Genomic DNA, 50431 nt, shown 5'->3' with positions numbered 1-50431 from the left:
GTCCGTGGACGAGCCGGTCCCTGCGGGAGGTACGGAACCGGTCGGTGGCATCTGCTCGTGTCAGCGCAGCGTGTCGAGCTCTGCGGCGAGGTTGTCGGCCTCCGGGCCCACGATCACCTGGATGACGCGGCCCGAGCGCACCACGCCGAACGCCCCCGTGGCCTTGAGCCCGACCTCGTCGACGAGCGCCGGGTTGGTCACCTCGACGCGCAGCCTGGTGATGCAGGGTTCGAGGTCGACCACGTTCGACTGGCCACCGAGCGCCTCGAGGATCTGCTGTGCCTTGCTCATCTACGAACTCCTGACTCCTGTGCTGCGGGCGCCGTTGCCGGGGGAAGGCCTGCGAACAGGCCTCTTTCCTCCACCCTAGTCTCACAGCACGGGCCGGCGAGGGAGAACAGCGGGCGATTTCCCCGCCCGACGGCGCCACGCACCACCCGCCCGCTCGGCAGGTCCCGCTCGTCCCGCCCCCTCGGGTCCTCGCGCTGGGCGACCCGGACGCCGGACCCGTGCGCCGCCGTCGGGCGGGCGCGTCTGCCGCGGCCACGCGCGGCTGCCCGCTTGGCGCTCGGCTCACGGCTGGGGAACACTGCCAGATAGGGGAACCCGGCCGACCGCCGGGACCGGGCGAGCTCAGGAGGACGTCGTGGCCAGCGAGGAACAGCGGACGATCACCGGCATCGGGGTGTGCCCCGGGAAGGTCGTCGGGCCGGTCGTCTTCCTGCCCGAACCGCTCGCGGAACCCTCCCCCGGGCTCCGCCTGCGTCCCACGGCCGACCTGCGCGCAGAGGCCGACCGCATCCCGGTCGCAGCCGCCCAGGTGCAGGCAGACCTCGAACGAGCCGCGGTCGCCGCGACCGGGGACACGCGCGACGTCCTGGAGGCCACGGCCGCGATGGCCGCCGACCCCACGCTCGCGGCCGACGCCGAACGGCGCGTCGTCGACGAGCACCTGATCGCCGAGCGTGCCGTGTGGGAGGCCGCCGAGTCGGTCGCGCAGCAGTTCGAGGCCCTCGGCGGGTACTTCGCCGAGCGCGCGCGCGACATCGCGGACGTGCGCGACCGGATCGTCGCCGCGCTCTCGGGCCGTCCCGCGCCGGGCGTGCCCGACCACCCCGAACCGTTCGTGCTCGTCGCGCTCGACCTGGCCCCGTCGGTGACCGCAGGCCTCGACCCGGCGCGCGTGCTCGCGATCGTGACCGACGGCGCCGGGCCCACGTCGCACACCGCGATCGTCGCCAACGCCATGGGCATCCCCGCGGTCGTCGCCGCGGCCGGGGCGAGCGAGGCGCTCGACGCGGGCGACACGGTCCTCGTCGACGGGTCGGCGGGGACGGTCCTGGTCCACCCCACGGACGAGCAGGTCGCGACCGCCCGGGCGCTCGCCGCGACCGTGCGGACCTTCTCGGGCGAAGGACGCACCGCGGACGGCCACCGGGTCCAGCTCCTGGCCAACATCGGCGACCCCGCGGGCGCCGAGCCCGCCGCGGCCGCCGGGGCCGAGGGCGTGGGGCTCTTCCGGTCCGAGTTCGCGTTCCTCGACCGCGAGGAGCCGCCGACGATCGCCGAGCAGGTCGCCGCCTACCGCACGGTCTTCCACGCCTTCCCCGGCCGCAAGGTCGTGATCCGCACGCTCGACTCGGGCGCGGACAAGCCCCTGCACTTCCTGTCGGTCGACGACGAGGAGAACCCTGCCCTCGGGGTCCGCGGGCTGCGCACCTCCGAGAAGTGGCCCGACCTCCTGGAGCAGCAGCTCGAGGCCATCTCGCTCGCGGCCGCGGCCGAGGAAGCCGTGGTGTGGGTCATGGCGCCCATGGTCTCGACCGTCGCCGAGACCGAGTGGTTCGTCTCCCGGTGCGCGGCCCACGGGCTCGACACCGCGGGCGTCATGATCGAGGTGCCCAGCGCGGCCCTGCTCGCCGGTCCCGTGCTCGCCCGCGCGCACTTCGCCTCGATCGGCACCAACGACCTCACGCAGTACACCATGGCGGCCGACCGCCTCCTCGGCTCGCTCGCGGAGCTCAGCGACCCCTGGCAGCCCGCGGTCCTCCAGCTCGTCGCCGCGACCTGCCGCGGCGGGGACCTCCAGGGGCGGCCCGTGGGCGTGTGCGGCGAGGCGGCGTCGAACCCCGTGCTCGCGGCCGTGCTCGTCGGGCTCGGCGTGTCCTCGCTGTCGATGACCGCGCGCGCGATCCCCGACGTCGCCGCGCTGCTGGGTGCGGTCACGATCGCCGAGTGCCGCGAGGTCGCGCAGCTCGCGCTCGCGGCCGAGAGCGCGGCCGACGCGCGCGCCACGGTCCGGGCGGCACTCCCGCAGCTCGACGAGCTGGGGCTGTGAGGAGCCCGACAGCGGCGAGCGTCACGTCGCCCGAACGCCCGGGCGTGCGCGACCGGATGGGATGATGGCCGCGTGACCAGCGATCCCGTCCCCCACCCCGGCGGCACGCCCGCACCGCTGCCCGGCGGCTCCCCCGCTGCCCTCCCGGTGACCCCCGCGGCACCGCGCCTGCGCGAGTCCGTCGCGTCCTCCGACAGCTTCTACGACGCGATCGGGGGGCACGAGACCTTCGTCCGGCTCGTCGACGTGTTCTACGAGGGAGTGGCCGCGGACCCCGTCCTCAAGCCCATGTACCCCGAGGAGGACCTCGGCCCCGCCAAGGTCCGGCTGACCATGTTCCTCGAGCAGTACTGGGGCGGGCCCACGACCTATTCGGAGCAGCGCGGCCACCCCCGCCTGCGCATGCGCCACGCCCCGTTCAAGGTCAACCCCGACGCGAGGGACCGCTGGCTCGCTCACATGCGTGCCGGCGTCGACTCGCTCGACCTCGCCCCGCTGCACGAGGCCACGCTCTGGGACTACCTGGAACGTGCTGCCCACTCGCTGATCAACACCTTCGAGGAGTGACGTGACCGACGTGACGGCCCCCCAGACGGCCTCGGCCGACCAGTCCGAGCACCGCGACCAGCCCGAGCCCCTGCGCACCAAGGTCACGGCGGACGAGCTCGCGCGCGACCCGCTCGGCAACCTGCTGCGCGCGCTCCAGCTCGAGGAGAAGCCCGCCGACGACTCGCGTTCCGACGGCGCCGACGTGCGCTTCGGCGGCCTGAGCGTCGACCAGCCCAACGCCCGGATCTACGGCGGCCAGGTCCTCGCCCAGGCGCTCATCGCCGCGGGCCTGACCGTCGAGGGTGATCGCCGACCCCACTCGATGCACGGGTACTTCCTGCGCGCGGGCGACCTCGACGCCCCCATCGAGTTCGCGGTCGAGAAGCTGCGCGACGGCCGCTCGTTCAGCGCACGTCGCACGCACGCCGTCCAGCACGGCAAGCCGATCCTGTCGATGATCGCGTCGTTCCAGGAGGAGCAGGACGGCGTCGAGCACACGTCGCCCATGCCCGAGGCCCCGGACCCCGAGACCCTGCCGTCGGCGTTCGACGAGCTCGGCAAGATCCCGCACCCCGCCGCGCGCTCACGCTCGCACGAGGCCGCGTTCGACCTGCGCCACGTGGGCGGCTCGCTCTACCTGGGCCCCGGTGCCGAGCGCACCGACCAGCAGATGGTGTGGATGAGGGCACGCGGCCCCGTCGAGGGCGACCAGCTCCTGCACCGCGCCCTCATGGCGTACGCGTGCGACCAGATCATGCTCGAGCCCGTGCTGCGCAAGACCGGGTCGAGCTGGGTCACGCCCGGTGCCTCGATCGCGAGCCTCGACCACGCCATGTGGTGGCACCGCGACGCACGCGTCGACGACTGGCTGCTCTACGTCCAGTCCTCGCCGAGCGCGCAGGGCGGGCGGGGCCTCGGCGCCGCACGCGTCTTCACGCGCGACGGTCGCCTCGTGGCGAGCATCGCGCAGGAGGGCATGCTGCGGCTGCCGGTCTGATCGCGCGGCTGACGAGCGAGTCGCCGGGGCACGGGGCAGGATGACCGGATGGTCCGCCTGCGCCGTGTCTCGGTCTCCTCTCCCGGGTACGGCCGACGCCGCCACGGGAAGGGGTTCTCGTACCTCGACGTGGACGGCTCCCGGCTGACCGATCCCGACGAGGTCGCCCGCTGCGCCCGCCTGGTCGTCCCGCCCGCCTGGTCTGACGTGTGGATCTGCCGGTTCCCGGACGGCCACATCCAGGCCTTCGGGTACGACGACGCGGGACGCGGCCAGTACCTGTACCACGACCAGTGGCGTGAGCGCAGGGCCCGCCGCAAGTTCGACCACGTCCTCGCGGTCGGCGCCCGGCTCCCTGCCGCGCGCCGCCGGGTCGCCAAGGACCTCGCGCTGGACGGGATGCCGCGGGCCAAGGTCCTCGCGCTCGCCTTCCGGCTCCTGGACCTCGCGTACTTCCGGGCAGGCAGCGAGGCGTACGCGAAGCAGAACGGCAGCTACGGGCTCGCGACCCTGCGCACCGAGCACGTGCGCGTGCGGCGCGACGGCTCGGTCCACTTCCACTACCCCGCGAAGTCGGGGCAGGTGCGCGACGTCGTCGTCGAGGACGAGCGGGTCCGCGAGATCGTCACGACGCTCGTGCGACGTCGGGACGCGGGCGACCTGCTCGCGTGGCGCGAGGAGACGCCGGGCGGCGTCGTCTGGCACGACGTGACGAGCGCGGACGTGACCGCCTATCTCAAGGAACACCTGGGCGAGGACGCGACCGCGAAGGACTTCCGCACCTGGCACGCCACCGTCCTGGCCGCCCGCGCCCTCGCGGACGCGGGTGCACCACCCGCCACGGCCCGCGCCCGGCGGGCCGTGGTCGCGGGCGTGGTCCGGGACGTCGCCGACGAGCTCGGCAACACCCCGGCCGTCGCCCGCTCGTCGTACATCGATCCTCGACTGGTCGACCTCTGGGAGCGCGGGCAGACCATCGAGCCGCTCCTGGGCGGGCGGCGCAGCCAGGCCGCGGCCGAGCGCGCCGTGCTGGACCTGCTCGGGTGACGGCCGGTCGCGAGCCGCCGTCCCCCGGGTCACCATGGGGAGCACCATGACTCCCACCGACGACGCCGCTCCCCCGCCCACCGCGACCGCCCCTGCCAGCGGGCCCACCGTGCCCGTCGCGGGGCCCCGACCTCTGACCGTCGCCGTCACGGGGGTGACGGGCTACGTCGGCGGCCGCCTCGTCCCCGAACTCCTGGGCGCCGGGCACCGCGTGCGCGCGATCGCCCGCCGCCCCGAACGCCTGGCCGGCCGCGAGTGGGCCCAGCACGTGGACCTGGTCCAGGCCGACGCGTCGGACCTCGACCAGATCCGTGAGGGCCTGCGGGGGGCGGACGTCGCGTACTACCTGATCCACTCGCTCGGCACGGGCCGCTCGTTCGCGACCCGCGACCGGCGCACGGCCCTGACGTTCGCCCGGGCGGCCCGCGAGGCGGGCGTCGGGCGGATCGTCTACCTGGGCGGCCTGTTCCCCGACGTCGACGACGCGGACCTGTCCCCGCACCTGGCCTCGCGCAAGGAGGTGGGCGAGATCCTGCTGGCCTCGGGCGTCCCGACGACGGTCCTGCAGGCCGCGGTGATCCTCGGGTCGGGCTCGGCGTCGTTCGAGATGATGCGCTACCTCACCGAGCGCCTGCCCGCGATGACGACGCCGCGCTGGGTCGACAACCGCATCCAGCCGATCGCTATCCGTGACGTGCTGCGCTACCTCGTGGGCAGCGCGACGATGCCCGCGGACGTCTCGCGCGCGTTCGACGTCGGCGGCCCCGACGTCCTGACCTACCGGCAGATGATGCAGGGCTACGCGCAGGTCGCGGGGCTCCCGCGGCGCCTGATCGTGAGCGTGCCGGTCCTGACGCCGCGCCTGTCGAGCCACTGGGTGGGTCTCGTGACCCCCGTGCCCGCGAGCATCGCACGACCCCTGGTCGAGTCCCTGGTCCACGAGGTCGTGTGCGACGAGCACGACATCGCGCGGTACGTCCCCGACCCGCCCGACGGGCTGATCGGCTTCCGCCGGGCGGTCGAGCTCGCGCTGCAGCGCGTCCACGACGGCGAGGTGACCACGCGCTGGTCATCGGCCGCGGTCGAGGGAGCGCCCAGCGACCCTCTGCCCTCCGACCCCGACTGGGCGGGCGGCTCGCTCTACGTCGACGAGCGCCGACGCGTCGTCGACGCCCCGGGCGACGTCCTGTGGTCCGTGATCGAGTCGATCGGCGGGCAGCGCGGCTGGTACTCGTGGTCGCTCGCGTGGCGGGTGCGCGGGCTCCTCGACCGGCTCTCGGGCGGGCCGGGCCTGCGGCGCGGGCGCCGCGACGAGCGCACGCTCGTGGTCGACGACGTCCTGGACTTCTGGCGGGTCGAGGCCATCGAGCCCGGCCGTCGCCTGCTGCTGCGCGCCGAGATGCGGCTGCCGGGTCTCGCGTGGCTCGAGCTGCGCGTCGACGAGTCGGCCGAGGAGATCACGGGGCCCGACGACGCCGGTCCCGCTCCCGAGGAGGCGTCCGGGCCGGGACGGTCCTACTTCGCGCAGCGGGCGTTGTTCCACCCCCACGGGCTCGCCGGGCAGGCGTACTGGTGGTCGGTCGCGCCGTTCCACGGCGTCGTGTTCGGGGGCATGCAGAAGAACATCGCCGAGGCCGCGGAGCGGGCTGCGGCAGCGGGCAAGCCCTAGGTCGGACGACCTGCCGCGGAGCCCTACTCCTCGAGCGCGGTGAGCATCCGGTCGACGAGGGCGAACGCGGTCTCGCTGACGACCATGCCGGCGAGCGTGACGTCGGTGAGGTCGGCGTAGTCCTCGATGAGCTCGCGGATGTCCTCGTCGAGCACACCGGGTCGGTGCACGGCGCCGCGGGCGGGCACGGCTCCCGAGACCAGGTCGAACGTGAGCGAGGCGATCGCGGCGAGCAGCGGCTCGTCGGCCGCGACGAGACGGGCGATGGCCGCACGCCCCGCGGCGGACGTGGCCTCTCCCGTGACGGCCTGGAACGCGAGCAACGCGACCTGGAGCGTCCGGGGGCCGTGGAGGAAGGACTCGTCGAGGCCGGGCAGGACTTCCTGCGCGGCGAGCAGCACCTCGAGCTGGAGGTCGACCTGGTCGGCCGGCTCGCCGGGCAGGTGGGCGGCGCCCATGGTCAGCAGGAGGAGCGCGACCCCGCTGCGCACGTCCTCGGGCTGGCTGTCGTCCCGCACCACCGCGGCGAGCACGCGCAGCGCGGGCACCGACACCCCGTAGAGGGCACCCTCGTGGTTCACGACCTGCCACAGCAGGTCGAGCGCCTCGTCCTGCTCCGCACCCGCCGGTCCGACGACGGCGCGCACCAGGGCAGGGACCACGTCGGCCGCGCCGAACGCACCCTGGTAGGCGCCCCAGTCCACGGCGTCGAGCTCGAGCTCGACGTCGGAGAGGGGCGGCTCGGACCGGGGCAGAACGGGCAGAACGTCTTCGGGTCCGGCGTCGACGGCCACGTCGGCGCCCACAACCTCTACGGTGTCCACGCGCGCATCATGACATCTACCGGGGGTATCCGTCACGGTCGTGTTCGTCACCGGACCGGCGGACGCATCCCCCGACGGCGAGAACACCGGGGGCGTCGGGCGGGCCGGGCGGGATCAGCGCCCCCGGCGACGGAACTCGAGCGGCTCCTCGACGAACGGCTGCCAGGCCGCACGCTCGGGCTCGGTGATGCGTCGCGGGGCGCCCGTCGCCGCGTCGACAACCACGATCGTCGTCGCTGCCTTCGCATAAGGCCGGCTGCCGATCGAGGGCCCCGTGCGCTCGGCACCGTCGGGCCACTCGGTGTGCACCTCGTAGCAGACCTCGAGGCTCGCTCCACCCAGGTGCCCGAGCCACATCTCGACGCGCACCGGGCTCCGCGTGAACCCCAGCGGCCGCAGGTACTCGATCTCCTGCCGGGCGACCAGGGTGTGCGACGTCGCGTGCGGGCCCGTGTCGAGGACCGCCGTGGGCCAGCTCTCCTCGATCGAGGCCTCGGGGTGGCGCCAGAACGCGGTGATGCGGGCATCCTCCAGGAGCCGCAGCATCTCGACGTTGTTGACGTGCTGGTAGGCGTCGAGGTCGGACCAGCGCAGGGCGACGGGGACGTGCAGGCGGGTCATGGAAGTCCTTTCTTCGCGTGGGGCTCGCGCCTCTCGTCCGCCGGGGATCGGCGGGGAGGCACCCGGGTCACCTTACGCCCGCCTCAGGTCGCCGCGACCTGGGCGGCCACGCGGCACGTGGTGAGCGCCGAGAGCTCCTCCGCGACCGGCAGCCAGACGAGACGCCCCGCGACCTTCGCGATGCTCTCCCGCAGCCTGCGACGCGCACGGGCCGCACGCCGTCGGGCACCGAGGGCCCCCGCGACGCGCGCCGCGAGAGCCAGCACGACGCCGACCACCACCCCGCCCACGACCAGCAGGGTCGGCCACGGGAATCCACGCCACACCGGGGTCTCAGGGGCCGGGAGCTGGAGGTAGGCGAGCACCGCGAGCACGCCCAGCCAGACGAGCCCCACGACCAGGGCACCCAGCACGACCCACTGGAGGAAGCTGACCACGCCCCACCAGCGCGGGCGCCGCGCGGCCTCGAGCTCGGTGCCCGCGACCGCCTGGTCGAGCTCGTCGGCCAGCCCCCCGGTGCTGTCGGTCACGCGCTCCCGCGCGGCGAGCGCCCAGTCCTGCGGTGCACCCGCGGTCATGGTCGACACGTACTCGCGGACAGCGACGTGCGCGCGGGCCGCGACCGTGGGCGAGGCACGGGGGACGGACGTCCGGGCGAGGTCGGGCCGGTCCGTGCCGCGCGCGAGCCCGAGACGCCGTAGGGGGTCCACGCGCAGCCTCCCGATCCAGCGCGTGGGCGGCCACCCGGTCGCGGCTCGGGCGCGCCGGTTCGCCGAACCACGGACGGCGTCGACCACGGTCGGCACCCCGGCCGCGGCCTCGAGGGCGTCGACGAGCCGTGAGCGCGCTGCGTCCTGCGACCGCTCGGGCACCTTGTCCCCGCACGCGTCGGCGATCCGACATGCGACGCCGCGCAGGTCCGCGACCATGCGCGCGACCGCGGCCTCGCGCCGGGCGGCCGCCTGGTCCAGGAGCGCGTCGAGCTCGTCGATCCCCTGCCCCGTCGTCGCCGAGACGCCCAGCACGCGCGCCGAGACGAGGCCGTCCTCGGCCACGAGCCGGCGCAGGTCCGCGAGGCACGCGGTCGCCTCCTCGGGGGTCAGCCGGTCGATCTGGTTGAGCACGACCACGACGACGTCACCGTGCCCCGCGAGCGGGCGCAGGTACCGCTCGTGCAGCGCCGCGTCGGCGTACTTCTGCGGGTCGACGACCCACACGAGCAGGTCGACACGCTCGACCAGGCGCTCGGCGATCGCGCGATGCTCGGTCACGACGGAGTCGTGGTCCGGCAGGTCGAGCAGCACGAGGCCGTCGGTGGCCACCCCCGCGCGGTCCGCGGCGTGGTGGCGGTCCCCGACCTCGAGCCAGCTCAGCAAGGGATCGGCCCCCGGCCCCCAGACGACCGCCATCGGTCGCGCCGTCGTCGGGCGCGTGATGCCCGGGCGGGCGAGCGGGGCACGGGCGATCGCGTTGAACAGCGAGGACTTGCCCGACCCGGTCGAGCCCGCGAGCGCGACGACCGTGTGCTCTGCCGACAGCGCGGTGCGCGTCGCGGTGCGCGCGAGGACGGCGCGCGCGTCGTCGAGCAGGTCGTCGGGGAGGCGGGCAGTGCCGGCCGAGACCGCGGTCTCGAGCGCGGCGACGCGCGCCGTCAGGTCGAGGCGGGCCATCAGCGCTCGTCCCCGGTGGGTGCGGCTTCGCCCGGCTCGCCCGGACGGGCGCCGAACAGCCGGCGCCAGAACCCGGGCCGCTCGGTCACCGAGGTGTCGGTGTCGTCAGGTGGTACGGACGCGGGGACGGCGCGCGCCCCGCGCAGAGCACCCCCCTGCCCGACGGCGCCGCTCACCTCCCCTGTCGCGTCCGCCCGGTCGCGGGTCTTCTGCTCGCGCCGTGCGGCCTGGCGCACGGCGTACGCCGCGGCCCGGAGCGGGGCACCCGTGGCGTCCCCCGTGCCGAGAGCGTCGAGCTGCGACGTGTAGCGTCGGGCCTCGCCGTCGAGGACCGCCGCGACGCGGTCCGCGAGCCGGTCCTGCGCGGTGCGAGTCAGGCGGCGGACCGCGTCGTCACCGAACACGGCCTCCAGGAGCTTCTGCGCGAGGACCGCGGTCCCGCCGGCGATCCCGATCTCCGCCCCGGTGATGCCGCCCGTCGAGGCGAACACGAGGATCATGAGCGCCACGCCCAGGCCGTTGAGCCCGAAGGACAGCGCACGCGCCGTACCGCGCCTGCCCGCGGCCTGCTCGCCCACGAGCGCGAGGACGTCGGACTGCCAGCCCCGGATCTCCTCCGCGACCCGGGTCCGCAGGGAGGCCGAGGCGCGGGAGAGGTCGAGCCCGTCGAGCAGCGCGGTTCCGGCCGGGTCGGCACGCCACGCACGGTAGGTGCGCTCGGCGGCCTCCTCCGCGGCGTCGAGCACCACGGACTCCAGGCCGTGCGAGATCGCCTCCTCGACACCCGGGACCTTGCGTCCCTTGCCGCGGAAGAAGCCGCCGATCGCGTCGCGGACCGAACCGACCTTCTGCTCGACCGCCCGGAAGAACTCGCCCGTACCCACGAAGTCCTGCCAGCGCGCGAGGACCTCGCCGCGCAGCATCGCGCCGTCGCTCGTCGCGGCCAGGACCGTGCGCCGCGCGTCGTCGTACGCCGCGTCGACCGAGGACCGCAGGTGGTCGTCGGCCTCGTGCTGCACGTCGACCGCGCCCGCGAGCCGCAGCGCGCGCCGCACCAGGTCGTCGACCACACCGTCCCGCGTCGCGTCGATCACTGCCGAGCGTGCACCCGCGTCGCCGCCGAGCGCGGTCAACCAGCGCGAGATCTCCCCGACCGCGGTCTCGGGCAGCAGGCCGTCCACGAGCGGCGCCTCGGGCACGACGAAGATCGGCGCGTCGCCCAGGCCGTTCTCCGAGGCCAGCCGCTGGAGGTCCGCGCCGACGGCCTCCGCACCGGGATCCACGCGGTCCAGGACGAGCGCCACCTGCGCGCGCCGGGTCGCGGCCTCGTGGAGCAGGTCCCAGGGCACCGCGTCGGCGTAGCGGGCGGCCGTGGTCACGAAGAGCCACAGGTCCGCGGCCCCCAGGAGCTGCGCGGCGAGCTCGCGGTTCTCGACCACGACCGAGTCGACGTCCGGGGCGTCGAGGAGGGCCAGACCCGGCGGCAGGACCTCGGACGCGACCAGCCGGACCGACCGCTGCGCCCCCTCGGCGGAACCGTGGTCCGCGGGCCCCGTGACGCGCGCGAGCCCCGGCAGGACGCGGTCCGTGCTGAACCAGCGGGCGTCGAGCGGGTGGTGCACCAGCACGGGCGAGCGGGTCGTGGGCCGCAGGACCCCCGGCACCGTGACCTTCTCCCCCAGGACCGAGTTCACGAGGGTCGACTTGCCCGCCCCCGTCGAGCCACCGACGACCACCAGCAGCGGCGCGGACCGCGACCGCAGGCGCGGGAGCAGGTAGTCGTCGAGCTGGTCGACCGCGAGCGCCAGCGTCCGACGGTCGTCCTCGACGCCGGGCGTCACGAGGGGAAGGCGCTGCGCGGTGAGCTCGCCCCGCAGGACGTCGAGCGACGCGACGAGCTCGTCGGTGCCCTGCGGCGTCCGCGCGGGCACGTTCCCCGCGCCGGGGTCCTCGTCCGCCGCGTGGCGACCATGACCGGCCTCGTCGAGGCCCTGGTCGGGGGTGCCGAGAGCGCGGGATCGGCCGTCGCCCGCGTCGGTGGGACCGTCGTCGGGAGCACCGCCGACGGGCGGGACGGCGTCGTCGCTCGGGTGGGTCATGCGCCTCAGTCTGCCGGACGGAGCGCCCGCGCGAACGGTGAGCGCGCCGCGACGACGAAGGGCCCCCGGCGGATCGCCGGAGGCCCTTCGTCACGGTGCCGCCCGTCAGGGGGCGAGCACAGGTCGTGCGCTGGTCAGTCGCGCGTCAGCTTGCGGTACGTGACGCGGTGCGGGCGCGCCGCGTCGGCGCCGAGGCGGCTGATCTTGTTCTCCTCGTACGAGGCGAAGTTACCCTCGAACCAGTACCAGTTCGCCGGGTCCTCCTCGGTGCCCTCGTACGCGAGGATGTGCGTCGCGACGCGGTCGAGGAACCACCGGTCGTGCGAGACCACGACGGCGCAGCCGGGGAACTCGAGCAGGGCGTTCTCGAGCGAGCCCAGGGTCTCGACGTCGAGGTCGTTGGTGGGCTCGTCGAGCAGCAGGAGGTTTCCACCCTGCTTGAGGGTCAGCGCGAGGTTCAGACGGTTGCGCTCACCACCCGAGAGCACGCCGGCCGGCTTCTGCTGGTCCGGCCCCTTGAAGCCGAACGCCGCGACGTACGCCCGTGAGGGCATCTCGACGTTGCCGACCTTGATGAAGTCCAGACCGTCCGAGACGACCTCGAACAGCGTCTTCTTGGGGTCGATCCCGCCACGTGACTGGTCGACGTAGGAGATCGACACGGTCTCGCCGACCTTGAGGTCGCCGCCGTCGAGCGGCTCGAGGCCCACGATCGTCTTGAACAGCGTCGTCTTGCCGACACCGTTCGGACCGATCACGCCGACGATGCCGTTGCGCGGCAGCGTGAAGCTCAGCCCGTCGATGAGCTGGCGGCCGTCGAAGCCCTTCTGCAGGTTCTGGGCCTCCAGGACGACCGAGCCCAGACGCGGGCCCGGCGGGATCTGGATCTCCTCGAAGTCCAGCTTCCTGGTGCGGTCCGCCTCGGCAGCCATCTCCTCGTAGCGCGCCAGACGCGCCTTCGACTTGGTCTGGCGGCCCTTCGCGTTGGAGCGGACCCACTCGAGCTCGTCCTTCAGGCGCTTCGCGAGCTTCTGGTCCTTCTTGCCCTGGATCGCCAGGCGCTCCTGCTTCTTCTCCAGGTACGTGGAGTAGTTGCCCTCGTAGGGGTACAGGCGACCGCGGTCGACCTCGCAGATCCACTCCGCGACGTGGTCGAGGAAGTAGCGGTCGTGGGTCACGGCGAGGATCGCGCCGGGGTACGACGCGAGGTGCTGCTCGAGCCACAGGACCGACTCGGCGTCCAGGTGGTTGGTGGGCTCGTCGAGGAGCAGGAGGTCGGGCTTCTCGAGGAGGAGCTTGCAGAGCGCGACACGGCGGCGCTCACCACCCGAGAGCACCGACACGTCGGCGTCCGGCGGCGGGCAGCGCAGCGCGTCCATGGCCTGCTCGAGCTGGGAGTCGAGGTCCCACGCGTCGGCCGCGTCGATGGCCTCCTGCAGTGTGCCCATCTCGGCGAGCAGGGCGTCGAAGTCCGCGTCCGGCTCGGCCATGAGCGCCGAGATCTCGTTGAAGCGGTCGAGCTTGCCCTTGATCTCGGCCACGCCCTCCTCGACGTTGCCGAGGACCGTCTTCTCCTCGTTCAGCGGCGGCTCCTGGAGCAGGATGCCGACCGAGTATCCCGGCGAGAGCCGGGCGTCACCGTTCGAGGGCTGCTCGAGGCCGGCCATGATCTTCAGGATCGTGGACTTGCCGGCACCGTTGGGGCCGACCACACCGATCTTGGCCCCGGGAAGGAAGTTCAGGGTGACGTCGTCGAGGATGACCTTGTCACCGTGCGCCTTGCGCGCCTTGTACATGGAGTAGATGAACTCAGCCACTGGCTCTGTTCCACCGTTCGATCGCTCGCGGGATGCTGTGCGCCCGCCCCGGACCCGGGGTGCCCCAGGTGGGGCGGGCGTCTTCGACCCCCCAGCCTACGCGGTCGGGCCTCAGCGCGTCGCCAGGAGCTCGCCGGTCGGCACGTCCTCGTGGGTGTGGTCGGCCCCGACCTTCTCGGCGGTGAGCCCCGCGTCGTCGGCGCCCGGTCCCTGCTCCCCCAGCACGTCGTCCACCAGGCCGTGCTCGGCGTCGTCGTCCTCGGGGAACGGGTCTCCCAGGCGGCCCAGGTCCCACGCGCTGCCGTCGCCCGGTCCCTCGCTCAGGCCGCCCGCCCGCTCACCGGACCCCTGGACCCCCGCGCCCGGGACCGCGCCGGGCGAGGCGGGCGCCGGGGCGTCCGCGGCGCCGTCGGGCTGGGCGGTGCGGTGGACCGTGTGCTGGAACTGCGCGCGACCGCGCGTCAGGTCAGGGCCGAGCGCGCTCGCCTCGATCACGAGGTTGGTGCGCGGGCCCTCGGGGCTGGTCCACTCGTCGACCGCGAGACGGCCCGTGACCACGACCGCGTCGCCCTTGCGCAGCGACGCCGCGACGTTCTGCGCCATGGCACGCCACGCCTTGACGGTGAACCAGATGGTGCGCCCGTCGACCCATTCGCCGCGCGAGCGGTCGAGGTAGCGCGTGGTGCTCGCGATGCGGAAGCTCGTGAAGTCGTTCCCGGTCGGGGACGTGAAGAGCTTGGGGGTCGTGCCCATGAAGCCTGCCAGCGTCACCGTGACGTCGTTGCCCATCGTTCCTCCTGGGTGCGGGGCCGGCCTGGTGCCGACCACGCACTCAGGCTGACGGTTCGCGCGTCGCCGTGTCCTGGCTCGTGGGGGCGTCTGTGGACAGGTCGCTCAGGTCCTTGGCTGTGGGCAACGTCAGGGGCCCGGTGAGCGGTGATGCCTTGCCCGTGTCGCGCGCGGACTGCGCCAGCTCGCGCACCCGCCGGTGCTCGTCGAGGAGCTTCTGCGTGGGCCTGCCCATGGTCTCCTGGACCACCCGCTCGACGGCGCCGCGACCCGAGGCCAGGACCGTCGCCTCCCGGCGTCGCGCCAGCGTGCGACGGATCTGGATCCCCGCGAGGAAGAAGCCCAGGGCGACCAGGACCGCGGCCCCGGCCACGATCGCGAACGTCGCGACGATCGTCTTGTCCAGGTCCAGCACGCCCAGCGAGCTGAGGATCGCGAGCGCCCCCGTGACCACCGCGACGCCGATCGCCGCGAGAGCCGTGGTGCGGGTCGCCCGCGCCGAGGACGGCCCGCGGGTGTCGAGCGAGACCTTCGACAGCGCGCGCTGCGTGTCCTCGACCAGCCGGTCCGCGGGAGCGACCGCCTCGTCGAGCGCGCGCTTCCAGCCCGGGCGCAACGCCTTGCCGGCCCGCGCGAGCCACCGGCTCCGGGACAGCGCGACGGCGTCGACCTGCGGCGGGGCGAACTCGGGGCGGCCGTACCCGTTGCGCACCGCCGCCGCGACCTGCCCCGCGACGGCCGAGAGCCCGGTGGCCTCACCGATCGCCGCGACCTCCTCGTCGACCGCGGTGCTCATGGTCCACGGCACCTCGCCCGGGGTCTCCTCGAGCAGGAGCGCCCCCGCGCGGTCGAGCTCGCCCGCGACGCGGCTCGCGGCCACGCTCCGGCGGGCAACCGCCTGCTCCAGGAGCTCGCGCACCTGCCCGAGCCCCTCGCCCGTGCGCGCCGAGACCATCGTCACGAAGACGCCCGAGAGCCCGTCCTCCTCCAGGAGACGCCCCATGTCCGCGACGAGGTTGCCGCGCTGCGTCGTGGGGACCGTGTCAATCTGGTTGAGCGCCACGACCATCGACGCCTCGAGGCCGACCGACTTCTGCAGGTAGCCCGAGTGCAGCGCGTCGTCCGCGTACTTCTGCGGGTCCACGACCCACACGAGCAGGTCGACGAGCGGCAGGACGCGGTTGACGACCTCCTGGTGCGCGGGCTCGATCGAGTCGTGGTCCGGCAGGTCCAGCAGGACCAGGCCCTCCAGCCCCTGCTCGGCGTCACCGTCGAGCTCGCTGCCGCGCGTGATGCGACGCTCCGGGTCGACCTCCAGCCAGTCCAGCAGCGCGGTCGCCTGGTCGCTCCACGAGCACGCCGTGATGCGGGCCGTCGTGGGGCGCTTGGCGCCCACGTCCGCGAAGTTGAGCCGCGAGATCCGGTTGAAGAGGCTCGACTTGCCCGAGCCCGTACCGCCCGCGAGCGCCACGACGGTGTGGTCCACGCCGAGTGCCAGGCGCTCACGCACCCCGCCGATCGCGGTCCGGACCCGGGCCGCGACCTCCGGGTCGAGCCGGTCGCCCGCGAGGTCCAGGGCCTTGGCGAGGTCGTCGGTCCGGGACCGGAGCTGGGTGTCGTGGGACGTCATGAGAGCCTCCTGAGCTCGGCGAGGCGCAGGCGCAGCCCGACGGCGGCATCCGGTGCGAGGGCGGGGATGTCGAGGCGGTCGTGCAGGTCGACGGACTCGCGCGCCACCACGGCGGCGGCGCGGTCCGCGAGGTCCGACGTCAGGGTCGCGACCGACGCGTCCCCGGCGTCGCCGAGGAGGCTGTGCACGAGGCGAGCGGCGTCGTCGGACCCTGCGGCGGCCGTGAGGAGCAGTGTCGCGAGGCCCGTGGGGCCGAACGCCTTGACGGCGGCCTCGGCCCGGCGCGACTCCGCCGTCTCCTGCGGCGCGATGCCGGGCTCGTCGACACCACGCAGCGCCTCGACGGCGCGGTCCGCGACGGCGACCCACTCGTGGACCTGCGTCGCCGCGGCCTTCTCGCGTGCCGCCTCACGGACCGGGTCACCGTGCTCTGGGGCGAACGCCGGGCCACCCGGAGGGGCCGCCGGGCCGGACAGCGCGGCGCGCAGCGCGTCGTCGGCGGTCGCCCCCGCCGCGACCAGCGTGCGGGTCGCCGCGGCGCGCACCTCCTCCAGCAGAGGTTCGAGCGCGACCTCGCGCGAGCGCCCCCTGCGCTTGGTCGAGCGCGCCAGCCCGTGCCGGACCTTGATGCGGTCGATCTTCTCGGCGCCCGCGAGCTGGGCCCAGCGCGACGCGACCGATCCCCCGGCCACCACGCCCGAGGCGACGGTCCGACGGGCGGAGGCCTCGGCGTCGGGCAGCGCGCGGTCGATCGTCTCGCGCACGACCTCCGCGGCCTCGACCTGCTCCTGCACCGCGTCCGCGATGCCCGTGACCCAGGCGGGCAGCGCCGCGAGCGAACCCTTGAGCGTGCGCACGATCACGGCGCGCGAGCGGTCCGGCCCCGCGAGCATCGTCAGCCAGCGCGCGATGGGCGCGACCGTCGCGCGGTCGAGCATGCCCTCGTGCGGGCCGACGTCGGGGATCACGAACAGCGGGACGCCCTCCATGCCGTGCTCGCGCAGGCGCGCCAGGAGGTCGCCACGGATCGTCGTGAGGTTGTGCTGCGGGACCCGGTTGAGGACCATCGCGACGCTCGCGCCACGCTCCATGGCCTGCCCCAGCGCGACCCAGGGCAGGGCGTCCCCGTAGCGTGCGGCCGTGGTCACGAAGAGCCACAGGTCCGCGGCCTCGAGCAGCTGGGCCGCGGTCGACCGGTTCTCCGCGAGGAGCGAGTCCAGGTCCGGGGCGTCGAGCAGCGCCGTGCCGCGCGGCACGCCGTCGTGCTCGACCACGCGCGACATGGCCGTCGTGGGGCTGTGGACCAGGACGTCGACGTCGAGCGGGTTGTAGGCGAAGACGGGCTCACGGGTCGTCGGGCGCAGGACGCCCGCCGTCGAGACCTCCTCGCCCAGCAGCGAGTTGTACAGGGTCGACTTGCCCGCGCCCGTCGACCCCGCGATCACGACGACCGCAGGCGAGGACAGCTCCTTGAGCCGTGGCAGCAGGTGCTCGTCGAGCTGGTTCAGGAGGCGCTTGCGGGCCTCCTCGGCGTCCGCGGCACCCGCGAGGTCCAGCGGCAGGCGGGCGTCGGCGACGTCGCGGCGCAGGTCCCGGCCCACGTCGTAGACGGTGGTCCCGATCTCCTCGGGGGCCGAGCCGGAGGCGTTGCCAGGCGTGTTGCCGGGCGCCCTGCCGAAGGCGGACGCAGCCCGCGAGGCAGGGTCGGCAGCATGTCGGGTCGTCACCCGTTCATCTTCTGTGGTTCGCAGGGCGATGCCAAACGCGCGCGCCGATGATCGGGTGACGGACTGCGGCAAGGGCGGGTGAGTTGGCCGGCCCCGGGGCGTGAGGCCGGGTCGAGGTGGCGTGCGACACGTCCGCCTCGCGCGCGTGCGCGCAGGTCACGGCCGGATCCCACTACGATGGTCCCCGCGCCCCGATAGCTCAATGGATAGAGCAACGGCCTTCTAATCCGTAGGTTGCAGGTTCGAGTCCTGCTCGGGGCACCCCTACGCCCGACGCCCGACCTCACGTCCCGCGCCCTCACCGCGTCTTCAGGACGAACCGGTCCAACCGTCGCGGAGGTACTCCCATGCTTGCCGTCCAGAGCACCGAGCACGTCACGATCGACCCGTCGATCCTCTACTTCGGGACCCCGGTCGTGCTCGTCAGCACGACCGGCGCCGACGGAAGGCCCAACCTCGCCCCGTTGTCGTCGATCTTCTGGTTGGGTCACACCGCCGTGATCGGCGTGGGTGCCAGGTCGCAGACGGCGATCAACCTCCGCGCCTCGGGCGAGGCCGTGCTCAACCTGCCCTCGGTCGAGCAGGTCTCGGCCGTGGACCGGATCGCGCTCACGACGGGCCGCGACCCGGTGTCGGCGCGCAAGGCGTCCGTGGGGTACCGGTACGAGCCCGACAAGTTCGGGCGCGCGGGCCTCACCCCGGTCGCGTCGGACACGGTGTCGGCGCCGCGGGCGGGCGAGTGCCCCGTACAGCTCGAGGGCCGCGTGGTCGACGTCCACCCCTTGTGCGGCGACGACCCGGTCGCGGCGGGAAGCATCCTCGCGGTCGAGGTCGCGGTCACGCGGGTGCACGTGCACGAGTCGATCCGTCTGGCGGGTTCGGCCCATCGGATCGACCCCGACCGGTGGCGCCCGCTCATCATGAGCTTCCAGCAGTTCTACGGGCTGGGCGACCGCGTGCTGCCGTCACGGCTCGCGACGATCGACGAGGAGTGGTACCGCTGACCGGGCTCCCCTGCCGGTCGTCCTCGTCGGCGGCGCCGTCTCTGACACGATCTCCCCATGTCCCTCCCCGACCTCCTGCAGCTCGCTGTCGCGGTCCTCGCCCTGGTGGCGCTCGCGTGCGGGGTCATCGCGTGGACGGGCCGTCGCACGATCCCCGACGCCCTGGTCGCGGTCCTGCGCGCGGCCGTGCAGCTCGCCCTGGTCGCGCTGGTGATCGGCTGGATCTTCGCGCACCCGGTCGCCGTCGGCCCGTACCTCGCGGTCATGCTCGTCGCGGCGGCGGTCACGTCGGCCCGACGCATCGGCGGCGGCTGGGCTGCCCTGCCCTCCCTCCTCGTCTCGATCGGGACGGGCGCCGCGATCGTCCTGGGCGTCGTGCTCGCGGCGGGGGCGCTCGCGCCGACCGGGCAGGAGGTCCTGCCGTTCACGGCCCAGGTCATCGGCGGTGCCATGACAGCCGCCTCGCTCGCGGGCCTGCGCATGCGCGACGACGTCGCTCACCGCTGGGGGGAGGTCGAGGCCATGCTGGCGCTCGGCTTCTCACGGCGCGAGTCGGTCGCGGACCTCGGTCGGCAGGCCGCTGCCCGCGCGCTCGTCCCGGCCCTCGACCAGACGCGGGCGGCCGGCCTGGTCACCCTGCCGGGGGCGTTCGTCGGGCTGCTGCTCGCGGGCGCCCCGCCGTGGCGAGCCGCGCAGGTCCAGCTCCTGGTGCTCGTGGGCCTGCTGGCCGCCCAGGCGATCTCCGCCGTCGGGACGGCCGTGCTGACCGCTCCGCTGTGGGCGGCGTCCCGACCCGTCGTGACGGTCCGGTGACGGGCACCGTGCCGTGGTCGGCCGAGCGTGAACCGCCCGGGTCGGGGGTCACGTCCACGGAGCGGGAACGATTCGTCGGCGGTCCGCGACAGCACCACCCGGACCTCCGGCGGAGTCCGTCAGCCCCCGAGCCCGGCGCGCACGATCACCCCATCGAGGAAGGCCGCGACGTCGGCGAGCTCCTCGGCGCTGATCGAGTGCGGCAGCCCCGCGTACTCGACGTCGGTGACGTCGGTGAACCGCGGCAGCCAGGCCGAGGTCCGCGCGGTCGCGTCGGGCGAGATGACCTGGTCCGCGTCGCCGTGACCGAAGAACACGGGCGGACGTCGCTCGGCGAGCGCCGCGTCACCCGGGAGCGAGGCGTCGAGGACGAACCCCGAGAGCACGACCCCCGCCGCGAAGCGCTCGGGCGCGGCGCGCAGGAGCTGGGTCACCATGAGACCACCCTGCGAGAAGCCCACGGGCACGACGACCGTCCCCGGCGTCACGTTCGCGTCGAGCCACGCGAGCACCGCGGCGGTGGACTCCACGACGGGCTGCGGGTCGGGACGCCCGGGCACGCCCAGAGGGAACCAGGAGAACCCGCCGTTGCCCGCGTCGAGCGGTGCGCGCAGCGACGCCCAGTCCCAGACCGGGTGAAGATGACCGGCGATCGCGGGCAGGTCGTGCTCGTGCGAGCCGAAGCCGTGGAGCAGCAGCAGGAGGGGACGGCCCGCCTGGTTGCTGCCGCGGACGTGGACCGTGATCGGGATGCTCATGCCGAGAATCCTCACACGGGGAGTTCTCTCCTCTCCCGGGGCGTGAAAGAGTAAAGAACCGGCCACCCGTCGCGGATATACTCCCCGGACCGGCCGGTCGACCGGCTTGCCCGGTTCGCCGGGTTCCAGGGGTGGGTCTCGCACCGACCCCGGTCAGTCACGAGCGAAGGATCACGATGACCGAGGCAGCACCGCTCCAGCCCCCCGCCGCGACCGAGCACCTCGTGCTCTCCGCGCCCGAGCCCGTGAAGCCCGTCGCGACCACGCAGGCCCCCGCGATGGCCCCGCGCGTCGACGAGGCCGCGATCCCCGGCCTGGACCAGAAGGTCACGTCCTACCTCGACGCGCTCATGGCCTCCGACGCCCGCTCGCCCGAGTTCGCGGCCAAGGCCAACGACGTGCGCACCATGGGCGACCAGGACATCCGCACCGCGGCCGACTCCTCGAACCGTCTCCTCGCCACGCCCGTGCGCGCGCTCAAGGAGGGCGGCCTGTCCGAGGGCTCCAAGGTGGGCAGCACGCTCCTGGAGCTGCGCCGCACGGTCGAGAACCTCGACCCGTCCGAGGCGAGCGTGGGACGCAAGCTCCTGGGCATCATCCCCTTCGGCGACAAGCTGACCGACTACTTCCGCCGCTACGAGAGCGCGCAGGGCCACCTCAACGCGATCATCCGCGCGCTCTACGACGGCCAGGACGAGCTCCGCAAGGACAACGCCGCGCTCAACCTCGAGAAGCAGCACCTGTGGGACACCATGGCGCGCCTCAACCAGTACATCTACGTGGCCGAGCGTCTCGACGCGCAGCTCTCCGCGAAGACCGCCGAGCTCGACGCGACGGACCCGGAGAAGGCCAAGGCGCTGCGCGAGGACGTCCTGTTCTACGTGCGCCAGAAGCACCAGGACCTCCTGACGCAGCTCGCGGTGTCCATCCAGGGCTACCTCGCGATCGACATCGTCATCAAGAACAACGTCGAGCTCATCAAGGGCGTCGACCGTGCGACCACCACGACCGTCTCCGCGCTGCGCACGGCCGTGATCGTGGCGCAGGCCCTCGCGAACCAGAAGCTCGTCCTCGACCAGATCACCGCGCTCAACACGACGACGTCGAACATGATCGCCTCGACGTCCAAGATGCTCGCGGACCAGTCGGCGACCATCCAGTCGCAGGCGGCGAGCGCGACCGTCGGCCTCCCCCAGCTCCAGGCCGCGTTCCAGAACATCTACGCGACCATGGACTCGATCTCGACGTTCAAGGTCCAGGCGCTGGACTCGATGGCGCAGACCATCGGCGTCCTGGAGACCGAGACGACCAAGGCGCGCGAGTACCTGGACCGGGTGGCCCAGGGCGACCAGTCGGGTGCGGCCTCGGGCTCGCTCGACCTCGGGAAGGTCTGACCCGGACACATGGGCTGGTTCCAGAACCTGTTCGGCGGCGGGCGCAGGCGCCCGCCGGAGGTCCCCGTGCTGCCGCCGGCACCTACGAGCGCGGACATCCTGGCCTCGGTCGACGCCGTGCAGGCGCAGATCGAGGGCCGGGTCCCGCCCGCCGTCACGGCGCGCGTGAACCGCATCGCGAAGACGGTCGACGACATGGCCCCGCGCCTCGACCGCCTCGGCGGCGGCAGCGCGCAGGCGCACACGGTCGTCGCGACGGCCACGAGCTACCTGCCGGAGGCCGTCGGGGGCTACCTGCGCCTGCCGCGCGACTTCGCGGACACGCGCGCGGTCAACCGTGGCAAGACCTCGCTCATGATCCTGTGCGACCAGCTCGACCTGCTGGGCGTGACGCTCGACAAGATCTCGGACGCGGTCTCGCGTGCGGACGCCGCGGCGCTCGTGGCGCACGGGCAGTTCCTCGCGGAGAAGTTCCAGTCCTCCTCGATCGCGCTCGCGCCCGACGCGGGGGTGGGCACGGCCCAGCCGCAGGCGCCGGGCACCCCGGGCGGGTTGGAACGGCCGTGAGCGCCGCGCGCCAGGGGGCGCTCGCACGGAGCATCGAGGCGCTCGTGGCGGTGGGTCGCGGCGCGGGCCTCCTGCCCGACGACGTCGCGCACGAGGGCGAGCAGCTCGCCGCAGCGGTGGCCGAGTCGTCCACGGGCGCAGCCCCCGCGTGGCTCGAGGCCGTGGGCCGCGACCCGGGCGACTACACGGCGTTCTTCGAGTCGGCGCAACGCGGCCGGCGGTGGCGTTCCGCCCCGACCGACCAGCTCACGGCACTCGTCGTCGCGGGCTCGGAGCACGCGGCCGCGTACGCGGAGGCGCTCGTGGCCGTGATCGCCGCAGCCGGCTCCCTGGGTTCCCCCGGGCTCGCGGCCTCAGCCGGCGCCGCGTCCACGACGGCCGTCCAGCGGGCCGCGGCCCAGCCGCACACCGCCGCACCGCGACCTCAGCAGGCGCCGAGCAACCCGCGTTCCCCCGTGCCCGCGTTCGACCCGACGCTTCCGAGCGCCACGAACCCGTTCGACCTCGGCTCGCTCGTCGGTGCGGGCGGGGTCCGTCCGCCGGCGCAGGACGTCGTCCCCACCGTGGACGCGATCCTCGACGCGCTGGGTGCCCGCACCCCCGGCCACCCCGCGGGCGGTCCGGCCTCCGGGACGCACGCGACGCCGTCGGGCAGCGAGGCCGGCGTGAACCCCGACGGCGGGCAGACCGCGACGACCGGCGCCGCACCTGCGGAGGCGGAGGACGGGGCCGAGCCGCCTCGTTCGCTCGAAGAGCTTCTCGCCGAGCTCGACGCGCTCGTCGGGCTCGACCGGGTCAAGCACGAGATCCGCCAGCAGACCGAGCTCCTGCGCGTCGAGAAGCTGCGCACGGCCGCTGGCCTGACCACGCCCACGCTCACGCGCCACCTCGTGTTCCTCGGCAACCCGGGCACGGGCAAGACGACCGTCGGGCGCCTCGTCGCAGGTATCTACCGTGCGCTCGGGCTGCTGAGCAAGGGGCACCTGGTCGAGGTGGACCGCTCCGAGCTCGTCGCCGGATATCTGGGGCAGACAGCCGTCAAGACGTCCGAGGTCGTGGCGACCGCGATCGGCGGCGTGCTGTTCATCGACGAGGCGTACGGCCTCGCGGAGGACCAGTACGGCACCGAGGCCGTCAACACGCTCGTCAAGGACATGGAGGACCACCGCGACGACCTCGTGGTGATCGTCGCCGGGTACCCCGGCCCCATGGCCGGGTTCATCGCGACCAACCCCGGGCTCGAGTCGCGCTTCTCGACGACCATCACGTTCGACGACTACTCGGACGCCGAGCTGCGCGGCATCTTCGAGCGCATGGCGACGTCGGCCGACTTCGAGGCGCTGCCCGAGACCCTCGACCGGTTCGAGGAGATGGTCTCGCTCGTGCCGCGCACCGAGGGGTTCGGCAACGGCCGCCACGCGCGCAACGTCCTGGACGCGGCCATCGCGCGCCACGCGTGGCGTCTCAAGGACACCCCCGAGCCCACGCTCGACGAGCTCCGCCGGATCCTGCCCGAGGACCTGCTGCCCCAGGACGGGACCGCGGCCGACACAGAGAGCGCCGGGAGCATCCTGGCCGAACCGGCCGAACCGGCCCGGCCCGCCGACGAGCCCGACGAGCCCGACGACCTGCCGGAAGACCTCTCCGACCACCCGACCGTCTCCCCCCAGGAGGAGCCTGCATGAGCCAGACCCTGACGCCGCCGCCCGGGTCCGCCCCGGCGACCGGTCGGGCCGTCCAGCCCTCCTACCCCGGGCAGCCCGCCGGACCGGTGGGCACGCCCGCCGCCACGCAGGCCCAGGAGCGCGCCGCACGCCGCGCGGGCGTGCGCAGCGCGCTGCGGCGCTCGCCGGGCAAGCTGCGGATCGCTCTCGCGCTGTGCGTGCTCGCGGCGGTCGTCTTCGGCGCGCTCGGCTTCCAGGCCGCGCGCGTCCAGGGGATCGCGCTCGACGACGCCCGCGCGGACACGAGCCAGCTCCTGGGCGTCCAGGACGTGCGCAACAACCTGGTCGTCGCGGACGCCGCGGCGACCAACGCGTTCCTGGTCGGGGGCCTGGAGCCCGTGGACCAGCGCGAGCGCTACGACGACGCGATCGCGAACGCCTCGATCCGTGTCGCCGAGCTCGCGGGGTCCAACAGCGCGGACGCGACCGAGCTCGGCCGGGTCGCCTCGCAGGTCGCGGTCTACACGGGCCTGATCGAGCAGGCGCGCGCCAACAACCGTCAGGGCTTCCCGGTGGGGTCGGCCTACCTCGACCAGGCCTCGACGCTGCTGCGCGACGAGATCCTGCCGACGCTGACCACGCTCGTGGACGACAACGCCGACCGTGTGGCGTCCGACCTGTCGATGGTGCGCAACGCGCTGTGGATCCTCGCGGCGGGCGTGCTGTGCCTGGCGCTGCTGGTCGCGACGCAGGTGTGGCTCGCCAAGCGCACGCACCGCGTCCTCAACGTGGGGCTGCTCGCGGCGGGCGCGGTCGTGCTGGTCGTGGGGGTCGTGGGCGCGGTCCTGCTGAGCCAGACGAACGGCGCGGCCGCGGCGGTCCGCGACGGCCCGTACGCGGCGACGCTCGCCGCGTCGACCGCGTACTCCGAGGCCAACGACGCCAAGGCCATGGAGAGCTTCACGCTCATCAAGCGCGGCTCGGGCCAGGCGTACGAGGAGTCGTTCGTCGAGCTCACGGCCGACGCGACGCAGCGCCTCGACGACGCGGGCGCGGCCGGGGTCCGCGACGGGACCGCGGCCGGCCACCTGGGCGAGTGGGTCACGCAGCACCAGGAGATCCGTGCGCTCGACGACGCGGGCGACTGGGACGGGGCGGTCGCCCTCGCGACGAGCTCGGCCGAGGGCAGCCCGAACGCCGCGTTCGAGGCCTTCTCCCAGTCCGTCACGAACGACATCACCGACAACATCCGGGCCACGCAGGCCGACCTTGCCTCGGCGGGCACGAAGTCCGCCCTCGCGGGCTGGCTGCTGCTGGCCGCGGGCCTCGTCGCGGCGGTCCTCGCCTGGCGCGGCCTGAACGTCCGACTGGAGGAGTACCGGTGATCACCACGACCTTCCGCAAGAGCGGGCGCCTGGGCGCCCTCGTGGCGCTGGGAGTCTCGGGCGCGCTGGTCCTGGCCGGCTGCGCCACGCCCGACGCGTCCTCGGGTGCACCCGTGGCCTCGGTCGTCGGCACGGCGGGCAGCACCGTGGCCGGGAGCGGCCCGGCGGGCGCCGCGGTCTCCGCGGCCGCGGCGTGCGAGAACCCGGTCGCGTCCTACGCTCCCGACGGGCCGCTGCCCGGACCGGGGGCCCTCCCGGCGGGCAGCACCATGGCCGCGATCCGCGACCGCGGCTCGCTCGTCGTGGGGGTTTCGGCCGACACCCTCCAGCTCGGTGCCCGCAACCCCCTGACGGGGCAGATCGAGGGCTTCGACATCGACGTGCTCCACCAGGTGTCGAACGCGATCTTCGGCGACCCGGACCGGCTGCAGTTCCGCGTCATCACCTCGGGGCAGCGCCTCGAGGCCCTGGAGAAGGGCGACGTGGACATCGTCGCGCGCGCGTTCACGATCAACTGCGAGCGCTGGGAGACCATCGCGTTCTCCTCGGAGTACTACCACGCGGGCCAGAAGGTCCTCGTGACGCGTGACTCCGAGGCGCAGGGCATCGCGGACCTCGCGGGCCAGCGGGTCTGCGCCCCGGACGGCACCACGACGCTCGAACGCCTCCAGGAGTACCCCGACATCGAGGCCGTGCCCGCGACGACCCACACGGGCTGCCTCGCGCTCTTCCAGCAGGGCAAGGTCGACGCGATCACGGGTGACGACACGATCCTCGCGGGCTTCGCCGCGCAGGACCCGTACGCCAAGGTCGTCGGGCAGGCGATCTCCGACGAGCCGTACGGCCTGGGCATCCCGGCGGCAAACGTCGACATGGTCAAGTTCGTCAACGGCGTGCTGGAGCAGATGCGCACCGACGGCACCTGGACCGCGCTGTACGACGAGTGGCTCGGCGTCCTCGGCCCAGCCCCGGCCCCGCCGGTCGCCGTGTACGGCCGTACGCCGTGACGCCAGGCTCCTCGCCCTCCCCTGCCGCTGCCGGACCGCCCGTCGCCCCGCGCACGCAGCAGGCCCCGACCGCGCCCGGACGCCTGGGCGAGGCGAGCCCCGCCGCCGAGCTCTTCACGTACCTCGCGGCGCTCGAGGAGTGGCTGCGGGCACGCCGCACCGAGCTCGACCGGCTCGACGCCGCGGCACAGGCCGCCGCGGCTCCCGAGACGTACACCGCGGACATGCTGCTCGCCATGACCCTGTGGCAGGCGGCCCGCACGCGCGCCGACGAGATGGCCGTGGTCTGGGACTCGGGGCGCGCGGACACGGTCGCGCGCGAGAAGATCTCACAGCTGATCTGGGGTCGGCTCAGCTCGCCCGACGGCTCGTCGCTCGTGTCGTTGGTCGAGGCGACGCGGCTGTGCGACGCGATCGTGGCCGCGCTGCGCACGCGCCTGTCGTTCGACCCGAACGCCGCCGACGAGGTCGCCCGGTTCCGTGGCCTGCGCGCCGAGCTGGCCCGGTGCGACGAGCTCGCCGGCTCCGACACCGAGGCCCGTGGCCGGGTGGAGAAGCTCCGCGAGCGCTGGACGCGCCTGCGGGACAAGGCGTCGCACGGCGCCGACGTGACCGGCCCCCTGACCGAGCTCGAGGCCGAGGTCGCGCGCACCGAGCGCGACCTCATCGTGGGCGCGTCCGAGCGTCGCGAGCTGGCCCGCGACCGCAAGCAGGCCGTCGAGCGCTACGCGGCCCTGGAGGCGCGCGAACCCTCGTTGCGCGATCTCGCGGCCCGGGCCCGCCGCGAGATCGCCGCTCCCCCACGCCTCGCGGTGCCCGACGTGTCACGCCTCGGTGAGGTCCCGCACGACCGCTCGGGGCTCGACGGGTTCCTCACCCGGCTCGCGACCGTCGCGCGCGCGTTCGACACGGTCGAGTCCGCGTACACCGCGCCGCTGCGCGAACGGGCCGAGCTGCGCTACCGGCTCGACGCCTACCGCGTGAAGGCCGACGCCAACGGCCGCAGTGCCTCCCCCACGGTCCGCTCCGGGCTGGCCGAGGCCCGCGAGGCGGGCGAGGCCGTGCCCTGCGACGTGGTCCTCCTGCGCTTCCTCGTCGAGCAGTACCAGTTCCTGTCCCGTGACCTGCCCGCACACCTCTCGTCGCCCGGACCGTCGCCCGCACCGGGCCAGGAAGGATCGTCCCGATGACCACGACCGCTCAGGAGCCCTGCTCCCAGCCGGGCTGCCCCGGCTTCATCGAGGACGGCTACTGCAACGTCTGCGGCTCGCCCGCCGCGCCGTCGGGCGCAGCCGGTTCTCCCGGCCCGGCAGGGTCGACGACCGCGACCGCAGCCGCCGCCTCGCCGTCGGCCATGCTCGGCACGGGCATCGCGCAGGCCGCGCCGAACTACGCGGCAGGCCCCGGCCCCGAGGGCGAGGCCGTCTCGACCCGTACCGGGCGCACGAGCTCGACCCAGCTCGCGAGCGCCGCGCTCGGCTCGGCCCGCTCGGCCGTGACGGGCACCAAGTCGACGCGGCGCGTCGGGACGTCCTCGACGCGCCTTCGCGGCCACCGCCTGGGCGCGGGTCTGACGACCGTGCCCAGCGCGCCGGTCCGCGACCCGCTCCAGGCCATCATGGCCGTTCCCGAGCTCGCGGAGTCCAAGCGGTTCTGCCCCACGTGCGGCGCCAAGGTCGGCCGGTCGCGCGACGGCGTCCCGGGCCGCACCTCGGGCTTCTGCCCGCAGTGCCGCACGGCGTTCTCGTTCGACCCGCAGCTCTCGCCAGGTGACGTCGTGGGCGGCCAGTACGAGGTCGTGGGCTGCCTCGCGCACGGTGGCCTCGGCTGGATCTACCTGGCCCGCGACCAGAACGTGTCGGGCCGGTGGGTCGTGCTCAAGGGCCTGCTCAACTCGGGCGACCCCGACGCGTTCGCGGCCGCGATCTCCGAGCGCCAGTTCCTGGCCGAGGTCGAGCATCCGCTGATCGTCGAGATCTACAACTTCGTGATGCACGACGGCGCGGGCTACACCGTCATGGAGTACGTGGGCGGCAAGTCGCTCAAGGAGATCCTCAAGGACCGCCGCGACGACAACGGCGGAGTGGTGAACCCGCTGCCCGTGGACCAGGCGCTCGCGTTCGTCCTGGAGATCCTCCCGGCGTTCGCGTACCTGCACGACCTGGGCCTGATCTTCTGCGACTTCAAGCCCGACAACATGATCCAGCAGGGCGACGGCGTCAAGCTCATCGACCTGGGCGGCGTGCGACGCCTGGACGACATGACCTCCGCCATCTTCGGCACGGTCGGCTACCAGGCTCCCGAGGTCGCGGAGATCGGGACGTCCGTCGCGTCGGACATCTACACGATCGGGCGCACGCTCGCCACGCTCGTGCTGGACTTCCGCGGGAACCAGACGACGTACGTCGCCTCCCTGCCGCCCGTGGCCGAGACCCCGGTCTTCCAGCAGTACGACTCGTTCTACCGGCTCCTCGCCAAGGCGTGCGCGCTCGACCCGTCGGACCGCTTCGCGACGGTCGACGAGATGCGCGCCCAGCTCATCGGCGTGCTGCGCGAGGTCGTCGCGACCGACCGCGGCCCGGGCAGCGGCGCGCTGCACTCTGCGGCGTCGGTCCTGTTCGAGGCCCCCGTGTCCGACGACGCCGACCACCCCCTCACGTGGGACGCCCTGCCGACCCTCAAGATCGACGAGTCCGACCCCATGGCGAGCTGGCTCGCGGGCGTCAACATCGCCGACCCGGCGGCGCGCATGGCGGCCCTGGCGGCGGCCCCCGAGTCCACGGTCGAGGTGCGGCTCGCGTACGCCAAGGCCGCGATCGAGCACCGCCGGTTCGCCGAGGTCGACAAGACGATCGTCGAGATCCTCGCCGACGACCCGTGGGAGTGGCGCGCGGCCTGGATCGGCGGGCTGGCCGAGCTCGCACGCGGCGAGGCCGCGGACGCCCGCGCATCGTTCAACGCGGTCTACGGCCAGGTGCCCGGCGAGCTCGCACCCAAGCTCGCGCTCGCGGTCGCGTGCGAGGTCAGCGGGGAACCGGACATCGCCGAGTCGCTGTACGTGATCTGCGCCCGGTCGGACGCCAACTACACCGCACCCGCGGCGTTCGGGCTCGCCCGCATCCGGCAGGCGCGCGGCGACCTCGACGGGGCGCTGCACGCCCTGGACCTCGTGACCCCGACCCGCAGCTCGTACACCGATGCGCGCATGCGCCGCGCCCGGCTCCTCGCCGGCTCCGACCGCGGGCTCACGGCCCTGGCCGAGGCCCTCGCGAGCGTCGAGTCGGTCGCGATCCCTCAGCGTGACCGCGTGGCCCTCTCGATCGACGTCCTGAGCTCCGCGCTCGAGGAGGTCACGGTCAAGAAGCAGGTCGGCACCGCGCGCCTCGGCGGGGTCGAGCCCAAGGAGCCGCCGCTGCGCGACGCCCTCGAGGGGGCGTACCGCGAGATGGCGACCCTCACCGATGACCGGGTCGCGAAGATCGACCTGGTCGACCGGGCGAACGCCGTGCGCCGCTGGACGACGACGTGAGCGCGCAGGAGAGCTCGCCCGGCCTGCTCGCGCCGTGCGCCACGTGCGGTGAGGTACCCGCACCCGGGGCGAGGTTCTGCGAGAACTGCGGCTCGGACGTCGGGCCTGCGGTGGCCTCCGGGGACGGGCCGCCCATCCTGGCGCGCCCGCCCGTGCCTGCTCTCCCTCCTCTGACGCTGCCGACGCCTCCGCCGGACCTCAAGCCCACGGACCCCGACTCGGGCGCCGTGCCTCCGCCCCCTCCTCCGCCGCCTCCTGCGGTCCGGCGACCCTGCACGAGCTGCGGCGGGACGGTCGCGGACGACGGCTACTGCGAGCAGTGCGGCGAGAAGGCCCAGGTCGAGCGCGACCACTGGGCCGAGCAGCCCGCCCCCTGGGTCGCGGGGGTGTGCGACCGCGGCATCCGGCACTCGCGCAACGAGGACGCCATGGCGCTCGCCGCGTCGGGCGACCCGGCCACGGTCGGGCGCTTCGCGGCCCTCGTGGTGTGCGACGGTGTCTCGGCCGCGCCGGACTCCGACGTCGCGAGCCTCGCGGCCGCGCGTGCGGCCCGCGACGTGCTCGCGTCCGGCGGGCCCGACGGCGCCGCCCCCGTCACGGGCGACGTCACCGAACGCATCCAGGCGTGGCAGGCCCTCATGGTCGCCGCGTCGACGACCGCGAACGACGCCGTCCTGGTCGCGGTGGGCGACAAGGCCGAGCGGGCCGAGCCGCCGTCGTGCACGTTCGTCGCGGCCGTCGTGGACGGCCCGCTGGTCGTCGCGGGATGGGTCGGCGACTCGCGCGCCTACTGGATCCCCGACGCCGGGACGGCCCGCCAGCTCAGCGTCGACGACTCGTGGGCGCACGAGCTCATGGCCATGGGCACCCCGCGCCACGTCGCCGAGAACGCGCCCCAGGCGCACGCGATCACGCGCTGGCTCGGGCCCGACTCGACCGACCCGGCGGCCCGCTGCGCCCCGACCGTCCCCGACTCCTCGGGCTGGCTGCTGGTCTGCTCGGACGGCCTGTGGAACTACTGTTCCGCGGCCGACGACCTCGCGGACCTCGTGCGCTCGACCGAGGCCACGACGGGACGCGAGCCCCGCGCCCTGGCGACCGAGCTCGTGCGCTGGGCCAACGCCCAGGGCGGCCGGGACAACATCACCGCGACCCTTGCGCGCTTCGAGGCGCTCGCCGCCCCGGACACCTCCGATAACCTGCACACAGACGCAATCTCGGGCGACGAGCCCGCGACCCGCGCCCTCTGATCCACGAAGGAGCCCAGAACCCATGGCCGAGTTCTCCGCCGAGGTCTTCCAGAACGAGTTCCTGTCCGAGGGCGCCACGGATGTGCACGCCATCGTGACGGTGACCGCCCGAGGGGCAGGTCAGGCGGGGGCCGCGACATCGGGCGGCGGAGTCGCCGAGATCATCATGGTCGACACGTCCGGCTCGATGTCCGGACGCAACATGGAGTCCGCCAAGTACGCCGCGCAGGTCGCGGTCGACCAGATCCTCGACGGGACCTGGTTCGCGATCGTCGGCGGCAGCCACGTCGCGCAGCGCGCGTTCCCCTACCCCAACGCGCGCGTCGCGATGGTGCAGATGGAGCCCGCGGCCCGTGAGGAGGCCAAGCGGGCCATCGCCATGATGAGCCCGTCGGGCGGCACCGCGATGAGCACGTGGCTCCAGCTCGCGGCCCAGCTCTTCGACACCGTGCCCCAGGCCGTCCAGCGCCACGCGATCCTGCTGACCGACGGCAAGAACGAGTCCGAGCCGCGCGAGAACCTGTCGCAGGTCGTGCGTGCCGTGACCGGGAGGTTCCAGTGCGACGCGCGCGGCGTCGGGTCGCGCTGGCAGGTCGACGAGCTGCGCGAGATCTCGACGGCCCTGCTCGGGACGGTCGACCTGATCGCCGACCCGAGCGAGATCGCGGCCGACTTCTCCTCGCTCGTCCAGAAGTCCATGTCGCGCGGCGTGGCCTCCGCGGACCTGCGCGTGTGGGCCCCGCAGGGCGCCCAGGTGCTGTTCGTCCGCCAGGTCGCCCCGACGGTCGAGGACCTCACGACGCGCCGCGCCGTGGTCAACCCGCTCACGGGCTCCTACCCCACGGGCTCGTGGGGCGACGAGTCGCGCGACTACCACGTGGCCGTGCGCGTGGCCTCGAAGCCCGTGGGCTCCGAGCAGCTCGCGGCGCGCGTGCAGCTCGCCGTGAACGGCGAGGTGGTCTCGTCGGGTCTCGTGAAGGCCAAGTGGTCCGACGACGGCGCGCTCACCACGCGCATCAACCCGGAGGTCGCGCACTACACGGGTCAGGCCGAGCTCGCGTCCGCGATCCAGGAGGGCCTCGCGGCCAAGGCGGCGGGCGACGAGGCGACCGCCACGGTCAAGCTCGGCCGTGCCGTCCAGCTGGCGGCCGAGACCGGCAACGACGAGGCGACCTCGCGCCTGCGCAAGGTCGTCGAGATCGAGAGCGAGGAGCAGGGCACCGTGCGCCTCAAGCGCAACACCGACAAGCTCGACGAGATGGCCCTCGACACCGCCTCGACCAAGACCACGCGGGTCAAGCGATGAGCGCGATCTGCCCCAACGGGCACGCATCCGAGTCGACCGACTACTGCGACGTGTGCGGCGAGCCCATGGGGGCTGCGAGCAGCGCCTCGGGGGCCGTGGCCTCCGGGTCCGTCGGAGCCGCGGCCGGTGCTGCCGGTGGTAGCGCCGCGGTGGCTGCGGGCGGCGAGCCGATCACGTGCCCGCACTGCTCGTTCCCGGCCGCGGCCGGGGCGCTGTTCTGCGAGAACTGCGGCTACGACTTCACGACGGGCTCGCTGCCCGAGCCTGCGGGGGCCCCATCGGCCGCGACCCCGGTCTCGGTCAGCGCGGCTGGACCGGCGGCTCCTGGGCCGCTCGATCCCCCGGCGTCGTCGCTCGACCTCGACCCGGTCGCTCCTCCCGCCGGGTCGCCCGCGGCCGCGCCGTCGGCGGACCCGCTGTCTGCCCCGGCCGCGCTCACGCCGCCTGTCGGCGACCCGGAGGCGGGTGACCCGTCGTCCGCCTCTGTCGGCGCCGGCGACCCGGGAGCCGGACCTCTCGTCGCGCCGGGTGCGCCTGGTGCACTTGCCGACCCGGCTGAGGGCGAGTCGGCGTCCACGACGGGAGCGACGCCGTCGGGCACGGGGACGCACCTGCCGACCCCGCCCGTGCCGGGCGAGGACCAGTGGGTCGTCGAGGTGTGGATCGACCCCGACTGGTACCAGGCGCAGAAGGCCGAGGACCCGCTGCCGTCGGCCGGGCTGCCCGGGCTCGTGGTCCTTCGCGAGCGCAGCGTCCTCGTGGGGCGCCCGTCGGTCTCACGCAACATCCACCCGCAGATCGACTGCGGCGCCGACACCGGCGTCTCGCGGCGGCACTGCCAGCTCAACACCGACGGGCAGCGCTGGTGGGTCGAGGACCTCCAGTCGTCCAACGGGACCTACCTGAGCCCCGCCGGGGGTGAGCTGCCCATCGACCCGATCCCGGCCGGTCAGCGTCGCGAGGTCGCCGACGGCGACCGCATCTACCTCGGGGGCTGGACGCGCCTCGTGATCCGCAAGGCGCTGCCTGGGGAGGTCTGAGCCTTTCGCCTCGTGCGCGACGGGTGGCGCGGGCGCCGGTTGAAGCCGGGCCCGCGCCATCTTCGTGCGGCGCTACGCAGGCACCGCCCGCGCACCTGCAGCCAGGCGCGTGTTCGCCGACAACCGCTCCCCTGCGTCCTTGCAGGTCGACAGGCGCGGGGTGAAAGAGACTGCAACAGTCCACTGCAATCCGCACACACTTGTAGATTCCCGACAGGCTCCCCGGACCTCGTGGAGCCCGGCTGGGAGGTTTCCTCCAACCGCTTGTCGACTTCCACCACCTCGCGCCGTTCGCGCTGGCCCGTTGCGCCGACGCGTCTTCACCCTCTCGAGGACCAGAGTTGACCCGTGCCACCCGGCACCTCACGCCCTTCCCGAGGAGACCCTGTGGCCCGCCCCGTGCGCACCGATCTGCCCGCAGACCTGCCCGCAGACGTCCCCACCCCCGCACACCCCGACCTGTCGGTCTCGCCCCACGCCCCGGCGCACCAGCCATCCCGCTGGAGCGTCACCGCATCCGACGCGGCCCGCATCGCGACGTTCGCCGCCCTGACCGCGGTCCTCGGCATGCCGGGGCCTCTGGCCCTGTTCGGCAACGCCGTCCCGATCACGCTCCAGACCCTCGGCGTCATGCTCGCCGGCGCGCTCCTCGGCGCGTGGCGTGGCGCGCTCGCGATGCTCACGTTCCTGGCCCTGGTCGCCGCGGGCCTCCCGCTCCTGTCGGGCGGCCGCGGCGGGCCGGGGGTCTTCGTGGGTCCGTCGGCCGGCTACCTGATCGGGTTCGTGGTCGGTGCAGCGGTCGTCGGGCTGATCGTCCAGCGGTTCACGACCCTGTCCTTCTGGCGTGTCCTGGCGGCGTGCGTCGTGGGCGGCATGCTCGTCATGTACGCCCTGGGCATCCCGTTGCAGTCGCTCGTCACGGGCTTCTCGCTCCGGACGGTCGCGACTGGTGCGCTCATGTACCTGCCGGGTGACCTCCTCAAGGCCGTGGTCGCGGCGTCGGTCACGGTCGGCGTGGTGCGCGCCTACCCCGCTGCGTCACCGCTGCGCCACGGTGTGAAGACGCCAGAGAACCAGCCCACCGCGAGCCCCGCGGCCTGATCGACCTACGATCCCCTCATGCCCGTCGCCCACGCCGTCATCGCGCACGCCAGCAGCTCCGCAGGGGGGCGCTGCGCGCTGCGCGCTCCGGACCGCTCCCGCACCTACCGTGCCCTCGCCGCGGACGTCGCGGCGGGAGCCGAGTTCCTGCGGGCGACCGGGACGGCCGTGGGCGACGTCGTCGCGATCTCCCTGCCCGACCCCGTCGACCTCCTCACGGCCCTCCTCGCGGTCGACCTCGCGGGTGCCACTCCTCTCGTCTGCGACCACACGTGGTCGCGCGCGCAACGCGCCGAGGTCCTGCGCACCATCGCCCCGGCGGGCTTCGTCGAGGTCCCGCTCCCGCGGGGCAGCACGGCGGACGCGCTCGCCCCGCTCAGCGGGCCGCTGGCGAGCAGCCCGCCCGACGACGACGCTCCCGCCGAGCCGTCGGCGTCGGCCCTCGCGTGGGCCGGGTTCTCGTCGGGGAGCACGGGCCGTCCCCGCGCGGTGGTCCGCACCCGCGGTTCCTGGACGGGCTCGTTCCCGGCAGCGGCACGCCTCACGGGCACCGGTCCCGAGGACACCGTGCTGGTGCCCGGTCCGCTCGCATCGTCGCTGTACTGCTTCGCGGCCGTGCACGCACTCGCGACGGGGGCGTGCGTCCAGCTCGCCAGAGGGGACGCCGCGATCACGACGGCCCTGGCGACCTCTGACGTCGTGCACCTCGTGCCCTCGGCGCTCGAGCCGATCCTCGACGCGATCGAGGCGGGGGCCCCGAGCCGGTTGCGGACCGCCGTGGTCGGGGGCGCGTCGCTGCCGAACGACGTGCGCGAGCGCGCGGCCCGCGCGGGGGTGGGCGTCGTGACGTACTACGGGGCCGTCGAGCTGTCGTTCGTCGCGATCGACACCGACGGCACGGGCCTGCGCCCCTTCCCGGGCGTCGAGGTCGAGGTGCGCGAGCTGCCGGGGGCGACGCTCGGCGAGGTCTGGGTGCGGTCGCCGTGGGTCGCGCAGGGGTATCTCGCCCGCGCGACCGGCCCGTTCCGCCGCGACGGCGAGTGGTGCACGGTGGGCGACCTGGCCGAGGTGCCCGTCCCCGAGCCCACCACGGGAGAGGATGTCCCGCTGGTCCTGCGCGGCCGGGGGGACGGCGCGATCCTCACCGGCGGCGCGACGGTCGTCCCGGAGGACGTCGAGGTCGTGCTGCGCGCGATCCCGGGCGTCGAGGACGTCGTGGTCGTGGGGACCCCGCACCGCCGCCTGGGCGCGGTCGTGACGGCCGTGGTGCAGTGCGCGGACCGGCCGGGCCTGCGCGCACACCTCGAACGCGTGGCCCGGGCCTCGCTGTCCTCGGCCCAGCGCCCGCGCCACTGGTACGGCGTGCGCGAGCTGCCCCGGACGCCGTCGGGCAAGGCCGCGCGCGGCGCGATCAGCGAGGCGCTGCTGTCCGGGGAGCCCACGTACGAGGCGCTGCGGTGAGCCCGTCGCCCGACGCCCCCGTGGTCGTCGCCGCGCGGCGGACCTGGATCGGCACTGTGGGACACGGGCATGCGGACCTCTCGGCGACCGACCTCGCCGCACCCGTCCTGGGCGCGGCCCTCACCGACCTGCCCGGGGGACACGGCCTCGACGTGAGCGACGTCGTGCTGGGCAACTGCACGGGACCGGGCGGGAACCTCGCGCGGGTCACGGTGCTCGCGGGCTCGCTGCGCGACCCGGACGGCCCGTTGACCGAGCGCGTCCCCGGGGTCACGGTCGACCGGCAGTGCGGCAGCGGCCTGGCCGCGATCCTGCTCGCGGCCCAGGGCGTCCGCGCCGGGGACGGCGACCTGGTGCTGGCCGGCGGCGTCGAGAGCGCCTCGACCGCTCCGCTGCGCGCCCACCGGCCGCCGCGCGGATCGGAGACCCTGCCCGTCCCCTACGACCGTGCCCCCTTCACCCCGGCCGAGCTCGGCGACCCGGACATGGGCACCGCCGCCGACTCCCTGGCCCGCGAGCGAGGCATCGGCCGCGAGCGCCAGGACGCCTACGCCGAACGATCGCACGCACGCGCCCTCGCCGCCCACGCGGCGGGTCGCTTCGCCGAGGAGACGGTCCCGGTGGGCACGCTCGCCCGGGACGAGCGCGCTCGTCGGCTCGACCCCGCGCTGCTCGCACGCCTCCCTGGCGCGTTCACCCCGGGCGGGACGGTGACCGCCGGGAACGCGAGCCCGCTCAGCGACGGGGCCGCCGCCGTCGTGATCGTCCCGGAGCGGGTGCGCGCCCGTCTCGGGGTGCCCGGCCTGCGGCTCGTCGGCGGCGTGACGCGCGGCTGCGACCCGCGCCTGCCGGGCTGGGGGCCCGTCCCGGCGGTGCGCGAGCTCCTGGCCCGTACGGGCCGGAGCATCGACGACGTCGCCGCGATCGAGCTCGTCGAGGCCTTCGCGGCGCAGGTCCTGGCCTTCACGGACGCCCTCTCCCTGCCCGACGACGACGCTCGCCTGTGCGCGGACGGCGGCGCCCTGGCGCTGGGCCACCCGTGGGGGGCGAGCGGGGCCGTGTCGGTCGTGCGGCTGTTCAGCAGGCTCGTGCGCGCGGGGGCCCCGGCAGGATCGCTCGGGCTCGCGGCCGCGGCCGTGGGTGGCGGCCTGGGCGTGGCCGGGTTGTTCAAGGTGGTCCGATGAGAGGGACGTTCATGCGCAGGTCGACCGTCGAGGACCCGCCCCGGGACCCGGCGACCGCCTCGCGCGACGCGACCGCCCCACCCGAGGTGGGCTGCGTCGTCGGGCTCGAGGACGTGCACGTGCGCCTCGGCGAGCGCGACGTCCTGCGCGGGGTCACCGCCCGGTTGCGCGAGCGGCGCATCGGGATCGTCGGCGCGAACGGCTCGGGCAAGAGCACCCTCGCGCGGCTGCTCAACGGGCTCGTCCTGCCCACTCACGGCACCGTGCGGGTCGACGACCTCGACACGCGGCGCTCGGGCGCCGAGGTGCGCCGGCGCGTCGGCTTCGTGTTCGCCGACCCCGACGCGCAGATCGTCATGCCCACCGTCGCCGAGGACGTCGCCTACTCGCTGCGTCGAGGCGACCACGACCGCGCCGCACGCGACCGGCTCGTCGCGGACTGGCTCGCACGCCACGGGCTCGACGGCCACGCCGACCACCCCGCGCACCTGCTCTCGGGCGGCCAGAAGCAGCTCCTCGCGCTCACGTCGGTCCTCGTGACCTCGCCACGCCTCGTCGTGGCCGACGAGCCCACGACCCTGCTCGACCTGCGCAACACACGTCGGGTCGCCGCGCTGCTGGCCGAGATCCCGCAGCAGGTCGTGCTCGTCTCGCACGACCTCGACCTCATGACGGGCTACGACCGCGTGCTCGTGATCGACGAGGGCCGGGTCGTGGCCGACGACGAGCCCGCACCGGCCGTGGCGTACTACCGCCGGCTCCTGGACGAGCGGCCATGACCCCTCGGAGCGCGGCCAGGTCGAGCACGTCGGCAGGCACGGCCGGTGCCTACGTCGTCGGACGCTCGCTGCTGCACCGCGCACCCGCGGGCCTCAAGCTCGCCGCGCTCATGGTGTGCTCGCTCGCCCTGCTGCTCGTGCGCGACGCCGTGGGGGTGGGCCTCGCGGCCCTCGCCGTCGCGGGGCTCTACGCGCTCGCGGGCCTCGGGGCGCGCGCCGCGTGGGGCCAGGTGCGCCCCCTGCGCGTGTTCCTGCCCGTGGTGTTCGCGCTCCAGTGGTGGCTCATGGACCTCACGTCCGCCGCGGTCCTCAGCACGCGCCTCCTGGTGCTCGTGGCGCTCGCCGGTCTCGTGACCTGCACGACGCGGGTCACCGACCTGCTCGTGGCGATCGAGCGGGGGCTCTCGCCGCTCGGTCTCGTCGGCGTGGACGTCGAGCGCGTCGCTCTGGTGCTGGCCCTCGCGCTGCGCAGCGTGCCCGTCGTCTCGGACCTCGCGGGCCGGGTCCGCGACGCGCAACGGGCCCGCGGCCACGAGCGCGACGTGCGCGCCTTCGCCGTGCCGCTCGTCGTGGGCGCGATGCGGCAGGCCGACGCGCTCGGCGAGGCCCTCCGGGCGCGCGGCTTCGACGACTGACCGCCACGCCCCCGGGTCAGCGGGCGCTGTTCAGGCGGCCCTGGTCATCCGCCCGGGCCACCGGAGGCAGCCGTCCGGGCGAAGCGCTCGGCGAGCTCCCCGAACGCGGCTCGGAGCTCCGGCGGCTCGACGACGTGCACGTCCGCCCCGAACCGTCCGAGCAAGGCGGCCAAGGCCGTCCACGACCAGGACCCGACCTCGACGCTGCAGCGCTCGACCTCCAGGTCCTCGACGACCCCGTCCTCGACGAACGGCGCCACGACCCTCGCCGGGAGGTCGACGACGACCTTCCCACGGCACGGCCAGTCGTTCGAGGCCCCTCCCCTGAACCTGGCCGCGACGAACTGCTGGACGTCGTCGCCGGGCACGGTACGTGGCGTGAACCGCGGGCCGGTGTGCGCACGGAGGACCATGCGGTCGACCCGGAAGATCCGCCACTGCGCGGCCCCCAGGTCCCATGCCACCAGGTACCAGCGGCCGCGGGCGGCCACGAGGTGGTGCGGTTCCGCCCGCCGCGGAGGCTGGACGCGCTCCTGCGATGTCCGCGCGCTCCCCCCGAGATAGTCGAAGCGGACGACCTCGCGGGCGCGGATCGCGGTCGACAGCGGGGCCAGATCGTCGGTCCCGACCACTCGCACCGGAGAGTCGTCGGCGAGCGTCGTGAACTGCACCGCATCGACCCGGGTCCGCAGCCGGCCCGGCATGACGCGGCGGATCGTGGAGAGCGCCCGTCGCGCGGCGTCCTCGACCCCCACCGCCGCGAGAGGCGCCGCCTGCAGTGCCACGGCGATGGCCATGACCTGGTCGTCGTCGAGCAACAACGGCGGGAGCTCGGCGCCTGCGTCCAGGCGGTAGCCGCCCACGGACCCGCGACCGGCACGGATCTCGTAGCCCATGTCGCGCAGGCGGTCCACGTCCCGGCGCACGGTCCGGAGGCTGACGCCCAGGCGCTCGGCGAGAACCGGTCCGGGCCAGTCCCGGCGTGCCTGGAGCAGGGACAGCAGGGCGAGCAGTCGTGAGGCCGTACCGGCGGGCTGGCTCATGTCCTTCATGCTACGAACCATGAGGACAGAAACTGACCTCATGGCTCGGCACAGTGGTCCTCGACGGGGCACCCGCCCCGGCACGGACCGACCGAGGAGCCGACATGACCGTCGCCACCACCACGCACCTGAACTTCCGCGGGACCGCCCGCGACGCGCTGACCTTCTACCAGGAGGTCTTCGGCGGGCAGCTCTCCGCCGTGACCTACGCCGACGCGCGCGCCGTGACCGACCCCACCGAGGCCGACCAGATCATGTGGGGCCAGGTCGCCTCCGATGACGGCTTCCGGGTCATGGCCTACGACGTACCCTCGCACACGAGCCACGACCCCGGGGTCGTCCCGGTCTTCGTGTCGGTCCGCGGCACGGACACGAACGAGCTCCGCCGCTACTGGGACGGGCTCGCCGACGGCGCCACGGTCCTCGTCCCCCTTGCCCAGGCCCCGTGGTCGCCCCTCTACGGCATGCTCACGGACCGCTTCGGCGTCTCCTGGGTGCTCGACGTCGAGGTCCCCTGGAACGGCTGACCCCTGCCCCTCGCGCTGCCCCGGCGCCCCGGGGCCCGCCTCGTCCCGCCGGTCAAGACCGCCGCTGCTCGAGCCACTCGATCGCGACGACGCCCTGCCGTCGCTGGAACGCGCGTAGCGTCGGCATGTTCAGCGGGGCGGGGTGGCGCGCCGCGTCGAAGAAGTACCCGGCGAGGCCTGCGAGGAACGCGTCGACGTGCTCGCGCGTCGCCCCCCGGAACAGCGGGTGGGTCGCCGCGATCCGGTCGACGTCGACCGTGCTGCCGTTGACCCGCGCGTCGAGCAGCAGGGTCACGCCGTCGATCCAGCGCGCGCCCGTCCCGGCCCACGGCCAGTCCACGACCCACACGCGCGCGGACGTGTCGACCAGCAGGTTGTCGCACCGCAGGTCGAGGTGGACGAGCCGGTCGCCGTGCGCGGCGCGGGCTGCCCCGGCCGCGAGCGCCTCGAGCTCGTCGAGGTGGCTGGCGGCCCAGGCCGGGAGCGCCGACAGGTCGCCGTCGGCGCGCAGCCGCGTCCAGCCGTCGAACGACGGGGCGAGCTCGGCCGACGCGTCGGGGAACGGCGAGGCGCCCGAGGGATCGCGGACCACGGGCTGCTCGAGCAGAGCTCCGAGGAGCGCGATGAGCTCGCGGCGCTCGGGCGGCAGGCCCGGGTGGCGGCCGTCGACGTCCTCGATCACGAGGGCGACCCACTCGTCGGACTCGTGCGCGCCCAGGAGCCGGGGCGCCGGCGCGGCGTCGGGCAGGTGGCGCAGCACGTCGAGCTCGCGGCGGTGGATGTCGTAGGCGTCGGCGTTGCGGGTACGGCTCACGGCCTTGACGAAGGCCCGGTCGCCCGCAGCGGTGCGCACGCGGTCGGCGCTGCCCGGGGAGTACCCGTGCGCCTGGCTCTCGGCCAGGACCACCTCGCCGCCCAGGATCTTCTCGACGTCCGCGCGCACCTGCGGTGCGAGCTCCTGCCAGGTCGTGCGCCGCGTCGAGACGGTGCGTCGTGTCGGGTCCATCCGGGTGACAGTAGTCGGCGCGCGGCGCGGGACCGCTGAGCGTGCGCCCGCGAGTCCTGTCGTGTCCTCGCAGGTCAGCCGCATCACCCCGCGCCGCGTGCCTCGCGCGCCTACTTCCCCGCGGGGGTCGGCTGCTTCTCGATCTCGACCCTCGTGAGCTCGGGCGTGAAGGCGTACACGTCCTCGCCGTCCGCGGAGATCCACCACTTGCCGCACATCACGGTGCTCGCCGTCTCCTGCCCCTCGGGCCACCACGTGGCCAGCAGGGTGGCGTCCGTCCGGTAGTCCTCGGCCGTGAAGCCCTCGCGCTCGGGCTGCGCGATGAGCGGGTTCTCGGCCGAGACGGTCGTGCAGTCGGCCGGCAGGCCGTCGAGGTCCCCCCGGTACGTGAGCAGGCGCTCCGTGCCCGTGGTGCGGAAGATCCCCGGGACGGTCGCGGCGTCGTCGGGCACCCACGTCGGGACGACCTCGTCGGCCTTGCCCTCCTTGCCGGTGTCGAACGCGTAGGTCTTGGTGTGGCCGTCGTTGCGTTCCTCGATGCTCTCGGAGAGGCCCCCGCACGCGCTGAGCGTGAGGGCCGCGAGGCCTCCGAGGGCGACGACGGCGAGCGTGCGGGATCGGCGGGCGATGGACGGGGAGGAGGTGTTCGTGGTCATGGCACCGACGCTACGGAGGCACCCGAGGGCGACGCGTCGGGTCCTGGTCGGGTCCTGCGGGCGCTCGTCTGCACCGCTCGCGGGACCCCGTGGCAGGCGGTCTCCACCTCTCGTCGCAGGTTCACGGTCGGCGCCCCAGGGTCATCCCCTAGGCGCCGGGATGCCGGATTCGTCACGTACGCCCCGTCGGCCATCCGGCGGCCCTCGTCCCGTCGGCCGCCGTTCACCGGCCGGTCACCGGCCGGGCCTAGGTTCCGAGCGTCCGCCCTGCACCCTGTGGGGCCATCGGAACGAGGAGCACGGAATGCGCGTGGTTCACCAGTCCCGCCTGCGGCACCCGAGGTCGGCCGCGGTCGTGGCCGCCGGCCTCACGGTCGCGGTCGCCGCCGGGACGTTCGGGGTCGTCGGCACTGCCGTCGCCGCCCCCGACCCGTCCGTCCCCCCTGCCGTCACGCTCTCGCCGCTCGGCACGTACTCCACGGGCCAGCTCGACGAGTCCGCCGCGGAGATCGTCGCGTTCCACGCGGCCTCCACGCGCCTGTTCGTCGTCAACGCCCAGTCCGGGAAGGTCGACGTGCTCGACGCCCGGGACCCCTCGGCACCGACCCGGCTGTTCGAGCTCGCGGTCGGCGGCACGGCCTCCGCGGACGACTCGGTCGTCGCGGCCGACGCCGTCGTGAACTCGGTCGCGATCCGCCCCGACGGCCTCGCCGTCGCCGCGGTCGAGTCCGGCACCAAGACCGACGACGGATGGCTCGTCCTCTTCGACGCCGCTGCTCCCGTGACCACGCCGGGCGCTGCCCCCGCGAACGCGATCCTCGGCGCCGTGCGCGTGGGCGCACTGCCCGACATGGTGACGTTCTCGCCCGACGGCTCGCGCATCGCGGTCGCGAACGAGGGCGAGCCCGCGGACGACTACAGCGTCGACCCCGAGGGCTCGGTATCGATCGTCGCGGCGCCCGCGAACCTCGCGAGCGCCACCCAGGCGGACGTGCGCACGGCGACGTTCCACGCGTTCGAGGCGGGTGGCACCAGACCCCTCCCGGCCGGGGTCCGCGTGTTCGGCGGCAGGGAGGCCGCGGGCACCGGCACGCCCGAGCGCCCCGTCTCGGAGAACCTCGAGCCCGAGTACATCGCGTGGGACGCGACCGGCACCGTCGCCTACGCGAGCGTCCAGGAGGCGAACGCGCTCGCGGTCGTCGACGTCGCGAGCGCGACGGTGACGGACCTGCTGCCGCTCGGGACGCAGGACCACCTCGCTGCGAGCAAGGGCCTCGACGCGTCCGACAAGGACGGGCGGATCGACATCCGCGCGTGGCCGGTCAAGGGCCTCTACCAGCCCGACACGATCGCCTCCTACCAGGCGGGCGGCGCGACGTACCTCGTGACCGCGAACGAGGGCGACTCGCGCGACTGGGCCGGGTACTCCGAGGTCAAGCGCGTCAAGGACCTCGGCAAGAAGGGCGTGCCCGGCCTGTGCGCCGACGCGTTCTCGTCGTTCGTCGGCGCGCCCGGCAACCCGGCGACGCTCGCCGACCTCACCGCGGACTCCCACGTGGGCCGGCTCAACGTCAGCACCGCGAGCGGCCTGCGCGCCGACGGCTCGTGCTACGAGGAGCTGTACTCCTACGGATCGCGCTCGTTCTCGATCTGGTCGACCGACGGCCGCCAGGTCTTCGACTCGGGCGACGCGTTCGAGCAGCTCGTGGCCTCGGTCGAGCCCGACTTCTTCAACTCGAACCACACCGAGTCCGGGTTCGACGGGCGCAGCGACGACAAGGGCCCCGAGCCCGAGGGGCTGACACTGGGCGAGGTCGGGGGGCGCACGTACGCGTTCATCGGCTTCGAGCGCGTGGGCGGCATCGCGGTCTACGACGTCACCGACCCCGCGCACGCGACCTACGTCTCCTACGTCAACCACCGCGACTTCTCGGTGAGCGCCGAGGCGACGCCCGAGAGGCTCGCCGAGGCCGGCGACCTGGGGCCCGAGGGCCTCACGTTCGTCCCCGCGAGCGACTCGCCCACGGGCGCGCCGCTGCTCGCGGTCGGGAACGAGATCTCGGGCACCACGACGTTCTACGGCGTCGACGTCCCCGGGGCCGAGCCCGACGACGGGCGGATCGACCTCACGGTCACCATCCCCGCCGCACCCATCGAGCCGGGCGAGTTCGTGTGGACGGTCGACGGCGGCAGCCGCGTCGTGGACCTCGGCACGGCCCGGCTCGCGGGCGACCACCTCGCGGCCACGGGACGGCTGAGCGCCGTGACGGTCACCGACACCCGTGCGACGGCTCCCGCATGGTCCGTCTCGGCCCAGGTCGACGACTTCACGAGCGGCGCCGGCGCGGGTGCGCGCACGCTGCCCGGCAAGCACCTCGGCTGGACCCCGTCGCTCGTGACGGCGGGCGGCGGGACGCTCGCCGGCGCCCCCGTGGCCTCGGGTCTCGTGAGCGGCAACGGCCTCGCCGACTCGGCCCTCCTCGGCTCGGCCGCAGCCGGGCACGAGCTGGGCAGCGCGGTCCTCGGGGCCGACCTCGACCTGCGCTTCCCGGTCGACGCCGCCGCGGGCACGTACACCGCGACGCTCACGCTGACCGCGATCGGCTGACCGGCCGTGGACCGTCGCGCCGCGGCCGCCCGCCGTCGTCGCGGTGCGGCGGCCGTCCTCGCCGGGGTGGTGGCAGCGCTGCTGTCGACCGCCCCGGCCGGGGCCCTCGAAGCGCCCGACGGCGCAGCACCGGTCGAGCCCGTGCCGGTCGGCGAACCCGTCAGCTGGGGCGTGGCCCCCGCCTCGGCCCCGACGTTCGACCTCGTCCTCGACCCCGGGGCCACGGTCACCGACGAGCTCGTCGTGACGAACCACGGCGACGTCCCGCTCGACCTCGCGGTCTACGCGGCCGACGCCTTCACCTCGCCCACGGGTGCTCTCGACGTCCTGCCCGCGGGCACGCCGTCCGAGGACCTGGGCGCCTGGATCACCCCGGACGCCGCGCGCGTCGCGGTGGGCCCGGGCGAACGGGTCACGGTCCCCTTCACCCTGACCGTCCCGGCCGGGGCGACGCCCGGCGACCACACGGCCGCGCTCGTCACCTCGCTCGTGACGGGGGCGGGCGAGGGCGGGGTCGCGGTCGACCGGCGCCTCGGCACGCGAGTCCTGGTCAGGGTCGCGGGCGACCTCGTCCCGTCGGCTGCGATCACGGCCGTCCATGCCGCCTACACCGGGGCGTGGAACCCCGCGGGCACCGGGGACGCGCAGGTCTCGTACACCGTGACCAACACGGGCAACGTGCGCCTCACGGGCCCGCTCTCGGCGACGGTCGCGAGCGGTGTCGGCAGCGTGTCGGTCCCGCTGGGCGACCTGCCCGAGCTCCTTCCGGGCGACGCGATCACCCTCACGGGGACGGTGAGCGGCGTCGCGCCGCTCGGGTGGCTCAGGGCGTCCGTGACCCTCGCGCCCGTCGTCGCCACCCCGGCGAGCACCACCCTGCCCGACGGCGCCGCCTCCCACCCCGTGCCCCCCGCCACGGGCGAGGGGCACCTGTGGGCGGTCCCGTGGTCGGCGCTCGCCCTGGCGGCCCTGCTGGTCGGTGCGGTGCTGGGCCGGCGGGCGCTGCGCCGTCGGGCACGCGTGCGGTTCGAGGCCGCGGTCGACGCGGCGCTCGCAGCCCGCTGAGTGCGTGATTCGGCTGCGACTCGCCGGGCGTGTCGCAGCCGAACCATGCACTCAACGGCCGGCAGCCTCCGCGGGCTCGGCGGCCTCCTCGACCGCGGACGCGCGCGAGCCCCTGAGCGAGAGCAGCATCGAGACCGCGAGCCCCGCCGCGGTGACCCCGACGAGCAGACGGTAGTCGACCGCGCCGACGACGGCCGCCGCGACCACGGTCATGACGAGCTGCGGCACGTTGAGCAGCATGTTCGTCGCGGCCGACGTGCGGCCCTGGAGCGTCGGCGGCGTCTTGAGCTGGCGCTCGGTCACGAACCCCACGATCGCCCACGTGACACCCAGCCCGATCGCGCCCATCCCCCCGATGATCGCGACGAGGTTCGTGCCCAGGGCGGGCAGGATCCCGAGCGTCACGATCCCCAGCGCGAGGGCGACCAGTCGCTGCGACCCGATCCGCTTGATCATGCGCGCAGCCGTGAGCCCCGCGACGATCGCCGTGACGCCCTGGACGCTCGAGATCGGCCCGAGCATCTCCGGGCCAAGTCCCAGTCCGTTCTCGATGACCGCGAAGCTCACCGCGTTGAGCACGCCCACGGCCCCGAACGCGACCGCGAGCGCAACGGTCAGGACGCCGAGCGGCGCGGTGCGGATCAGGTGCCGGAAGCCCGCGGTGACCTCGGCGAGGAACGGCTCACGCTCGTCGTGCGGTGTCGGCGGGGTCTCGTCGAGCACGATCCGGGACACGAAGAACGCCGCGACCACGAACGCGACGACGGCCGAGACGACGAGCGGCAGCGGGCCGACGGCGACGTACACGCCCGCACCGATGACCGGCATGACGAGGCGGAACGTCTGGTCGATCGTCGTGAGGCGGCCGTTGGCGGCCCCGAGCGCCTCGTCGGGCAGCAGGTCGCGGATGAGCCCGGACTGGGCCGCGGCCGTCGCGAACCCGATCCCCGAGTAGAGCACCGTGACGACGAAGATCAGCCACACCTGGTCGGGACCCCGGACCGCGAACAACGAGAGCAGCGAGACCGCGCCGACGAGGTAGGCGACGATCATCATGCGGCGGCGCGAGACGCGGTCGGCGACCTGGCCGAGCAGCGGCGAGACGAGCGCCGGGAGGCCCAGCGCGGCGAACACGAGGCCCGCGGTGCCGTTCGAGCCCGTGAGGTCCTTGACCCACACCGCGAAGATGACCGCGAGGACCGAGTCCGCGAAGTTCGTGAAGCCCCACCCGACCGTCAGGAGGCGGAAGGGGCGCGTGCGCAGGGCCCGCCTGACCCGTGTCGCGGCGTCGGTGTCGGTGTCCGTGCTCATGCGTCGGCCTCCTCGCCGGTCGGCAGCTCGATCGTGACCGAGCCGTGGGCCCTACCCGGGCCGGGGGCGGCCGGGTACGCGGCGGGCCCGGGGGCGTCCGGGTCGAAGGGGTCCGCGTTGACGACACCGAAGAGCCGGGCGGGCCGCGACCCCTCGGGGCGCAGCTCGGGGTGCGCCCAGCGGCCCTCGAAGCGGTCGGTGATCGCCTGGAGCTCGCGCGAGAGCTCGGTGAGCTCGGCGGGCGTCGCCCAGAACGAGCTCTTGGTCATGACGGACGCGAGCAACCACTCGTGGGGCTGGCGAGGCGCGCCGTCGATCCAGTGCGCGATCCGCGCGGCCTCCTGGTCGACGACGATCCGCGCGAGCTCGCCCGCGGCGCGCAGCGACTCGGGCTGCTCGGGGTCGTAACGGCTGGTGCGACCGGTGCCCACGGGCTTCCACGGCTTCTCCCGGCCGACGCGCTCGGCCGGCTCGACGAACCCGTACTTTGCGAGCATCCGCAGGTGAAAGGAGCAGCTCGCGACCGACTCCCCCGTGACCTCCGCGCAGCGCGTGGCCGTGGCCTGCCCCTCGTCGTCGAGCAGGTCCAGGATCGCGAGACGCAGCGGGTGCGCCAGGGCGCGGATGCGCTCCGGGTCGGAGGTCGTGACGGCCTCGTCGCGCTGCGCCGGAGCCGGGGGCTGCGCGGGCTGGTGAGCGGCGTCGTCGGGCGGTGTGGTCTGCGGCATGGCAGCCACGCTACAACTCTAAAGAAGTCTTGCGCAAGACTTCTTTAGAGTCAGATGAGCACCTGGCTCTCCTGCCGCAGGTCGTGCAACCGGTCGATCACGACCACTCCCCCGAGCACCGCGACGGCCAGGCTCGCACCGGCCAGGACGTCCGTCACGAAGTGGTAGCCGAGGTAGAGCCTGCTCCCACCGACCACGACGATCACGACGACGCTCACCACGACCCACAGCGCGAACACGATCCGGCGCTGCCGCCCCTCCTTCCACTGCCGCCACACGAGGTATCCCCCGACGAGCACGAGGGTCGCCGCGCCGATCGTGTGCCCCGACGGGAACGAGAAGCTGCGCTCGACGCCCGCGACGACCATCGCCGACTCGTCCGGTCGCGGTCGGGCCACGACCGCCTTGAGGACCGTCGAGACGAGCGTCGAGGTGATCATGGCCCCGACGAGCAGACCGGGCTCCCACCAGCGCTTGGTCGCGAGCCCCCACCACAGGCAGCCCACGGCCACGAGGACCGGCAGCACCACGGGCCCGAACATGTTGGTGATGAACGTCAGCACGGTCGTCGCGGCAGCGCTCCGGTGCGCGACCATCCACTCCAGCACCACGTCGTCGGTGAACCAGAGGTCGTCGCGCTCGCGCACGGAGTCGTAGACGACCAGGAACCCCAGGACGCCGATCACGATCAGGACCAGGCCCGGCAGCGCGGCGACCAGCCGCGAGCGCCACACGTCCCGCCCGCCCGACGGCGCCGCCTCCCCCGCACTCAGGTCACCTCGGGCGTCACGCGCCTCGTCGTCAGGGTTCATCCCGAGAGCCTAGGGAGAAAAAGGGGTGCGCCGCTCGGCGAGGAGGTGGAAGTGTGGCACCCATCACCGCGGTGGCGTCCGTCCGGTCAGTACCGGGCGGTGGAGGGCCCGGCCAGGTCCACGAATCCGACGTCACGAGAGACACCACCATGCATCCCCAGCTCATGTACGACGTCGCCGACCTCGGTCGGCGCGAACAGCTCCAGGAGCAGACCCGCCGCCGCAGCTCGCTGCGGCGGGCGACGACGCGCCTCCCGGAGCACACCCGGCGATCCCGCCGACCCCGTCACACCGCATGACGCGGCTCGACCCTCCGGCACCGCCTGCCGACCGGGTCCCCGCACGCCGAAGGCCCTGACTCCTCACGGGAGCCAGGGCCTTCTCGCTGTCCGCGGACTCGCGTCAGGCGCGCTCGGCGCGCTCGCCCAGGACGGCGTCCACCTCGCGCAGGAAGTCGGGGAGGTCGCCCGGGTCGCGGGACGTCACGAGCGTCCACCCGCCGGCGTCGTCCCGGACCACCGACCGGTCCTGCCAGGTGCCGCCCGCGTTGCGCACGTCGGTCCGCAGCGACGGGTAGGTCGTCAGGGTCTTGCCCTCGAGCACGCCTGCCTCGACGAGCACCCACGGACCGTGGCAGATGGCCGCGACCGGTCGCCCTGTCGTCGCGAACGACGTCACGGCGGCGATCGCCTCGTCCTCGAGCCGCAGCGAGTCGGCGTTGAGCGTTCCGCCGGGGACGAGCAGCAGGTCGTAGCCCGTGGGGTCGACGTCCTGCAGCCGGAGGGTGGGCGAGACGGTCGTCCCCGGGTCCTTGTCACCCACGAGGGTCTCGACGGGGTCGATCGTCACGGCCGCGACGTCGACGTCCGCCCCTGCCGACCGCAGGTGCTCGAGCGGCACCACCAGCTCGTCCTGCTCGACGCCGTAGTTCGTCACGATCGCCAGGACGCGGCGGCCCGCCAGGTCCGTGTCAGCCATGGTTGTCTCCTTCTCGTCGTCGTGGGAGCACCCGGGCGCGGTCGCGTCCAGGTCCTCCTCGACGGTAGGTCGGGCCCGTCCGGCTCGCAGCACGGGCGTCCAGGGCCTCGTCCCCGGCCCCCACGGCCTAGGCTGTGGGCGTGAGCCCCGTGAACACCAACGACCGCATCGTGTGGATCGACTGCGAGATGACCGGCCTCGACCTGGGCGCCGACGCGCTCATCGAGGTCGCCGCCGTCGTCACCGACTCCGAGCTGAACGTCCTGGGCGAGGGGGTCGACGTCCTCATCACCCCGCCGGACGAGGCGATCGAGCAGATGGGTGACTTCGTCCGCGAGATGCACACCACCTCGGGGCTGCTGGAGGAGCTGCCGGGCGGCACGACCATGGCCGACGCGCAGGCCCGCGTGCTGGAGTACGTCCGCACCTGGGTGCCCGAGCCCGGCAAGGCCCCGCTCGCGGGGAACTCGGTCGGCACCGACAAGACCTTCCTCGAGCGGGACATGCCGGAGCTGGTCGGGCACCTGCACTACCGGATCGTCGACGTCTCCTCGATCAAGGAGCTCGCGCGTCGCTGGTACCCGCGCGTCTACTTCGCGTCCCCGGCCAAGACGGGCGGCCACCGTGCGCTGGGCGACATCCTCGACAGCATCGACGAGCTGCGCTACTACCGCGAGGCGCTGTTCGTGCCCCAGCCCGGCACGGACTCGCGAACCGCGAAGGCGATCGCCGAGCGGATCAAGGCGACGAGCGTCGGCACGACGCTCGGGACGATCCTCGCGCCCTTGCCAGGAGCCGCCGCGGGAGACACCGCGGCCCCCGGTTCGGCGCCCACCGGGACCGAGGCCGAAAAGCTGTCCTGAGAGCCCTCAGAAACCAGGTACACTTTTCGACGGCTGCTAGAACGGTTCCTCGGAACCCGAGCAGGCCGTGGTGGGTATAGCTCAGCTGGTAGAGCACCTGGTTGTGGTCCAGGGGGTCGCGGGTTCAAGTCCCGTTACTCACCCCACGGGAAGAGGCTCCTCGCGTTCGCGCGAGGAGCC

Annotated in this window: 43 protein-coding genes and 2 tRNA genes; 28 read left to right on the top strand and 17 right to left on the bottom strand. The window is 74.2% G+C overall.

All coding sequences use genetic code 11. The features are described from left to right. Positions 1-60: 60 nt before the first annotated feature. Positions 61-291 carry a glucose PTS transporter subunit EIIB gene (locus tag ACFRCR_RS00805; RefSeq protein ID WP_030150932.1) on the bottom strand — a complete coding sequence of 77 codons (231 nt, stop codon included), beginning with the start codon at positions 289-291 and terminating at the stop codon, positions 61-63. A gap of 355 nt (positions 292-646) precedes the next feature. Between ACFRCR_RS00805 and ptsP the strand changes: the two genes are divergently transcribed. The 5 genes from ptsP to ACFRCR_RS00780 all read left to right on the top strand — a co-directional run bounded on the left by ptsP (position 647) and on the right by ACFRCR_RS00780 (position 6600). Beyond that, the gene (gene ptsP / locus ACFRCR_RS00800; protein WP_377674642.1) at positions 647-2338 is read left to right on the top strand and encodes a phosphoenolpyruvate--protein phosphotransferase; all 1692 of its coding nucleotides are present in this window, start codon (positions 647-649) and stop codon (positions 2336-2338) included. Between the two features lie 147 nt (positions 2339-2485). Then, entirely contained in the window at positions 2486-2905 is a 420-nt protein-coding gene (locus ACFRCR_RS00795) for a globin (protein ID WP_377674647.1), read from the top strand. 1 nt (position 2906) lies between these two features. Then, positions 2907-3884 (top strand): acyl-CoA thioesterase, encoded by a 978-nt coding sequence (locus ACFRCR_RS00790; RefSeq protein ID WP_377674640.1) that lies wholly within the window; start codon positions 2907-2909, stop codon positions 3882-3884. Between the two features lie 48 nt (positions 3885-3932). Then, positions 3933-4931: a DNA topoisomerase IB gene (locus tag ACFRCR_RS00785; RefSeq protein ID WP_377674638.1), complete on the top strand. Its 999-nt coding sequence runs from the start codon at positions 3933-3935 to the stop codon at positions 4929-4931. 46 nt (positions 4932-4977) lie between these two features. Beyond that, positions 4978-6600, top strand: coding sequence for an SDR family oxidoreductase (locus tag ACFRCR_RS00780; RefSeq protein WP_377674636.1), 1623 nt, complete (start codon positions 4978-4980; stop codon positions 6598-6600). Between the two features lie 23 nt (positions 6601-6623). On the opposite strand, the gene ACFRCR_RS00775 is transcribed toward ACFRCR_RS00780, so the two are convergent. The 8 genes from ACFRCR_RS00775 to ACFRCR_RS00740 form a co-directional block, all read right to left on the bottom strand. After that, positions 6624-7424, bottom strand: a complete 801-nt coding sequence (locus tag ACFRCR_RS00775; protein WP_377674634.1) for a hypothetical protein — start codon at positions 7422-7424, stop codon at positions 6624-6626. 114 nt (positions 7425-7538) lie between these two features. Further along, the gene (locus tag ACFRCR_RS00770) at positions 7539-8045 is read right to left on the bottom strand and encodes a thioesterase family protein (RefSeq protein ID WP_138824940.1); all 507 of its coding nucleotides are present in this window, start codon (positions 8043-8045) and stop codon (positions 7539-7541) included. A gap of 83 nt (positions 8046-8128) precedes the next feature. Then, positions 8129-9715, bottom strand: coding sequence for a GTPase family protein (locus tag ACFRCR_RS00765; protein WP_377674632.1), 1587 nt, complete (start codon positions 9713-9715; stop codon positions 8129-8131). Beyond that, the gene (locus ACFRCR_RS00760) at positions 9715-11814 is read right to left on the bottom strand and encodes a dynamin family protein (protein ID WP_377674630.1); all 2100 of its coding nucleotides are present in this window, start codon (positions 11812-11814) and stop codon (positions 9715-9717) included. Before ACFRCR_RS00760 ends, ACFRCR_RS00765 begins: the two co-directional genes overlap by 1 nt. A 134-nt stretch (positions 11815-11948) precedes the next feature. Continuing rightward, on the bottom strand, positions 11949-13631 hold the full coding sequence (gene ettA, locus ACFRCR_RS00755; RefSeq protein ID WP_030150922.1) for an energy-dependent translational throttle protein EttA: 1683 nt from the start codon (positions 13629-13631) through the stop codon (positions 11949-11951). Between the two features lie 111 nt (positions 13632-13742). Beyond that, entirely contained in the window at positions 13743-14420 is a 678-nt protein-coding gene (locus ACFRCR_RS00750; RefSeq protein WP_377674628.1) for a single-stranded DNA-binding protein, read from the bottom strand. Between the two features lie 43 nt (positions 14421-14463). Beyond that, the gene (locus ACFRCR_RS00745) at positions 14464-16050 is read right to left on the bottom strand and encodes a GTPase (protein WP_377674626.1); all 1587 of its coding nucleotides are present in this window, start codon (positions 16048-16050) and stop codon (positions 14464-14466) included. Further along, positions 16047-17777: a GTPase gene (locus tag ACFRCR_RS00740; RefSeq protein WP_377674623.1), complete on the bottom strand. Its 1731-nt coding sequence runs from the start codon at positions 17775-17777 to the stop codon at positions 16047-16049. Before ACFRCR_RS00740 ends, ACFRCR_RS00745 begins: the two co-directional genes overlap by 4 nt. Before the next feature lie 188 nt (positions 17778-17965). Here ACFRCR_RS00740 and ACFRCR_RS00735 point away from each other — a divergent pair. The 3 genes from ACFRCR_RS00735 (at position 17966) to ACFRCR_RS00725 (ending at position 19594) form a co-directional block, all read left to right on the top strand. Next, a tRNA-Arg gene (locus ACFRCR_RS00735) sits at positions 17966-18038 on the top strand. 86 nt (positions 18039-18124) lie between these two features. Next, complete coding sequence (locus ACFRCR_RS00730; protein WP_377674621.1) at positions 18125-18781, top strand: flavin reductase family protein; 657 nt, start codon at positions 18125-18127, stop codon at positions 18779-18781. 57 nt (positions 18782-18838) lie between these two features. Beyond that, on the top strand, positions 18839-19594 hold the full coding sequence (locus ACFRCR_RS00725) for an ABC transporter permease (RefSeq protein ID WP_377674619.1): 756 nt from the start codon (positions 18839-18841) through the stop codon (positions 19592-19594). 119 nt (positions 19595-19713) lie between these two features. Here the strand turns inward: ACFRCR_RS00725 and ACFRCR_RS00720 are convergent, their stop codons facing one another. Beyond that, the gene (locus ACFRCR_RS00720) at positions 19714-20352 is read right to left on the bottom strand and encodes an alpha/beta hydrolase (RefSeq protein WP_377674617.1); all 639 of its coding nucleotides are present in this window, start codon (positions 20350-20352) and stop codon (positions 19714-19716) included. Positions 20353-20528: 176 nt separating this feature from the next. Here ACFRCR_RS00720 and ACFRCR_RS00715 point away from each other — a divergent pair, with 176 nt between their 5' ends. From ACFRCR_RS00715 to ACFRCR_RS00645, 15 genes are all read left to right on the top strand, one after another. Further along, on the top strand, positions 20529-21746 hold the full coding sequence (locus ACFRCR_RS00715) for a toxic anion resistance protein (RefSeq protein ID WP_030150916.1): 1218 nt from the start codon (positions 20529-20531) through the stop codon (positions 21744-21746). Positions 21747-21755: 9 nt separating this feature from the next. Next, positions 21756-22313: a hypothetical protein gene (locus ACFRCR_RS00710; RefSeq protein ID WP_030150915.1), complete on the top strand. Its 558-nt coding sequence runs from the start codon at positions 21756-21758 to the stop codon at positions 22311-22313. Then, positions 22310-23998 (top strand): AAA family ATPase, encoded by a 1689-nt coding sequence (locus ACFRCR_RS00705; RefSeq protein ID WP_377674614.1) that lies wholly within the window; start codon positions 22310-22312, stop codon positions 23996-23998. The genes ACFRCR_RS00710 and ACFRCR_RS00705 overlap by 4 nt, the downstream gene beginning before the upstream one ends. Next, entirely contained in the window at positions 23995-25362 is a 1368-nt protein-coding gene (locus tag ACFRCR_RS00700; protein ID WP_377674612.1) for a hypothetical protein, read from the top strand. Before ACFRCR_RS00705 ends, ACFRCR_RS00700 begins: the two co-directional genes overlap by 4 nt. Beyond that, positions 25359-26369, top strand: a complete 1011-nt coding sequence (locus ACFRCR_RS00695) for a glutamate ABC transporter substrate-binding protein (protein WP_377674610.1) — start codon at positions 25359-25361, stop codon at positions 26367-26369. The genes ACFRCR_RS00700 and ACFRCR_RS00695 overlap by 4 nt, the downstream gene beginning before the upstream one ends. After that, positions 26366-27559, top strand: a complete 1194-nt coding sequence (locus tag ACFRCR_RS00690) for a hypothetical protein (RefSeq protein ID WP_377674608.1) — start codon at positions 26366-26368, stop codon at positions 27557-27559. Before ACFRCR_RS00695 ends, ACFRCR_RS00690 begins: the two co-directional genes overlap by 4 nt. Further along, on the top strand, positions 27556-29898 hold the full coding sequence (locus tag ACFRCR_RS00685; protein ID WP_377674606.1) for a tetratricopeptide repeat protein: 2343 nt from the start codon (positions 27556-27558) through the stop codon (positions 29896-29898). The genes ACFRCR_RS00690 and ACFRCR_RS00685 overlap by 4 nt, the downstream gene beginning before the upstream one ends. Then, positions 29895-31148 (top strand): PP2C family protein-serine/threonine phosphatase, encoded by a 1254-nt coding sequence (locus tag ACFRCR_RS00680; RefSeq protein ID WP_377674604.1) that lies wholly within the window; start codon positions 29895-29897, stop codon positions 31146-31148. Before ACFRCR_RS00685 ends, ACFRCR_RS00680 begins: the two co-directional genes overlap by 4 nt. Positions 31149-31170: 22 nt before the next feature. Further along, positions 31171-32454, top strand: a complete 1284-nt coding sequence (locus tag ACFRCR_RS00675) for a VWA domain-containing protein (RefSeq protein WP_191796164.1) — start codon at positions 31171-31173, stop codon at positions 32452-32454. Then, on the top strand, positions 32451-33494 hold the full coding sequence (locus tag ACFRCR_RS00670) for an FHA domain-containing protein (RefSeq protein ID WP_377674602.1): 1044 nt from the start codon (positions 32451-32453) through the stop codon (positions 33492-33494). The genes ACFRCR_RS00675 and ACFRCR_RS00670 overlap by 4 nt, the downstream gene beginning before the upstream one ends. A gap of 387 nt (positions 33495-33881) precedes the next feature. Then, on the top strand, positions 33882-34595 hold the full coding sequence (locus ACFRCR_RS00665) for a biotin transporter BioY (RefSeq protein ID WP_377674600.1): 714 nt from the start codon (positions 33882-33884) through the stop codon (positions 34593-34595). 18 nt (positions 34596-34613) lie between these two features. Then, a complete protein-coding gene (locus ACFRCR_RS00660; RefSeq protein ID WP_377674598.1) occupies positions 34614-36056 on the top strand; it encodes an AMP-binding protein in 1443 nt (480 codons plus the stop codon). Next, positions 36053-37240 carry a thiolase family protein gene (locus ACFRCR_RS00655; RefSeq protein WP_377674596.1) on the top strand — a complete coding sequence of 396 codons (1188 nt, stop codon included), beginning with the start codon at positions 36053-36055 and terminating at the stop codon, positions 37238-37240. Before ACFRCR_RS00660 ends, ACFRCR_RS00655 begins: the two co-directional genes overlap by 4 nt. Then, positions 37237-38019: an energy-coupling factor ABC transporter ATP-binding protein gene (locus ACFRCR_RS00650; RefSeq protein WP_377674594.1), complete on the top strand. Its 783-nt coding sequence runs from the start codon at positions 37237-37239 to the stop codon at positions 38017-38019. The genes ACFRCR_RS00655 and ACFRCR_RS00650 overlap by 4 nt, the downstream gene beginning before the upstream one ends. Further along, on the top strand, positions 38016-38654 hold the full coding sequence (locus ACFRCR_RS00645; RefSeq protein ID WP_377674591.1) for an energy-coupling factor transporter transmembrane component T family protein: 639 nt from the start codon (positions 38016-38018) through the stop codon (positions 38652-38654). The genes ACFRCR_RS00650 and ACFRCR_RS00645 overlap by 4 nt, the downstream gene beginning before the upstream one ends. A gap of 44 nt (positions 38655-38698) precedes the next feature. Here the strand turns inward: ACFRCR_RS00645 and ACFRCR_RS00640 are convergent, their stop codons facing one another. After that, complete coding sequence (locus ACFRCR_RS00640) at positions 38699-39697, bottom strand: helix-turn-helix transcriptional regulator (protein ID WP_377674589.1); 999 nt, start codon at positions 39695-39697, stop codon at positions 38699-38701. Positions 39698-39801: 104 nt separating this feature from the next. Here ACFRCR_RS00640 and ACFRCR_RS00635 point away from each other — a divergent pair, with 104 nt between their 5' ends. Further along, a complete protein-coding gene (locus ACFRCR_RS00635; protein WP_377674587.1) occupies positions 39802-40224 on the top strand; it encodes a VOC family protein in 423 nt (140 codons plus the stop codon). A gap of 52 nt (positions 40225-40276) precedes the next feature. Here ACFRCR_RS00635 and ACFRCR_RS00630 read toward each other — a convergent pair whose 3' ends face one another. Both ACFRCR_RS00630 and ACFRCR_RS00625 read right to left on the bottom strand, forming a co-directional pair. Then, positions 40277-41230: a phosphotransferase gene (locus ACFRCR_RS00630; protein WP_377674585.1), complete on the bottom strand. Its 954-nt coding sequence runs from the start codon at positions 41228-41230 to the stop codon at positions 40277-40279. 110 nt (positions 41231-41340) lie between these two features. Continuing rightward, entirely contained in the window at positions 41341-41886 is a 546-nt protein-coding gene (locus ACFRCR_RS00625) for a hypothetical protein (protein ID WP_377674583.1), read from the bottom strand. A gap of 304 nt (positions 41887-42190) precedes the next feature. Between ACFRCR_RS00625 and ACFRCR_RS00620 the strand changes: the two genes are divergently transcribed. After that, positions 42191-44494, top strand: coding sequence for a choice-of-anchor I family protein (locus tag ACFRCR_RS00620; RefSeq protein WP_377674581.1), 2304 nt, complete (start codon positions 42191-42193; stop codon positions 44492-44494). A 6-nt stretch (positions 44495-44500) separates the two neighbouring features. Beyond that, positions 44501-45559, top strand: coding sequence for a WxL protein peptidoglycan domain-containing protein (locus tag ACFRCR_RS00615; RefSeq protein ID WP_377674579.1), 1059 nt, complete (start codon positions 44501-44503; stop codon positions 45557-45559). A gap of 51 nt (positions 45560-45610) precedes the next feature. Here ACFRCR_RS00615 and ACFRCR_RS00610 read toward each other — a convergent pair whose 3' ends face one another. The 4 genes from ACFRCR_RS00610 to ACFRCR_RS00595 form a co-directional block, all read right to left on the bottom strand. Continuing rightward, positions 45611-46870, bottom strand: coding sequence for an MFS transporter (locus tag ACFRCR_RS00610; protein ID WP_377674577.1), 1260 nt, complete (start codon positions 46868-46870; stop codon positions 45611-45613). Next, positions 46867-47598 (bottom strand): ArsR/SmtB family transcription factor, encoded by a 732-nt coding sequence (locus ACFRCR_RS00605; RefSeq protein WP_377674575.1) that lies wholly within the window; start codon positions 47596-47598, stop codon positions 46867-46869. The genes ACFRCR_RS00610 and ACFRCR_RS00605 overlap by 4 nt, the downstream gene beginning before the upstream one ends. A gap of 50 nt (positions 47599-47648) precedes the next feature. Then, on the bottom strand, positions 47649-48410 hold the full coding sequence (locus tag ACFRCR_RS00600; protein ID WP_377674573.1) for a phosphatase PAP2 family protein: 762 nt from the start codon (positions 48408-48410) through the stop codon (positions 47649-47651). Between the two features lie 402 nt (positions 48411-48812). Next, positions 48813-49388: a type 1 glutamine amidotransferase domain-containing protein gene (locus ACFRCR_RS00595; RefSeq protein WP_377674571.1), complete on the bottom strand. Its 576-nt coding sequence runs from the start codon at positions 49386-49388 to the stop codon at positions 48813-48815. A gap of 188 nt (positions 49389-49576) precedes the next feature. On the opposite strand from ACFRCR_RS00595, the gene orn reads away from it, so the two are divergent. Then, positions 49577-50251: an oligoribonuclease gene (gene orn / locus ACFRCR_RS00590; protein ID WP_377674645.1), complete on the top strand. Its 675-nt coding sequence runs from the start codon at positions 49577-49579 to the stop codon at positions 50249-50251. Between the two features lie 70 nt (positions 50252-50321). After that, positions 50322-50397 (top strand) — tRNA-His (locus ACFRCR_RS00585). The last annotated feature ends 34 nt before the right edge of the window (positions 50398-50431 follow it).

The sequence above is a fragment of the Oerskovia sp. NPDC056781 genome (genome assembly GCF_042789955.1).
GTDB lineage: Bacteria > Actinomycetota > Actinomycetes > Actinomycetales > Cellulomonadaceae > Oerskovia > Oerskovia rustica.
The sequence above is the reverse complement of the archived record's forward strand: the minus strand, read 5'-3'. Positions and strand labels throughout refer to the sequence as shown.

Bases quoted from the DNA above. Each gene is read 5' to 3' on its own strand.
- ACFRCR_RS00805 (WP_030150932.1), bottom strand. From the start codon at position 291: ATGAGCAAGGCACAGCAGATCCTCGAGGCGCTCGGTGGCCAGTCGAAC.
- ACFRCR_RS00785 (WP_377674638.1), top strand. From the start codon at position 3,933: ATGGTCCGCCTGCGCCGTGTCTCGGTCTCCTCTCCCGGGTACGGCCGA.
- ACFRCR_RS00780 (WP_377674636.1), top strand. From the start codon at position 4,978: ATGACTCCCACCGACGACGCCGCTCCCCCGCCCACCGCGACCGCCCCT.
- ACFRCR_RS00770 (WP_138824940.1), bottom strand. From the start codon at position 8,045: ATGACCCGCCTGCACGTCCCCGTCGCCCTGCGCTGGTCCGACCTCGAC.
- ACFRCR_RS00765 (WP_377674632.1), bottom strand. From the start codon at position 9,715: ATGGCCCGCCTCGACCTGACGGCGCGCGTCGCCGCGCTCGAGACCGCG.
- ACFRCR_RS00760 (WP_377674630.1), bottom strand. From the start codon at position 11,814: ATGACCCACCCGAGCGACGACGCCGTCCCGCCCGTCGGCGGTGCTCCC.
- ACFRCR_RS00750 (WP_377674628.1), bottom strand. From the start codon at position 14,420: ATGGGCAACGACGTCACGGTGACGCTGGCAGGCTTCATGGGCACGACC.
- ACFRCR_RS00745 (WP_377674626.1), bottom strand. From the start codon at position 16,050: ATGACGTCCCACGACACCCAGCTCCGGTCCCGGACCGACGACCTCGCC.
- ACFRCR_RS00730 (WP_377674621.1), top strand. From the start codon at position 18,125: ATGCTTGCCGTCCAGAGCACCGAGCACGTCACGATCGACCCGTCGATC.
- ACFRCR_RS00725 (WP_377674619.1), top strand. From the start codon at position 18,839: ATGTCCCTCCCCGACCTCCTGCAGCTCGCTGTCGCGGTCCTCGCCCTG.
- ACFRCR_RS00720 (WP_377674617.1), bottom strand. From the start codon at position 20,352: ATGAGCATCCCGATCACGGTCCACGTCCGCGGCAGCAACCAGGCGGGC.
- ACFRCR_RS00715 (WP_030150916.1), top strand. From the start codon at position 20,529: ATGACCGAGGCAGCACCGCTCCAGCCCCCCGCCGCGACCGAGCACCTC.
- ACFRCR_RS00710 (WP_030150915.1), top strand. From the start codon at position 21,756: ATGGGCTGGTTCCAGAACCTGTTCGGCGGCGGGCGCAGGCGCCCGCCG.
- ACFRCR_RS00700 (WP_377674612.1), top strand. From the start codon at position 23,995: ATGAGCCAGACCCTGACGCCGCCGCCCGGGTCCGCCCCGGCGACCGGT.
- ACFRCR_RS00685 (WP_377674606.1), top strand. From the start codon at position 27,556: ATGACCACGACCGCTCAGGAGCCCTGCTCCCAGCCGGGCTGCCCCGGC.
- ACFRCR_RS00675 (WP_191796164.1), top strand. From the start codon at position 31,171: ATGGCCGAGTTCTCCGCCGAGGTCTTCCAGAACGAGTTCCTGTCCGAG.
- ACFRCR_RS00670 (WP_377674602.1), top strand. From the start codon at position 32,451: ATGAGCGCGATCTGCCCCAACGGGCACGCATCCGAGTCGACCGACTAC.
- ACFRCR_RS00660 (WP_377674598.1), top strand. From the start codon at position 34,614: ATGCCCGTCGCCCACGCCGTCATCGCGCACGCCAGCAGCTCCGCAGGG.
- ACFRCR_RS00650 (WP_377674594.1), top strand. From the start codon at position 37,237: ATGAGAGGGACGTTCATGCGCAGGTCGACCGTCGAGGACCCGCCCCGG.
- ACFRCR_RS00645 (WP_377674591.1), top strand. From the start codon at position 38,016: ATGACCCCTCGGAGCGCGGCCAGGTCGAGCACGTCGGCAGGCACGGCC.
- ACFRCR_RS00640 (WP_377674589.1), bottom strand. From the start codon at position 39,697: ATGAGCCAGCCCGCCGGTACGGCCTCACGACTGCTCGCCCTGCTGTCC.
- ACFRCR_RS00635 (WP_377674587.1), top strand. From the start codon at position 39,802: ATGACCGTCGCCACCACCACGCACCTGAACTTCCGCGGGACCGCCCGC.
- ACFRCR_RS00630 (WP_377674585.1), bottom strand. From the start codon at position 41,230: ATGGACCCGACACGACGCACCGTCTCGACGCGGCGCACGACCTGGCAG.
- ACFRCR_RS00625 (WP_377674583.1), bottom strand. From the start codon at position 41,886: ATGACCACGAACACCTCCTCCCCGTCCATCGCCCGCCGATCCCGCACG.
- ACFRCR_RS00620 (WP_377674581.1), top strand. From the start codon at position 42,191: ATGCGCGTGGTTCACCAGTCCCGCCTGCGGCACCCGAGGTCGGCCGCG.
- ACFRCR_RS00610 (WP_377674577.1), bottom strand. From the start codon at position 46,870: ATGAGCACGGACACCGACACCGACGCCGCGACACGGGTCAGGCGGGCC.
- ACFRCR_RS00605 (WP_377674575.1), bottom strand. From the start codon at position 47,598: ATGCCGCAGACCACACCGCCCGACGACGCCGCTCACCAGCCCGCGCAG.
- ACFRCR_RS00600 (WP_377674573.1), bottom strand. From the start codon at position 48,410: ATGAACCCTGACGACGAGGCGCGTGACGCCCGAGGTGACCTGAGTGCG.
- ACFRCR_RS00595 (WP_377674571.1), bottom strand. From the start codon at position 49,388: ATGGCTGACACGGACCTGGCGGGCCGCCGCGTCCTGGCGATCGTGACG.
- orn (WP_377674645.1), top strand. From the start codon at position 49,577: ATGACCGGCCTCGACCTGGGCGCCGACGCGCTCATCGAGGTCGCCGCC.